The sequence below is a fragment of the Desulfuromonas sp. KJ2020 genome (assembly GCF_024197615.1).
Lineage (GTDB): Bacteria > Desulfobacterota > Desulfuromonadia > Desulfuromonadales > SZUA-540 > SZUA-540.
In genome coordinates, this window is the sequence record NZ_JAKUKE010000001.1 from 344788 (window position 1) to 402458 (window position 57671).

51 protein-coding genes (2 of these 51 only partly in view) are annotated in these 57671 nt (G+C 60.8%); 15 read left to right on the forward strand and 36 right to left on the reverse strand.

All coding sequences use genetic code 11. The features are described 5' to 3' along the window. Positions 1-1114, forward strand: the 3' portion of a protein-coding gene (locus MJO47_RS01565) for a sigma-54 dependent transcriptional regulator (protein ID WP_253959367.1). The gene continues 308 nt to the left of window position 1, outside the view; the window shows 1114 of its 1422 coding nt (coding positions 309-1422); its start codon lies off the left edge, out of view; its stop codon occupies positions 1112-1114. 12 nt (positions 1115-1126) lie between these two features. Here MJO47_RS01565 and MJO47_RS01570 read toward each other — a convergent pair whose 3' ends face one another. The 6 genes from MJO47_RS01570 to MJO47_RS01595 form a co-directional block, all read right to left on the reverse strand. After that, positions 1127-2713: a sensor histidine kinase gene (locus MJO47_RS01570; RefSeq protein WP_253959368.1), complete on the reverse strand. Its 1587-nt coding sequence runs from the start codon at positions 2711-2713 to the stop codon at positions 1127-1129. Between the two features lie 174 nt (positions 2714-2887). After that, complete coding sequence (gene phoU / locus MJO47_RS01575) at positions 2888-3559, reverse strand: phosphate signaling complex protein PhoU (RefSeq protein ID WP_253959369.1); 672 nt, start codon at positions 3557-3559, stop codon at positions 2888-2890. Between the two features lie 17 nt (positions 3560-3576). Beyond that, positions 3577-4359, reverse strand: coding sequence for a phosphate ABC transporter ATP-binding protein PstB (pstB, locus tag MJO47_RS01580; RefSeq protein WP_253959370.1), 783 nt, complete (start codon positions 4357-4359; stop codon positions 3577-3579). Between the two features lie 21 nt (positions 4360-4380). Beyond that, positions 4381-5976, reverse strand: coding sequence for a phosphate ABC transporter permease PstA (gene pstA / locus MJO47_RS01585; protein WP_253959371.1), 1596 nt, complete (start codon positions 5974-5976; stop codon positions 4381-4383). A 12-nt stretch (positions 5977-5988) separates the two neighbouring features. Continuing rightward, positions 5989-8220 (reverse strand): ABC transporter permease subunit, encoded by a 2232-nt coding sequence (locus MJO47_RS01590; protein WP_253959372.1) that lies wholly within the window; start codon positions 8218-8220, stop codon positions 5989-5991. Positions 8221-8322: 102 nt separating this feature from the next. Further along, entirely contained in the window at positions 8323-9312 is a 990-nt protein-coding gene (locus tag MJO47_RS01595) for a PstS family phosphate ABC transporter substrate-binding protein (protein ID WP_256502072.1), read from the reverse strand. Between the two features lie 392 nt (positions 9313-9704). Here MJO47_RS01595 and MJO47_RS01600 point away from each other — a divergent pair, with 392 nt between their 5' ends. Next, positions 9705-10682 carry a DMT family transporter gene (locus tag MJO47_RS01600; protein ID WP_253959373.1) on the forward strand — a complete coding sequence of 326 codons (978 nt, stop codon included), beginning with the start codon at positions 9705-9707 and terminating at the stop codon, positions 10680-10682. On the opposite strand, the gene MJO47_RS01605 is transcribed toward MJO47_RS01600, so the two are convergent. From MJO47_RS01605 to MJO47_RS01640, 8 genes are all read right to left on the reverse strand, one after another. Next, positions 10663-11325 carry a YceH family protein gene (locus MJO47_RS01605; protein ID WP_253959374.1) on the reverse strand — a complete coding sequence of 221 codons (663 nt, stop codon included), beginning with the start codon at positions 11323-11325 and terminating at the stop codon, positions 10663-10665. The genes MJO47_RS01600 and MJO47_RS01605 overlap by 20 nt on opposite strands. 335 nt (positions 11326-11660) lie before the next feature. Further along, a complete protein-coding gene (locus tag MJO47_RS01610; protein ID WP_253959375.1) occupies positions 11661-12122 on the reverse strand; it encodes a hypothetical protein in 462 nt (153 codons plus the stop codon). Positions 12123-12202: 80 nt separating this feature from the next. Then, positions 12203-12955, reverse strand: a complete 753-nt coding sequence (gene truC, locus MJO47_RS01615; protein ID WP_253959376.1) for a tRNA pseudouridine(65) synthase TruC — start codon at positions 12953-12955, stop codon at positions 12203-12205. Beyond that, positions 12955-15627, reverse strand: a complete 2673-nt coding sequence (gene acnA / locus MJO47_RS01620; protein WP_253959377.1) for an aconitate hydratase AcnA — start codon at positions 15625-15627, stop codon at positions 12955-12957. The genes truC and acnA overlap by 1 nt, the downstream gene beginning before the upstream one ends. A gap of 107 nt (positions 15628-15734) precedes the next feature. Next, positions 15735-17513 (reverse strand): two-component system histidine kinase PnpS, encoded by a 1779-nt coding sequence (gene pnpS / locus MJO47_RS01625; protein WP_253959378.1) that lies wholly within the window; start codon positions 17511-17513, stop codon positions 15735-15737. A gap of 27 nt (positions 17514-17540) precedes the next feature. Then, positions 17541-18230 (reverse strand): response regulator, encoded by a 690-nt coding sequence (locus MJO47_RS01630; protein WP_253959379.1) that lies wholly within the window; start codon positions 18228-18230, stop codon positions 17541-17543. Positions 18231-18319: 89 nt separating this feature from the next. Further along, positions 18320-19081 carry a glucose 1-dehydrogenase gene (locus MJO47_RS01635; protein ID WP_253959380.1) on the reverse strand — a complete coding sequence of 254 codons (762 nt, stop codon included), beginning with the start codon at positions 19079-19081 and terminating at the stop codon, positions 18320-18322. A gap of 19 nt (positions 19082-19100) precedes the next feature. Continuing rightward, positions 19101-20366, reverse strand: coding sequence for a thioredoxin family protein (locus MJO47_RS01640; RefSeq protein WP_253959381.1), 1266 nt, complete (start codon positions 20364-20366; stop codon positions 19101-19103). Positions 20367-20519: 153 nt separating this feature from the next. Here MJO47_RS01640 and MJO47_RS01645 point away from each other — a divergent pair, with 153 nt between their 5' ends. Next, complete coding sequence (locus MJO47_RS01645) at positions 20520-23318, forward strand: phosphoenolpyruvate carboxylase (RefSeq protein WP_253959382.1); 2799 nt, start codon at positions 20520-20522, stop codon at positions 23316-23318. A 9-nt stretch (positions 23319-23327) separates the two neighbouring features. Here the strand turns inward: MJO47_RS01645 and MJO47_RS01650 are convergent, their stop codons facing one another. The 3 genes from MJO47_RS01650 to MJO47_RS01660 form a co-directional block, all read right to left on the reverse strand. Next, the gene (locus MJO47_RS01650; RefSeq protein ID WP_253959383.1) at positions 23328-23924 is read right to left on the reverse strand and encodes a hypothetical protein; all 597 of its coding nucleotides are present in this window, start codon (positions 23922-23924) and stop codon (positions 23328-23330) included. Then, a complete protein-coding gene (locus tag MJO47_RS01655) occupies positions 23921-25294 on the reverse strand; it encodes an HD domain-containing phosphohydrolase (RefSeq protein WP_253959384.1) in 1374 nt (457 codons plus the stop codon). Before MJO47_RS01655 ends, MJO47_RS01650 begins: the two co-directional genes overlap by 4 nt. A gap of 134 nt (positions 25295-25428) precedes the next feature. Continuing rightward, positions 25429-28863, reverse strand: a complete 3435-nt coding sequence (locus MJO47_RS01660) for an EAL domain-containing protein (RefSeq protein WP_253959385.1) — start codon at positions 28861-28863, stop codon at positions 25429-25431. A 244-nt stretch (positions 28864-29107) separates the two neighbouring features. Here MJO47_RS01660 and MJO47_RS01665 point away from each other — a divergent pair, with 244 nt between their 5' ends. Continuing rightward, positions 29108-30151, forward strand: a complete 1044-nt coding sequence (locus MJO47_RS01665; RefSeq protein WP_253959386.1) for a low specificity L-threonine aldolase — start codon at positions 29108-29110, stop codon at positions 30149-30151. 2 nt (positions 30152-30153) lie between these two features. Here MJO47_RS01665 and MJO47_RS01670 read toward each other — a convergent pair whose 3' ends face one another. The 3 genes from MJO47_RS01670 to MJO47_RS01680 all read right to left on the reverse strand — a co-directional run bounded on the left by MJO47_RS01670 (position 30154) and on the right by MJO47_RS01680 (position 32069). Beyond that, on the reverse strand, positions 30154-30441 hold the full coding sequence (locus tag MJO47_RS01670; protein ID WP_253959387.1) for a hypothetical protein: 288 nt from the start codon (positions 30439-30441) through the stop codon (positions 30154-30156). An 18-nt stretch (positions 30442-30459) separates the two neighbouring features. Further along, positions 30460-31161: a c(7)-type cytochrome triheme domain-containing protein gene (locus MJO47_RS01675; protein WP_253959388.1), complete on the reverse strand. Its 702-nt coding sequence runs from the start codon at positions 31159-31161 to the stop codon at positions 30460-30462. 134 nt (positions 31162-31295) lie between these two features. Beyond that, on the reverse strand, positions 31296-32069 hold the full coding sequence (locus tag MJO47_RS01680) for a c(7)-type cytochrome triheme domain-containing protein (protein WP_253959389.1): 774 nt from the start codon (positions 32067-32069) through the stop codon (positions 31296-31298). A gap of 181 nt (positions 32070-32250) precedes the next feature. Between MJO47_RS01680 and pepN the strand changes: the two genes are divergently transcribed. Genes pepN through MJO47_RS01700 form a run of 4 tightly spaced genes read left to right on the forward strand, consistent with a single transcriptional unit; the run spans position 32251 to position 36221 of the window. Then, on the forward strand, positions 32251-34896 hold the full coding sequence (gene pepN, locus MJO47_RS01685) for an aminopeptidase N (protein WP_253959390.1): 2646 nt from the start codon (positions 32251-32253) through the stop codon (positions 34894-34896). A gap of 39 nt (positions 34897-34935) precedes the next feature. Then, a complete protein-coding gene (locus MJO47_RS01690) occupies positions 34936-35811 on the forward strand; it encodes an SDR family oxidoreductase (RefSeq protein WP_253959391.1) in 876 nt (291 codons plus the stop codon). Between the two features lie 6 nt (positions 35812-35817). Next, positions 35818-36039 carry a DUF2835 domain-containing protein gene (locus tag MJO47_RS01695; RefSeq protein ID WP_253959392.1) on the forward strand — a complete coding sequence of 74 codons (222 nt, stop codon included), beginning with the start codon at positions 35818-35820 and terminating at the stop codon, positions 36037-36039. Then, positions 36039-36221, forward strand: a complete 183-nt coding sequence (locus MJO47_RS01700) for a (2Fe-2S)-binding protein (RefSeq protein WP_253959393.1) — start codon at positions 36039-36041, stop codon at positions 36219-36221. The genes MJO47_RS01695 and MJO47_RS01700 overlap by 1 nt, the downstream gene beginning before the upstream one ends. A gap of 114 nt (positions 36222-36335) precedes the next feature. On the opposite strand, the gene MJO47_RS01705 is transcribed toward MJO47_RS01700, so the two are convergent. After that, positions 36336-36656 carry a hypothetical protein gene (locus MJO47_RS01705; RefSeq protein WP_155877204.1) on the reverse strand — a complete coding sequence of 107 codons (321 nt, stop codon included), beginning with the start codon at positions 36654-36656 and terminating at the stop codon, positions 36336-36338. A 234-nt stretch (positions 36657-36890) separates the two neighbouring features. Between MJO47_RS01705 and MJO47_RS01710 the strand changes: the two genes are divergently transcribed. Beyond that, the gene (locus tag MJO47_RS01710) at positions 36891-39941 is read left to right on the forward strand and encodes a DUF5714 domain-containing protein (RefSeq protein WP_253959394.1); all 3051 of its coding nucleotides are present in this window, start codon (positions 36891-36893) and stop codon (positions 39939-39941) included. Positions 39942-40021: 80 nt separating this feature from the next. Here the strand turns inward: MJO47_RS01710 and MJO47_RS01715 are convergent, their stop codons facing one another. The 3 genes from MJO47_RS01715 to MJO47_RS01725 are packed head-to-tail and all read right to left on the reverse strand — an operon-like array spanning position 40022 to position 42302. Further along, positions 40022-40189 carry a hypothetical protein gene (locus MJO47_RS01715; RefSeq protein ID WP_253959395.1) on the reverse strand — a complete coding sequence of 56 codons (168 nt, stop codon included), beginning with the start codon at positions 40187-40189 and terminating at the stop codon, positions 40022-40024. A gap of 9 nt (positions 40190-40198) precedes the next feature. Continuing rightward, a complete protein-coding gene (feoB, locus tag MJO47_RS01720; protein ID WP_253959396.1) occupies positions 40199-42043 on the reverse strand; it encodes a ferrous iron transport protein B in 1845 nt (614 codons plus the stop codon). A gap of 40 nt (positions 42044-42083) precedes the next feature. Further along, positions 42084-42302: a FeoA family protein gene (locus MJO47_RS01725; RefSeq protein ID WP_253959397.1), complete on the reverse strand. Its 219-nt coding sequence runs from the start codon at positions 42300-42302 to the stop codon at positions 42084-42086. A 390-nt stretch (positions 42303-42692) separates the two neighbouring features. On the opposite strand from MJO47_RS01725, the gene MJO47_RS01730 reads away from it, so the two are divergent. Next, positions 42693-43157 (forward strand): hypothetical protein, encoded by a 465-nt coding sequence (locus MJO47_RS01730; protein ID WP_253959398.1) that lies wholly within the window; start codon positions 42693-42695, stop codon positions 43155-43157. Between the two features lie 78 nt (positions 43158-43235). On the opposite strand, the gene MJO47_RS15440 is transcribed toward MJO47_RS01730, so the two are convergent. Both MJO47_RS15440 and MJO47_RS01745 read right to left on the reverse strand, forming a co-directional pair. Next, complete coding sequence (locus tag MJO47_RS15440; RefSeq protein ID WP_371926610.1) at positions 43236-43409, reverse strand: DUF362 domain-containing protein; 174 nt, start codon at positions 43407-43409, stop codon at positions 43236-43238. Between the two features lie 61 nt (positions 43410-43470). Continuing rightward, the gene (locus MJO47_RS01745; protein WP_371926611.1) at positions 43471-44676 is read right to left on the reverse strand and encodes a methionine adenosyltransferase; all 1206 of its coding nucleotides are present in this window, start codon (positions 44674-44676) and stop codon (positions 43471-43473) included. 151 nt (positions 44677-44827) lie between these two features. On the opposite strand from MJO47_RS01745, the gene MJO47_RS15575 reads away from it, so the two are divergent. Then, on the forward strand, positions 44828-45778 hold the full coding sequence (locus MJO47_RS15575) for a rhomboid family intramembrane serine protease (protein WP_253959399.1): 951 nt from the start codon (positions 44828-44830) through the stop codon (positions 45776-45778). A gap of 14 nt (positions 45779-45792) precedes the next feature. Here MJO47_RS15575 and MJO47_RS01755 read toward each other — a convergent pair whose 3' ends face one another. Genes MJO47_RS01755 through MJO47_RS01770 form a run of 4 tightly spaced genes read right to left on the reverse strand, consistent with a single transcriptional unit; the run spans position 45793 to position 47757 of the window. Continuing rightward, positions 45793-46470: a hypothetical protein gene (locus tag MJO47_RS01755; RefSeq protein ID WP_253959400.1), complete on the reverse strand. Its 678-nt coding sequence runs from the start codon at positions 46468-46470 to the stop codon at positions 45793-45795. Positions 46471-46487: 17 nt separating this feature from the next. Further along, entirely contained in the window at positions 46488-47045 is a 558-nt protein-coding gene (locus MJO47_RS01760) for a hemerythrin domain-containing protein (protein ID WP_253960531.1), read from the reverse strand. Next, positions 47045-47503 carry an iron-sulfur cluster-binding oxidoreductase gene (locus MJO47_RS01765; protein WP_253959401.1) on the reverse strand — a complete coding sequence of 153 codons (459 nt, stop codon included), beginning with the start codon at positions 47501-47503 and terminating at the stop codon, positions 47045-47047. The genes MJO47_RS01760 and MJO47_RS01765 overlap by 1 nt, the downstream gene beginning before the upstream one ends. 38 nt (positions 47504-47541) lie before the next feature. Then, entirely contained in the window at positions 47542-47757 is a 216-nt protein-coding gene (locus MJO47_RS01770; RefSeq protein WP_253959402.1) for a hypothetical protein, read from the reverse strand. A 255-nt stretch (positions 47758-48012) separates the two neighbouring features. On the opposite strand from MJO47_RS01770, the gene hcp reads away from it, so the two are divergent. Then, positions 48013-49632: a hydroxylamine reductase gene (hcp, locus tag MJO47_RS01775; RefSeq protein WP_253959403.1), complete on the forward strand. Its 1620-nt coding sequence runs from the start codon at positions 48013-48015 to the stop codon at positions 49630-49632. Between the two features lie 82 nt (positions 49633-49714). Here the strand turns inward: hcp and MJO47_RS01780 are convergent, their stop codons facing one another. Next, positions 49715-50539 (reverse strand): mechanosensitive ion channel domain-containing protein, encoded by an 825-nt coding sequence (locus MJO47_RS01780; RefSeq protein WP_253959404.1) that lies wholly within the window; start codon positions 50537-50539, stop codon positions 49715-49717. 160 nt (positions 50540-50699) lie between these two features. Continuing rightward, entirely contained in the window at positions 50700-51203 is a 504-nt protein-coding gene (greB, locus tag MJO47_RS01785) for a transcription elongation factor GreB (RefSeq protein WP_253959405.1), read from the reverse strand. 127 nt (positions 51204-51330) lie between these two features. On the opposite strand from greB, the gene MJO47_RS01790 reads away from it, so the two are divergent. Both MJO47_RS01790 and MJO47_RS01795 read left to right on the forward strand, forming a co-directional pair. Next, complete coding sequence (locus MJO47_RS01790; RefSeq protein ID WP_253959406.1) at positions 51331-52029, forward strand: DUF2270 domain-containing protein; 699 nt, start codon at positions 51331-51333, stop codon at positions 52027-52029. 18 nt (positions 52030-52047) lie between these two features. Then, entirely contained in the window at positions 52048-53088 is a 1041-nt protein-coding gene (locus tag MJO47_RS01795) for a YgcG family protein (RefSeq protein WP_253959407.1), read from the forward strand. 17 nt (positions 53089-53105) lie between these two features. Here the strand turns inward: MJO47_RS01795 and MJO47_RS01800 are convergent, their stop codons facing one another. After that, the gene (locus tag MJO47_RS01800) at positions 53106-54947 is read right to left on the reverse strand and encodes an ATP-binding cassette domain-containing protein (RefSeq protein ID WP_253959408.1); all 1842 of its coding nucleotides are present in this window, start codon (positions 54945-54947) and stop codon (positions 53106-53108) included. 164 nt (positions 54948-55111) lie between these two features. Between MJO47_RS01800 and MJO47_RS01805 the strand changes: the two genes are divergently transcribed. Beyond that, on the forward strand, positions 55112-55972 hold the full coding sequence (locus MJO47_RS01805) for a bifunctional 2-polyprenyl-6-hydroxyphenol methylase/3-demethylubiquinol 3-O-methyltransferase UbiG (protein ID WP_253959409.1): 861 nt from the start codon (positions 55112-55114) through the stop codon (positions 55970-55972). 18 nt (positions 55973-55990) lie between these two features. On the opposite strand, the gene MJO47_RS01810 is transcribed toward MJO47_RS01805, so the two are convergent. The 3 genes from MJO47_RS01810 to MJO47_RS01820 all read right to left on the reverse strand — a co-directional run. Continuing rightward, entirely contained in the window at positions 55991-56455 is a 465-nt protein-coding gene (locus MJO47_RS01810; RefSeq protein WP_253959410.1) for a bacteriohemerythrin, read from the reverse strand. A 208-nt stretch (positions 56456-56663) separates the two neighbouring features. Further along, complete coding sequence (locus MJO47_RS01815) at positions 56664-57320, reverse strand: response regulator (protein ID WP_155877221.1); 657 nt, start codon at positions 57318-57320, stop codon at positions 56664-56666. Continuing rightward, a protein-coding gene (locus tag MJO47_RS01820) for a sensor histidine kinase (protein WP_371926612.1) crosses the window boundary here: on the reverse strand, positions 57310-57671 show its 3' portion. It continues 997 nt past the right edge of the window; the window shows 362 of its 1359 coding nt (coding positions 998-1359); its start codon lies off the right edge, out of view; its stop codon occupies positions 57310-57312. Before MJO47_RS01820 ends, MJO47_RS01815 begins: the two co-directional genes overlap by 11 nt.

The following is a 57671-nucleotide window of genomic DNA, read 5'->3' on the forward strand; positions in this document are numbered from 1 at the left end:
CCTGGCCAAGCCCTTCACGCCTGAACAGATCCTCCAGTTGACCGAATCCGCCCTCAAACACCGCCTCACCCAGATTGAAAAGGCAGTGCGGGGGGGCTCTGCCGGCCGACACCCCGGCTTCGATCTCTTTGTGGGGGAAAGCCGACAGATGGAGCGCGTCTACCGCCGGATTCTGCAGGTGGCCCCCACGGACAGCACCGTGCTCATCACGGGGGAGAGCGGCACCGGCAAGGAACTGCTCGCCCGCGCCATTCACAATCACAGCGCTCGCAAGGACCAGCCCTTTCTGGCCGTCGACTGCACCTCTCTGGCGGAAAGCCTGCTGGAGAGCGAGCTTTTTGGTCACATGAAAGGCTCTTTCACCGGCGCTGTGCAGAGCAAGGTGGGACTCTTCAAGGTGGCTGACGGCGGCACCCTCTTTCTGGATGAAATCTCCAACATCAGCCTGACGACACAGGCCAAACTGCTCCGTGTGCTGCAGGAGCGGGAGATCACCCCCGTCGGCGGCAACAAACCCCTCCCCATCAATATCCGGCTCATCGCCGCCACCAACCGCAACCTGCGGGAGATGTGCGCCAAGGGGGAGTTTCGCGAGGACCTCTTCTTCCGCCTCAACATCATTCCCATCGACCTCCCCCCCCTGCGCGAGCGGCCGAGCGATATCCCCCTGTTGACCCGATTTTTTCTGGAAAAGTTCGCCCGCGAACTGGGCAAGGAAATCCGTGGCCTCTCGCCGGCCGCCATGGAACACCTGAACCAGCATGCCTTTCCTGGCAACGTGCGTGAGTTGGAAAACATCCTGGAGCGCGCCGTCGTGCTGGCGGAAGGATCTGTCATCGAGATCGACAATCTGGAACTGGCGGGACAGACGAATGAGGCCGGCGCCCCCTTCTGTCAGTTCATCCCCAAGACGGCGGAAGAGCTGAAGGAGACCAAGCAGAAGATACGCGAGATGGCGGTCATGCCGGTGGAAAAAGCCTTCGTGCTGGACGCGCTGGAAAGAAACAACTGGAATGTCACCCGGGCGGCGGAAGAAGTCGGCATGCTGCGCCCGAACTTTCAGGCGCTGCTCAAGAAGCAGGGCATATCCATTCGAGACAGGATTCCCGGTTGACCCAGTGCCACCTCAGTCTTCGGTTGCTGCCACGGCGGGGTTGCTGAAGGGGAGAGTAATCGTGAAGGTCGTCCCCTTCCCCTCCTGACTGGAAACTTCGATCTGGCCGCCGTGATTCTCCACGATCCCATAAGAAACCGACAGACCCAGGCCCGTGCCGCGATTCTCCTTGGTCGTATAGAAGGGGTCGAAGATACGGGCCAGATTTTTTTCGGGAATACCACACCCCGTATCGGCAATACGGACAAAGACTCCCCGCCCCTCGCTCTCCACCCCCGTCGTGATACTCAGACTGCCCCCCCCTTTTCCTTCCATGGCCTGACTGGCGTTGATGAGGATGTTCATGAATACCTGCTCCAGCTGGTTGTGATCAATCAGCACCTGGGGCAGCCCCTCGCCGTATTCCCTTGAGATCCGGATGTTTTGAAAGTCCGCCTGTCTTTCGATCAATGCCAGCGTTCTTTCCATGACGCTGTTGATGGACTCGGCTCTTTTCTGAGGAATAGATTCCCGCGAAAAACCGAGCAAACCGCGCACGATCTCCGCACAGCGCTGCGTCTCCCGCACCACCACGGAGAGGTCGTCTTTCAGGCCGGCATCCAGGCGGGGGTCGCTTTCGAGCATGGAGGCATACATAAGAATCCCGGTGAGGGGATTGTTGATTTCATGGGCGATCCCTGCCACCAGTTCACCGATGGTCGCCAGCTTTTCCGAACGGACGAGCTTCGACTGCATGGACTGGATGCGGGCGGTGCGTTCCTCAACCTTTACTTCCAGGGTGTTGGCCCACTCTTTGAGTTCCCGTTGCGCCTTCTGAAGGTTCTGGGCCATGTCGTTAAAGGCCAGTGCCAGCTCGCCGATTTCATCGGAGGGCACGGTGGAAACACGGCTGTCCAGTTCGCCATCGGCCAGTCGTCGCGTATGATAGAGCAGCCGGTTGACCGGCACGTTCACCAGCTTATGGGTTAAAAAAGCCAGACTGAGGGAAACCAGCAGCAAGACAAAGACGGTCAGCAGAACGATCTGATTGCGGCTGGCGGCAGTCTGGGCCTCCATGCGATTCAAAGGAATAATGACATCCAGGGTGCCGAGGACCGTGGCACTGGCCGAGTGGACATGACAGGCGGCGGTATAACAGCTCGGCTTGTTGTAGATGCCCTTGGTTACGCCTAGAAAATTATTGTTCCCTTCGGAAAAAAAGCGGGCGCGCCCCTCTGTCGGCACATCGGTGTGGGGCGGTTTATTGTCGATATGGCAACCGTTGCACCCCTCGGAATCGACATCCAGGGTGCTGCCGACTTCTTCCTTGGCCGTGGAAAAGCTGATCAGTCCATCCTTATTGAACAGCCGTATGCGGGAAATCCCCTCCTGAGCGCCGACCTCTTCCATCATCTGGTAAACGCGGGCACGATTATCTACCAGCATCTCGTAGTGGGTCGTGCTGAGCAGGGTTTCGCTCAGATGCTCGACATGCTCGATTGCGTTGTCCGTACTCATGTTCCGGACATTCTTGATCGTCATGAAGGCGAAGAAGCTCATGGCCACCAAAACCACGGCGCTCGTTCCCAGGGTGAATTTGGTACTCAATTCCAAAGACATGAGAACTCCCGGCGTTAACAACGGTCTCTTTTGACAGTCACGGAAAGTCGGCCTCTTAAAAGGTACCTTGTTTTTCACCGGGGACAAGCGGATGGGGCAAATCCCTTATCCGTGTCAAAAAAAGCCGCCTCAGGGGAGAGGCGGCCGGCGGGAGTCAGGACGGCAAGGCGCAGGCTAGGATTTCGGCCCCCAGTCGCTGGTATGGCGGACGATCTCCCCTTCGATGAGGTAATAGACTTCCTCGGCGATATTGGTGGCCAAATCGGCGATGCGCTCCAGGTGGCGGGAGACGGTGAGATACTGGGTGATATGGTCGATGCTGTCCGGGTCGCGGCGCATTTCGGCCTTGATGAAGGTGAAATTGTCGGCATGCATCTGGTCCACCTCGTCGTCGAGGCTCTGTACCTCTTTGGCCAGAGCGACATCGAGACCGACCAGGGAATCGAGACTCATCTTCAGCATCCGCTGGGTCTTGGCCGCCATGGAGAGGTAGTCGAAAGGCGGCTCCAGCCGGCAGATGGAGGCCAAAGCCACGGTCCGTTCGGCGATATTGGTGGCCAGATCGCCGATGCGCTCCAGGTCGTTGTTGATCTTGAGCACGGCGACGATGAAGCGCAGATCCACGGCCACAGGCTGATAGAGAGCCAGCGCCTTGAGGCACTCCTCCTCGATCTCCACTTCAAGGTTGTCGATCTGGGTGTCGCCGGCGATGACCTTCTCGGCCAGCACCACGTCGCACTTCTCCAGGGATTCCACGGCCTGGTGGACGCTTTCTTCCACCACGGCGCTGAGCCCCAGCAGCATCTTTTTCAGGGTATCCAGTTCCTTCTGCAGATGTATGGTCATAGCCTGATTCTTTCTCCTTAACCGAAGCGGCCGGTAATATAGTCTTCTGTCTGTTTATTTTTAGGCTTCATGAAAATGCCATTGGTCTTGCCGTATTCGACCAGAATGCCTTCGTACAGAAAAGCGGTGTAATCGGAAACCCGGGCCGCCTGCTGCATGTTGTGGGTGACGATGATAATGGTGTAGTTCTCCCGCAGCTCGCCGATGAGCTCTTCCACCCGGGCCGTCGATTTGGGGTCGAGGGCGCTGCAAGGCTCGTCCATGAGGATGACCTCGGGATTGACGGCAATGGCGCGGGCGATGCACAGGCGCTGCATCTGCCCGCCGGACAGACCGAGAGCCGACTGATGGAGGCGGTCTTTGACCTCGTCCCACAGGCCGGCCCCCCTGAGACTCTTTTCCACCGTCTCGTCCAGGGTGATTTTATTCTTCACCCCGGCGATGCGCAGCCCGTAAATGACGTTTTCATAGATCGATTTGGGGAAGGGATTGGATTTCTGGAAGACCATGCCGACGCGGCGGCGCAGCTCGATGACGTCCATAGCCGAGGAGTTGATCTCCACGCCGTTGAGCGTCATGCTCCCCACCACCCGGGTGCCGTCCACCAGATCGTTCATGCGGTTGAGGCAGCGCAGAAAGGTAGACTTGCCGCAGCCCGAGGGACCGATGAGGGCCGTGACCTGGCGTCGTGGGAAGGCGAGACTGATATCGTGCAAAGCCTCAGCGGAGCCATAGTAGAAATTGAGGTTTTTGACCTCGATGACGGGATCGTCGATGGTAACGAGTGTACTTTTTGGCATGAACCTGTCCTCTATCGGTGTTTAGAAGGTACTGTAAGTGTAGCGCTTTTTCATCTTGTTGCGCAGATAGATCGCCACGCTGCTCATGATCAGGACGATAAGCACCAGCAGCAGGGTGGTGACAAAGACCATGGGTTTGGCGGCCTCGACGTTGGGCGACTGAAAGCCGATGTCGTAGATATGAAAACCCAGGTGCATGAATTTGCGATCCAGATGGATATAGGGAAAATTGCCGTCCAGCGGCAGGGCCGGCGCCAGTTTGACCACGCCAGTGATCATCAGCGGCGCCACCTCGCCGGCGGCCCGGGCCATGGCCAGAATCAGCCCCGTCATAATACCGGGCGAGGCCATAGGCAACAGCGTCCGCATCAGGGTCTGAAACTTGGTCGCCCCCAGCGACAAGGAGCCTTCGCGCACCCCGGCGGGGATGGCGCCGAGCGCTTCCTCGGTGGACACGATCACCACCGGCACGGTGAGCAGCGCCAGGGTCAAGCTGGCCCAGAGGATGCCGCCCGTACCGAAGGTGGGGGTCGGCAGCTGTTCAGGAAAAAAGATTTTGTCGATGGTGCTGCCGATGCCGTACACAAAGAAACCCAGGCCGAAGATGCCGTAGACAATGGAGGGAATACCGGCCAGATTGTTGACGGCGATACGCACCAGGCGCACGACGACACCGTCTTTGGCGTATTCTCGCAGGTAGACGGCGGCGATCACGCCTAAGGGGAAGGTGACCAGGGTCATAAGGAAGATCAGCATGACTGTGCCGAAGATGGCCGGGAAAAGGCCGCCTTCGGTATTGGATTCCCGCGGTTCGCCAAAGATGAGCTCCCACAGCTTGCCGGCATAGATCAGGGACTTGTCTCCCCAGGACAGCGCATTGGGCTGGTAAAAACGTACAATGTGGCTGCCCTCGATCTCTTTTTCCTGGCCGCCGGCATCGGCCACCACGACCTGGTAACGCGTCAGTTCCGCCGCTTTTTTACCTTGCTGCGACACGATCTGCTCGAAATCTTCCCGCAACACAGCCTGCTGCTGCTGCAGTTCCACCAGGCGGGAGTCCGCATCGTCCACCCCCTGGTAGGCCAGCTTCAGTTCCTGGCGTCGCAGCTTTTCCATTTCTCTGTTGAGCCGCCCCAAGTCCTCAGCGCTTTTCACCAGGGGCTTTTCCAGCTCCTCCACCTGGGCCAGCATCTTTTCCAGAGGCTCGGTCAGTGGCGCCTGGGTGTGCTCGCCGGCCGGCGTCTGCACCCGAACCAGGGTGCCGTAGAAGTTCCCGTATTCTTCCCGCTCAATGACTGTTATCTCATCGGGATAATCCATGGCGGCGATATCCGCTTCGTCGATCCAACGGAAATCCAGACCGTACAGATCCCGGTTGCCGATCTTGAACTGAATCCGTTCCCCCTCGCCCGAAGCGGTCGGTTCGCGTTTGATGATCTCGCCGATGACAGTCTGGCCGCTGTGCAGCCGGGCCATCGCCACGTCGGAGGGCCAGAAGACGCCGAGGCCGTTGACCAGCACCACGAGGATCAGGGTCGCGGCAATGAGCAGGGTCATGCCCAGGGCCACGCCGGTGGCCCAGACAAAGGGTTCTCCTTCACGCCAGTACTTTTTCATGCCGTCTGTCCTTTAAAACCGGCCGTATTTCTTGCGCAGCCGCTGCCGAACCACTTCGGCGATGGTGTTGAGAATGAAAGTGAAGAGAAAGAGGATAACAGCCGACAGGAACAGCACCCGGTAGAGCGTGCTGGCCACCGGCGCTTCCGGAATCTCGACCGCGATATTGGCCGACAAAGGCCGCATGCCATTGAAGATGCTCATGTCCATGATGGCCGTGTTGCCCGTGGCCATCAGTACGATCATGGTCTCGCCGATGGCGCGACCGAAACCGATCATGATGCCGGCGAAGATGCCGGGACTGGCCGAAGGCAGAATCACTCGCCACACCGTCTGCCAGCGGCTGGCGCCCATGGCCAGGGAGGCCGCCTTCAGGCTGCTGGGGACGTTGGAGAGCGCGTCCTCGGCAATCGTGAAGATGATGGGGATGACGGCGAAGCCGAGGGCGAAGGCGATGATGATGTTGTTGCGGGGGTCGTAGCGCGTCCCCATTTCGGTAAAGAGCCACAGGCGGAAATCGCCGCCGAAGAGCCAGGCTTCCACCAGGGGGCCGATGGCGAAGGCCGCCGCCACCGAGAGGACGATGACCGGCGCGAAGGTGAGGAACTCAAAACCCCTCTCAATTTTCCGCAAAGGGCTGACTTCCCGCAGCTTCTGCCAGAGCAGGGAGAAGAGGATGAAGGAGGTCGGCACGAAGAGGAGGCTGAGGAAGATAGCCGTCACCGACTTTTCCACAATAGGGGCCAGCCAGAGAGCGGCGAGAAAGCCGATGATGACGCTGGGGATGGCGGCCATGATCTCCACCGTCGGCTTGATGAACTGCTTGAGCTTCGGATGGCCGAACTGGCTGGTATAAATCGCCCCGAGCAGCGCCAGGGGGACGGCGAAGATCATGGCGTAGAAAGTCCCCTTCAGGGTGCCGAAAATCAGCGGTGTCAGACTGAGCTTGGGCTCGAAATCCTCCGAAGCCGACGACGACTGCCAGACGTAGGCGGGTTCATCGTAGCTTTCGTACCAGACCTTGCCGAAGAGGGTGCGCCAACTCACCTCGGGATGGGGATTGTCCACGCTCCAGGCTACAAGCTCCCCTTTGGCATTGAGGGCGATGATGCCGGTGCCCCGCAGATTGAGGGCGGCGGTACGCAGGGGTTCCTGCCCTTCCAGGGTTAGCAACTGGCGTTCGCTGGTCATGTGGTCGAGATAGACCGTCCCTTCCTCGTCGAGGCTGAGCAGGGATTTGTCCCGGTGGGAGGGGGTGATGGCCCGTACGGCGCTGCCGCGATCGGCCAGGGTATGGATGCGGCGAAGCCGTTTCTCCCCACCGTCCGTATCGGTGCGCACCGGAAACCAGGTGGTCAGTTGCCCCTGCGCATCGCCAACGGCGAGGGAAATATCACCAAAGACCAGGGCCAGGGCGGTAATGGCGCGGCGGTCACGAAAAGCCTGCTGCCGCTCCACGAGCCGGGGTTTCCCCGCCTCGCTCAGATCCCAGCGCAGCAGCGCTCCCTGGTCGGTGCCGGCATAGAGGGTACGTCCCTGGGTGTCCAAGGTCAGGGCGGTGAAACGGTCCGGCTCTCCGCCCCCCAGAACCGCCGAGGATTGAATCCGCTCCTCGTTGCCGAAGATATCGGTAGTCACCGCCTCCTGGTCGAGCAGCAGGCGGTTGTCGTCCATGAGGCTGACGCGGGTACGGGTGCCATCGCCGGCAATCCGTCCCCGGGATATGGCCGGCAAGTTCCCCTCGGGAGCCGCAAAGACCCCTTCCCGTTCCACGGCGATCTCGAAGGTCCGGTTGTGCTCCTTGTCCCACTGGGCCAAAAAACGCAGTTGCTCGATGGACAGAGCACCGTCGCTCCACAGCAGGCCGTAAGCCTGGCGACCGAATTTGTCGACGGCGACGATGTGGGCCTCCGGCGCGCCGGGAGGATGCAGAGAGATCTGTTCGGAGACCTCCCCCGAGGCGACGTCATAAAAAGTGAAGTCCCCGGCAGCCGACAGGGTGAAAGCCGTCTCCAGATATTCGTCAAGGCCCAGCCCCAGGATCGCTTCGCGCTCCTGGGAGTCGACCGGATGGATACGGGCCACGGGCGCTGCCGTCGGTTGATTGAACAGGGGCAGAGAAACTTCCCCGATAAGGAGCAGGATGAAAATAACCACAAAAATGATGGCCATACCCCCCACGGTGATCACCCAGCGCGCGATACGGTCCCGTCGTTTAACTCTTTTCAGCAGCTTCTGATCCATATCCATCCATCCAGAATCCTGAACATGCGTCTACCTGCCCCCGGCTAGATGGCCGCAAGGCAGGCAGACGGGTTGTCAGGGTTGATACCGGGTCTGGCCGGTTTATTTGAGCAGGTCGAGCTGTTGCTGGGCGGCTTTGGCGGGCAGCGGGAGATAGCCGTCCTTGACCACGACCTCCTGTCCTTCCTTGGACAGCACAAACTTGATGAACTCTTCAAGCATCTTGGGCAGCGGCTCATTGGGCTTTTTGGCAACGTAGAGGTAGAGCATGCGTCCCAGGGGGTATTTGCCGCTGAGGACATTTTCATAGGTAGGCTCGTAGGCCGGGCCACCTTTTTCCGACAGGGCGATGGCCTTGACCCCCGAGGTCAGGTAACCGATGCCCGAGTAGCCGATACCGGACTTGTCTTCCGTCACCGACAGGACAACGGAGGCGCTGCCGGGCTGCTCCTTAACGATATCCTTGTAGTCACCCTTAAAGAGAGCGTGATCTTTGAAATACCCGTAAGTACCGGAAGCCGAGTTACGTCCATAGAGGCTGATAGGCATATTGGCCAGGGAACCGGTTACACCCACCTGGCTCCAGGTCACGATATCCTGCGGGTAGCCTCCTTTGCGGTTCTTGGAAAAAATGGCATCGATCTGCTGCAAGGAGAGTTCCTGGATGGGGTTGTCCTTGTTGACGAAGACGCCCAGGGAGTCGAGAGCCACGCCGATCTGCAACGGCTTGAAGCCATACTTGCTCTCAAAAGCCTCGATCTCCGAGGTCTTCATCTTGCGGGACATGGGGCCGATCTGAGCGGTTCCTTCGATAAGGGCGGGGGGCGCGGTGCTGGAACCCTTGCCTTCAATCTGGATATTGACGTTGGGGTACTGCTTGCGGAACCCTTCGGCCCAGTAGGTCATGAGATTGTTCAGGGTATCGGAACCGATGCTGTTGAGGTTGCCGCTTACCCCTTGAGTCTTGGTGTACACCGGCAGGGCAGGGTCGACTTTGATTTGGGCAGCGACAGCGGACCCACCGGCAAAAACCATGGCTGCGGCCGCTACGGCAGCGGCAAGAACCAGCTTCTTCCAAACATTTTTTTTCATCTGTCTTCTCTCCTGAGTTGTCGTTTTGAGATACCGCTTAAACACGTGCAAGCGGCGATGGCGATCGTTCTGTTTCGTTCTTTACGGACCGGATTATGCCTTGCTTCTGTTAGGGGTTTGTTAGCCGCCTGTAAGAAGCTCATGAGTTTTTCCGCCGATGAAACAGACCTCGCCCGAAAACTGGTCAGGAATAGGATATAAAGGGCTTTTGTTAGGGGAATATTAGGATAGAAGCACTATATCGTCCCCAAAACCCCATTCAAAGGAGCGAAATCAAAAAAGGAACGACCGACCTGCGTACGACCTCCTGTGGCAGCACCCGGTAATTTTGCTGGCTCTGAATAAAAAAGAGGAGTATTTTAGCGCGCGGTCGGCAAGGAGGCACGTGAGACATGATGAATGGGATCGGTATGAAGAGAGAAGGGATCGAGTGGCTGCCGCTGGTCAGTCTGGTGGCGGCCATGCTGCTGTGGGCCAGTTCCTTTGTGGCCCTCAAGCTGGCCTTTAGAAGCTACGACCCCATGGTCGTCATTTTCGGCCGCATGTTTCTGGCCAGCCTCTTTTTTCTGCCCTTTATTCCCAGCTTCCGCCGCATCCGCTTCCGCCGGGGGGATCTGAAGTATCTGGTCCTTATGGCCCTGTGCGAGCCTTGCCTCTACTTTGTCTTCGAGGCCAGGGCCATGGAGAACACCACGGCGTCGCAGGCGGGGATGATTACCGCCATGATGCCGCTTTTAGTAGCTGTGCTCGCCTGGTTTTTTCTGCGCGAGCAAATCAGCCGCCTGACCCTGGCAGGATTTCTGCTGGCCATCGTCGGCGCCGGCTGGCTGAGCCTGTCCAGCCCCGGCGACGCCTATGCGCCCAATCCGCTGCTCGGCAATTTCTATGAATTTCTGGCCATGATCTGCGCCGCCGGTTACACGGTGGCCCTGCGCCACCTGAGCGCCGGCTATCCGCCCCTGTTCATGGCGGCCTTCCAGGCCTTCGCCGGCAGCCTTTTTTTCTTCCCTTTCCTGCTGCTGCCACAAACAGTTCTCCCCAGCGAATTTCTGCTGGTACCGGCTCTGGCCATCGCCTACCTGGGCATCTTCGTCACCCTGGTGGCCTATACCTGCTACAACATCGGCGTCAAACACATCCCCGCCAGCCAGGCCGCGGTCTTTGTCAATCTCATCCCAGTCTTCAGCGTACTCATGGCTATGCTCTTTCTGGGCGAACGCCTGAATCTTCAGCAGCTGGCCGCCTCGGCCCTGGTCCTGGCCGGCGTCCTCATCAGCCGTCACGGCGGCCGCCAGGCATCCCGCCAGACCGCCGAGCCGGCAGCAACCGCTTTGACCGAGGAGAGCGCCCTCAGTCAAACTGGGCCCTGAAGGCGGCCATCTCCCGCCGGAGAGTCTCCACCTCCTCACGCAGGGCGGCCAGTTCGTCCTCAAGACGGGCCATACGCTCCTCTTCGGCCCGCACCCGCAGGGTGGCCGCTTCGGCCGGAGCTTCGGACCCGGTCGATTCCTCCGGCGGCGGCCCGCCGAAGAGTTGGGCGTAGCGGGACTCTTTACGCCCCGGCTGACGGGGGAGACGGATCACCAGGGGCGGCTGCCGCTGTTCGAGCCCCTGCAGCACCTCCTCCACCTGGGCCAGCTCGTCGAAGGCATACAGCCGCTCGCTGCGCCCCCTCACTTCCCCCACAGTCTGTGGTCCACGCACCAGCAGTACGCAGAGCACAGCCAGTTCCTCGGGCTCGAGATGAAGCTTCTCGGCCAGTGTGTGCCGGTATTTGGGAACCCTTCCCCCTTCACCGCTCTGCATGGCCAACCCGCCGTGGCGAAGGCGCTCCAGCGCCCGCACCACCTCCGTCTCCTCCAGAACCATCACCGGCTCGCGGTTGGATTTCTGGTTGCAGGCGTTGGTCAGGGCATTGAGGCTGAGAGGATAGTATTCCGGCGTTGCCATCTCTTTTTCCAGGAGACAGCCGAGCACCCGGGCCTCCACGGCATCCACTATCATCTGTTCCATAATAAAATCTCCTCGGTTTTTCGCGTGGGCGCAAGCGGCCGGGCCTGATCCGCATAATTAACGCCACCTGAAGGGGAAAAGCCCATTTTTGACCTGCCTCAAGGCAACGGCGCCCGGGACGTGTTTAAGTAGCGGCACGATCATCACTGCCAGGAGGATAAGCATGCCAGAGAGTGAAACCATTGTCACCCTGCTGATTTGGGGGCTCACCGCCGCCGGCTGTTTTTTCGGCCTGCGGGCCCGCCGGAAAAGGCGCCGCCCGCCTCGACCATGACAAAGGGCCACCGGGAATCTGTCCCGGTGGCCCTTTCTTTCAGGTTGGTATCACGCCAACCTCAGTCCTTTCCGTTGCCCCGACGCTCCTGCTCGCTCTCCTGTTCCTGCTCGCGCTGACGTTCCCAGATCATGCGGCGATCCCCGTCTTCACGCTGTGAATCCCGCTTGCGCTCGACTTCTTCAGCGCGCTCGCGCATCTTTTTACCCTCATCGGCAGCCTTTCCTTTACTCTTTTCATAACGCATGCGCTCCTGATAGGCGTTGCGCTCCTGCTTATGCCGCTGTTTGAGAGCTTCCTTGTCCGCTTTGTAGCGCTCTTCGAGCGCCTTGCGCTCGGCCTGCTGGCGCTGCTCCAGGGTCTTCATATCGCCATCGGCGACCTGTTGCATCTGCTCCATTCGGTCCGGCTTGCCCTTGCCCTCCTTGGGAGCGGCGAGAACGGCCTGGGGCAGGGCGAAAAACAGCATCCCGGCGAAAAGGACAAAGAGGGCGACGGGTCTTCCTGTTCCCTTGTTCATCATGAGATTTCCTCCTTCGGTTGAGTGGTGACACCAAAAACTACCCCACAATTTTAGCAGGATTTGAAGGAAGCGAAAGTTCCTCAGGGGAGACAGTCCGACCACCCCAGCCGTTCCAGCACAGCGGTCATGGCCGGGTCGAGCGGAGCCTCGATGACCAGCTGCCGACCGTCCAGGGGATGGGGAAAAGCCAGGCGGGTGGCGGCCAGCAGCAGGCGATGGCAGCCGAAGTGCTCCCGAAAAAAGCGGTTGTGGCGCCCTTCCCCGTATTTGGTATCCCCGATAATGGGGTGGAAGAGATGTTTGAAGTGGCGACGCAGCTGATGACGGCGCCCGGTGTGGGGACGGGCCTCCACCAGGCTGTAACGGCTGCTGGGGTAGCGCCCGACGGCGACGGGGAGTTCGACCTGCGCCAGGCGGCGGAAGGAGGTCACCGCCTCCTGGGCTGGCTTGTCCGACTGGGCCGGATAGACAGCGAGGCGGTCGGGCTCTTCGAGCAGGGGATAGTCGATGATCCCGGTCTCCGGGCAGACGCCGCGCAGTACGGCCAGGTAGGTCTTTTCCACCGCGCCGTGAGCAAAAGACTCCCCCAGGGCGCGGGCCACCTCGGGAGAGAGCGCGAAGAGCAGCACGCCGGAAGTCGGCTTGTCCAGACGATGGGCCGGGTAAACCGGTCGGCCCAGCTGGTCGCGCAGCAACTGCAGGGCAAAACGGGTTTCACGCCGATCGATGGGGCTGCGATGCACCAGCAGCCCCGCCGGTTTGTTGATGGCGACCAGGTGGTCGTCGGCGTAGAGGATATCGAGCATTTTATGGCCGCTGGGAAAGACCGCCATCAAGAGGTCTTCAGCAGACGTCGCAGCACATGATGAAGAATGCCGCCGCTGTGAAAGTAGGCGATCTCGTCGGCGGTATCGATGCGACAGCGCACCGCCACCTCCTGCTGCCCCCCGTCCTGACGGCGGATGACCAGCTGCAGGGTCATGCCCGGCCGCAGGTCCCCAGCCGGCGGCAGCAGGTCGACCTGTTCGCTGCCGTCAAGGCCGAGGGTCACCCGGGTGACGCCTGGCTCGAACTGCAGGGGGAGCACCCCCATGCCGACGAGGTTGGAGCGGTGAATGCGCTCGAAACTTTCAGCGATGATCGCCCTGATGCCGAGCAGCCGGCTCCCCTTGGCGGCCCAGTCGCGGCTGGAGCCGGTGCCGTACTCGGCGCCGGCGATGATGACCAGGGGCGTGCCTTCTTCGCCGTAGCGCATGGCCGCGTCGTAGAGGCTCATCTCCTCGCCGCTGGGGATATGGCGGGTGTAGCCCCCTTCGCGTTGCGGAACCATCTCGTTGCGCAGGCGGATATTGGCAAAGGTGCCGCGCATCATGACCTCATGATTGCCGCGTCGCGATCCGTAGGAGTTGAAATCGGCCGCCTTGACCCCGTGTTGCTGCAGGTATTCGCCGGCGGGACTGTCGGCCCGGATACTGCCGGCGGGCGAGATGTGGTCGGTGGTGATAGTGTCGCCAAGCAGCGCCAGAATACGGGCGCCGGCGAAGGCCGCCTCCCCATGCTCCTGCTCCACATCCAGAAAGAAGGGCGGCTCCTTGACGTAGGTGGAATCAGGGTCCCAGGCAAAGGTTTTGCCTTCCGGCACCGGCAGGGTGCGCCAGCTTTCCTCGCCGCGGAAAACGTCGGCATATTCCTGATGAAACATCTCGGCGGTCACCTTCTCTACCGCCCGGGCGACCTCAGCGGCCGTCGGCCAGATATCCCCGAGATAGACGGGCTGGCCGTCCCTGTCCTCCCCCAGGGGTTCTTTCGACAGGTCAATGCGCATGGTACCGGCCAGGGCGTAGGCCACCACCAAAGGAGGCGAGGCCAGCCAGCTGGCCTTGACCTGGGGATGAATGCGCCCCTCGAAATTGCGGTTGCCGGAGAGAACCGCACAGACCGTCAGGTCCTGTTCGCGCACGGCGGCGGCGATAGGCTCGTCGAGAGGGCCCGAATTGCCGATACAGGTGGTACAGCCGTAGCCCACCAGCTGAAAGCCGAGGGCATCGAGGGGTTTCTGCAGATCGGCGGCGGCCAGATAGTCACTGACGACTTTGGAGCCTGGAGCCAGAGAGGTCTTCACCCAGGGTTTACTGGACAGTCCCTTTTCCAAAGCTTTCTGGGCCAACAAACCGGCGGCCATCATGACGGCCGGGTTCGAGGTGTTAGTGCAGGAGGTGATGGCGGCGATGACCAGGTCGCCGTCCAGGAGGCGGTAACCTGCCCCTTTGACCTCGGCGGATTTTTCCTGGCCCGCGTCTGCCAGCAGCGTATCCATGGCGCCGGGCAGTTCCGGGAGCGCCACCCGATCCTGCGGACGCTTGGGACCGGCCAGGCTCGGCACCACCTGACCCAAGTCCAGCTCCACCACGTCGGTAAAGAGAGGGGCCGGCGTCTTTTCGTCCCGCCATAGCCCCTGCGCCTTGGCGTAGGCTTCCACCAGGGCCAGGGTCTGGCCGTCACGCCCGGTGAAGCGCAGATAGTCCAAAGTCTGCCGATCCACCGGGAAGAACCCGCAGGTGGCGCCATACTCGGGAGACATGTTGGCGATGGTGGCCCGGTCGGCGATGGGGAGATGATCGAGACCGGGCCCGAAAAACTCGACGAATTTGCCGACGACGCCGAACTCCCGCAGCATCTGGGTGACGGTGAGCACCAGGTCGGTGGCCGTCACCCCTGCCGCCAGGGAGCCGTGCAGGCGAAAGCCGACCACCTCGGGGATGAGCATGGAGATGGGCTGGCCGAGCATGGCCGCCTCGGCTTCGATGCCGCCGACCCCCCAGCCCAAAATGCCGAGACCGTTGATCATGGGGGTATGGCTGTCCGTGCCGACAAGAGTGTCGGGATAGGCCAGGGTGCGGTCGTTCTCCTCGGCGCTCCACACCGTTTGTCCCAGATACTCCAGATTCACCTGGTGACAGATGCCGGTGCCCGGCGGCACCACGCGGAAATTGGCAAAGGCCTTCTGTCCCCAGCGCAGCAACGCGTAGCGTTCGTGGTTGCGCGCCATTTCGGCGGCGACATTGGCGGCAAAAGCGTCTTTCGAGCCGTAGCGATCCACCGTCACCGAATGGTCGATGATCAGATCCACCGGCACGCGGGGGTTGATCTTTTCCGGGTCGCCCCCGGCCCGGGCCATGGCGTCGCGCAGAGCGGCCAGGTCGACCACGGCGGGAACCCCGGTAAAGTCCTGCATCAGCACCCGGGCCGGGCGAAAGGCGATTTCCCGGGAGGAGGAGCGCTCCTTGAGCCAGGCGCCCAGGGCTTCGATGTCGGCGACGGTCACGCTCTGGCCGTCCTCAAAGCGCAGCAGATTTTCCAGCAATATTTTGAGTGAGAAGGGCAGGCGGCTGAGATCGCCAAGCCCCGCCCGTTCGGCGGCGGGGAGGCTGAAATAATCGTAACGGCGACCGTCGACGGTCAGGGTGGTTTTCGTCTTGAGCGTATCTGTGCGCTGGACATGCATAGGGACCTCCTCGGGGCGGGTTCAACCGTTCCCCCCTGGCTCGGGGATTAAAAGAACGGTTAAACCTTATCACGCCCGAGGCAGCCCGCAACCCCGACCATTCAGGCTCAGGGTTCGGCGGGAAGGATGATGGAGAAGGTGCTGCCTTTACCCGGAACACTTTCCACAGTGACGCGGCCACCATGGGTTTGCACGATGTGTTTGACGATGGCCAGGCCCAGCCCGGTGCCGCCCTGCTGGCGGCTGCGGGCCTTGTCGACCCGGTAGAAGCGTTCGAACAGACGGGGCAGATGTTCGCGGGCGATGCCGCAGCCCTGATCGATGACGCGGATGACAACGCCTTCGTCGCCCTGCGTCCCTTCGACCCGCACCCGGCTGCCTTCGGGGGAATATTTGATCGCGTTGCTGATGAGATTGACCAGAGCCTGCTCGATCAGTGGTGGATTGAGATGGGCCCGCAGGTTATCGGCCACCGCCTGCTCCACCTGGATCCCCCGCTCCTGCGCCTGCACCTCGCAGGACTGGATGGCCGACCGCACCACCTCGTCCACCCCCTCCGGCTGCAGGTCGATCTGCTGCCGCTCGGCACCCTGTTCAAGGCGGGAAAGATCGAGCAGATCATCAATGATGGCATTGAGACGGTCGGCCTGCTTGCTGACAATGGTCAAAAAACGCTGGGCGTCTTCCGGCTGGTTGAGGGCGCCATCGAGAAGGGTCTCGACGAACCCCTTGATGGCCGTGATCGGCGTCTTCAGTTCGTGGGAGACGTTGGCGACGAAATCCCGGCGCATGGTCTCCAGGCGCCGCAGGCGGGTCACGTCATTGAGGACAATCAGCACGCCGATGCGCTGCCCCTGGGAGCCGCGCAGGGCAGTACCGTGGGCCTGCAGAAAACGTTCGGGCTCGCCGTGAAAGACGATATCCCCTTCCACCGCCTCCGGGCTGGACAGCGCCTGGGCGATGAAGCGCTGCAGATCGGCCTTGCGCACCACTTCCTGGATGCGGCTCCCCTGCACCTTTTCGGAGTCGAGCGCCAGCAACTTTTCCGCCGCCCGGTTCAGGCGCAGGATGCGCTCCTCGGCATCCACCGCCAGCACCCCTTCCACCATGCTGGCCAGCACCGCCTCCTGCTCGTTGCGCTGGCGCAGCACCGTACGGATTCGCTCGTCGAGCTGGGCGGCCATCTTGTTCATCGCTTCGGCCAGGCTGCGCACTTCCGCCGAACCTCGCACGACCAGCGGCTGCTGCAGCTCGCCCTGGGAAAAGCGCTCGGCCCCCTGTTTCATCATCTCCAGAGGTTGACTGATGCGGCGGGAGACGAGCAGGCTCAGCAGGGCCGCCAGCACAGCCGCCGCCAAACCGCCCAAAATGACCCGGCGCAACAGCGTATCGAGGGTTTCATCCAGGGCCGTGATCGCCATGGCGGTCCGCACCACGCCGGTGATGGCGCCGTTCTCCGCCACCGGCAGGGCAACGTACATCATGTCCTGCTGGATGGTATGGCTGAAACGGACCGAGCGGCCGGTGCGCCCCTGCATCGCGGCCACAATTTCCGGCCGACCCGCATGGTTTTCCATCCGGGCTGCTTCTTCCTCCGAGTCGGCCAACACCACACCCGAGGGCATAATGAGGGTGATTCGCGTCGCCGCGTCCTGCCCCAATTCAGCGACCAGCGCTTCGAGATAGGGAGACTGGAAGACGGCGAAAAGCCCTTTGACCTGGACGGTGACCAGGCGCGCCCGGGCCATCAGGTCTTCTTCCGCCTGTTTGAGGTAGGATGAACGCAGGGTGGAGGAAAAATACCAGGTCAGCACCAGCAGGGAGAGAAGAATGATGACCAGACAGGGAACATAGAACTGCCAGAGCAGCCGCTTGGGACGCATCATGTTGTTTTGCCTCGTGAGAAAGGATAATCAGGCCTTGAAGCGGTAGCCGACGCCGCGCACTGTTTCGATGGACTTGCCGCAGGGACCCAGCTTTTTACGAAGCCCGACGATCTGGACGTCCACCGCCCGGTCGGTCACCGAGTAGTCGTCCCCGCGCACCGCGTTGACAATCTGATAGCGGGTGAAGACCCAGCCGGGACGACTGGCCAGAAAGTGCAGGACGCGAAACTCCGTGAAGGTCAGTTCGACGGGCTCACCGCCGACCAGCACCTCGTTGCGGCCGGGGTGGATGACCAGCTCGCCCAACCGCAGGACCTCTTCCGCCGCGGCGGGCTCCCCCTCGCTGCGGCGCCGCAGCACCGCCTTGATGCGGGCCAGCAGAATTTTGGGCGAAAAAGGCTTGGTGACATAATCGTCGGCGCCCATCTCCAGGCCCAGCACCACGTCAGATTCCTCCCCTTTGGCCGTGGTCATGATGATCGGAATCGGGGCCAGGGCCGGGTCGTTCTTCAGCGCCCGACAGACCTCCAGGCCGTCAAGCCCCGGCAGCATCAGGTCGAGAACCACCAGGTCGAAGGGTTCCTGTCTCGCCCTCTGCAGTCCTTCTTCCCCGCTGATGGCGCCAGCGACCTGGTAGCCTTCCTTGGCCAGGTTGTAATGGATCAGGGCCAGAATATCCTCTTCGTCCTCGATGACCAGAATGCGCTCTTTGCTCATGGGTCCGCTTCTTTTCTCCTGGGAAATATCGCTCGATTTGGAGGAATATAGGTCCGTTTTGTTAGAAATATGTGAGTTTTGAGGAAAATTTACTCGACGTAAATCATTTTGCGCGTCATGCCACCGTCTACCACAAAATTTTGCCCGGTGATGAAGCTGTTTTCGGAGCGGCAGAGAAAAACGGCCAGCGAGGCGATGTCCTGCGGGGTTCCCACGCGCCCGGCCGGATGCTGGGCGTGATCGGCCTCGCTCAGCTCTTCCTGAGCCCGGTCGGATTTTTTGGCCCAACCGGACACGTCGATCCAGCCCGGACTGATACAGTTCACCCGTATCTCCGGCCCGAGACTGACGGCGAGGGCGTGGGTGAGAGCGAGCAGCCCCCCCTTGGAAGCCGCGTAGCTTTCCGTGTCGGCCTCGGACATCAGGGCCCGGGTGGAGGCGATATTGAGCAGGGCACCTTTGGTTTGGCGCAGGGCGGGGGCGCAGGCGCGGGCGCAGAGGAAAGCGCCGCTCAGGTTGACGGCCAGGACCCGCTTCCATTCCGCCAGGCTCAGCTCCGTCAGGGGCCGGCGGATCATGATGCCGGCGTTGTTGATCAGCACGTCCAGACCGCCAAAGATGTGCAGCGTCTGCGCGACCAGGCGGCCGACCTCCTCTTCCGAAGCCACATCGGCGCGGAAAAATCGCACCTCCCCCGCCGCCTGCAGTTCCTGTTCAGTCTCCCGACCGGCGTCATCGTCGATATCGGCGATCATCACCCGGGCCCCCTCGGCCAGAAAGCGCTCGGCCAGACCGCGGCCGATCCCCTGGGCTCCACCGGTGATCAGGACGTTTTTCCCTGCGAGACTCATGCGAGGACCTTCCTTTCTCTCAATCGTTTTTACCCTGTGGATAAAGGCGGCGATAGACAACCACGACCCCAGCCGTCGCCCCGATGGCTATCGCCAGCATCCCGCCGGCGGCAGCCGGATTGTTGAGCCAGGCCGGGTGGAGCAGCAGTACGCCGCCCAAAAGCAGCATCATCACCCCCGACAGCAGCTTGAGCACCCGGCCCTCCCACTGGCTGAGTTTGCGGGAACCCAGCGTCCAGGTAAAGACCAGGGTGATGGTCAACAGCGGCAGGATGTAGACGAGGTTGTAGAGGACAAGGTAGCCATAATACTGCCAGGTGGTCAGCGGACGCAAGGTCAGCAGCCGGGTATAGACCATGGGGAAACCGGCGGTACACAGCAGTTCATAGGTATTGGCCGCCACGGCCAGCACCAGAGTGGCCATCAGCACGGGGCCGAGCTGTCGCTGGCCGAGCAGGGCGCGCATGCGGGTGAAGAGCTTCGGCTTGGCCTCCTCGGGGATGGACAGGCTCACCCCCTGTTTAAACCAGAAGAAGTCCTTGATGTTGATGGCGGCCACCCCCAGGGCCACCAGCCCGGCCGTCACCGTAATCCAGGGCAGATGGCCCGCCAGCAGGAAGAGATTCAGCCAGGCGGCCATGAACAGAAAATAGATCAGCCCCGAGCAAAAGACAAAGGAACCGCCCACCAGCAGCATCCAGCGGCGCGAATGCGCGTGCACCAGCAGGCTGAGCAAAAAGAAGAGGACGAAAAAGGCGCAGGGATTGAAACTGTCGAGCAGGCCGAGAACCAGGGTAATCAACAGCAGAGAATGACTTTCGCCGTCGACCGCCCCCAGCAGGGGGAGGCGAAGGGCGTAATCCTCCCCGGCGGACGCGACCGGCGCCGGCGCTTCCGGCCCCAGCCGCCGGGCCACAAAGGCTTCGATCTCACGGGCTGTCTCCGCCGAAAAGCCGAACCACAAACGGTCCTCGATGTGAAAGGCCGGGGTGCTGACGGTGCCGCTGCCGAACTGCTCGGCCAGGGCAACCAGGCGATTGAAATGTTCCCGGTTGCTCCAGACTTCGTACTCGACCAGGCTCAGACCGGGGTAGGCCGCCGTCAATTCCGCCAGAAAAGGCTTGGCTTCGGCGCAATGCGGGCAGTTGGCCGCCCAGTAGTAGTGCAGGATGAGGGTCTGCGTCTCGGCCCCTGCGGCCGGCTTCGGCGCTCCCCCCGGCGACAGCTGCAGACTCGCCAGCAGCACCACCAACAAGCCCTGCCAGAATCGAAATTTCCCTGCCATTGGACTCCTCTTCGGCAAGAAGCGCCCTTCCTCCTTGTCCTGTTTCCATAAGTCTACCAGAAATCCCGATCTTCTCCCCCGGCCTGAAGCCCGCCGCAGAGCTGGTATACTTCAGAGCAGGTTACCTTCCCTTCGATGAAAGGATTTACAGCCATGCCCAGCGAGGAAAACTTCTGGTATCCCGGCGACCAGATGGAACGCCTGGTCGAATTGACCAGCCGCCAGGAAGAGAGCAAGGACATCCCCCTGCGCCGGGATGTGCGCTCTCTCGGCAAGATGCTCGGCACCGTCATCCGCGAGCAGGCGGGTCTCGACCTCTACAACACGGAGGAAGAACTGCGCCAGCTGGCCATCCGTCACCGTGAGCAACTGGACAAGGCGGGAGCGGGCGCCCTGGAAGACCCGGTGGAGAGCGAGCTGATGGAGCAGGCCCTGGCCCTGGTGCGAAATCTCTCCGTGGCCCAGTCCCACACCATCATCAAGGCCTTCGCCACCTTTTTTGAACTGACCAACCTGGCCGAGACCAACCACCGCAAGCGGCGCCGGCGGGCCGAACGGCTGCAGGCGGGCGCTCCGGACAAGGCGGGTTCGCTGCGCGGAACCCTGCTGCGGCTGCAGAAAAAAGGACTGGACCTCGACGCCGTCCTCGAACGGCTGACCCGCATCGAGATTATCCCGGTCTTCACCGCCCATCCGACGGAAGTCGCCCGCCGAGTGGTCCGTTTCAAACGCCGCCGCATCGGCCAGCAGCTCGAACAGCTGGACCGCCTTCCCCTCGGCGAAGCTGACGTCCGGCAAGGGCAGCAGGAGATACTCTCCGACATCACCGCCCTGTGGCAGAGTGACGAGGTTCGCCGCCGCAAGCCGACGGTAAGCGACGAGATCCGCATGGGTTTCGACCACTACCTCAATGCCCTGCTCCCTCCCACCCATGACCTGTACGTGGACATGGCCGCCGCCCTGCAGGAGGTTTACGGGCGGCCGGTCGAAGCGCACGACCTGCCGACGGTGCTCCGTTACGGTTCGTGGATCGGCGGCGATCGGGATGGCAACCCCTTCGTCACGCCGGAATCGACCCTGGAGGCGCTGGGTCAGGCCCGCGCTCTCATTCTGGGCCATTACCTCGAAGCCGTCAGCCTGCTGCAGGAGTTGCTCACCCCCTCTACCTGCCGGGTTCCGGTCTCCCGCGACCTTACCCAACGCCTGGAGGCCTACCGGCAGGCTTATCCCGCCTTTGAACAGAGCCTGTCCGACGGCTTTCCCTGCGAGAGCTACCGGCAGCTGCTTGGCTTCGTCCTCTACCGCCTGCAGGGGGCGCTGCGTCAGCCCCAAACCGACGAAGCCTACGATGTCGCCGCCGATTTCGCCGAAGACCTGAAACTGGTGCGCGAGAGCCTGATAGAGCATGGCGGCGGCCGCCTGGCTCGACAATGGCTCGACCCGTTGCTGCGCAAGGTCGACACCTTCGGTTTTCACCTGCACACCCTCGACATTCGCCAGCATGCCCGGGTCCACAGCCAGGCTCTGCACGAACTGGCCGCCGGCAGTCAGGGCTGCACCGAGTCCCCCGAGGATTTTCCGACACCCCCCTCGCGCCAGACGGAAGAGCTGCTCAAAGCCCTGCGCGCCATCGCCGACCAGAAAAAACGCGGCATCGCCCAGGCCATCCGCAGCTACGTCATCAGCGGGGCCAGTGGCGTGGCGGACATCCGCGCCCTGGTGTGGTTATGCGAACTGGCGGGCATCACTGTCAAAGGAGATAAAACGGCACGAGACCCCGGCCTGATGCCCGTCCCGCTGTTCGAATCCATTGAGGACCTGCGCAACGCCCCCGCCATCTGCCGCAGCCTGTGGAACGCGGCGGACTACCAGCCCTATCTCGATTCCTGGGGGCGCTGGCAGGAGATCATGCTCGGCTATTCGGACTCCAACAAGGACGGCGGCATGATCACCAGCACCTGGGAAATCTTCAAGGCCCATCGCGCCCTGCATCGGGTCGCCGAGGAATGCCAGGTGAAACTGCGCCTTTTTCACGGCCGCGGTGGCACCGTGGGGCGCGGCGGCGGGCCCACCCACCGGGCCATCGTCGCCCAGCCGCCGGGGGCCTTCACCGGCACCTTCAAGCTGACGGAACAGGGCGAAGTGATCAACTTCAAGTACTCCGACCCCCAGCTCGCCCTGCGCAACCAGGAACTGATGGTCGCCGCCTCGCTCGAGGCCCTCTGCCCTTCGCTGCTGGATTGCCCAGATATCCCCGGCCGTTGGGAAGAAGCCATGGAGGAGATCTCCGGCTACGCCTTTGCCCGCTATCGGGACAAGATCGCCGAGAACCCCGACATCCTTCCCTATTTCGAGCAGGGCACGCCCGTCCTCGAATTCGAACTGGCCAAGATCGGCTCGCGGCCATCGCGACGCAAAGATAGTCAGAGCCTCGACGACCTGCGCGCCATCCCCTGGGGATTCGGCTGGATGCAGAGCCGTCACGTTATTCCCGGCTGGTTTGGCGTCGGTTATGCGTTCGAACGTTTTATGGGAGAAGACGAGAAGAAAGAGACCCTGGTGCGGGAGATGATGGAAGAATTTCCGTTTTTTTCCGACATGATGCGCAATATCGAACTGGCCCTGACCAAGGTCGATCTCCCCCTGGCCCGCCTCTACGCCGGGCTGGTGAAGGACAACGGGGTGCGGCAGCGCGTCTTCGACCTCTTTGTCGACGAGTTCCGCCGTACCCGCCAGGTGCTGCTGGCCATTACCGGACAGACGCGGCTGCTGGAAAAAAACCAGCCTCTGGCCCGCTCCCTGCAGTTGCGGAAGCCCTATGTCGATCCCCTGAGCCTCATCCAGATCGAGCTGCTGCGCCGCAAGCGGGCCCAGGAAGAGAATGATGAATTGAATTACGCGCTGGCGGCGACCATCAACGGCATTGCCGCCGGCTTGCGCAACACGGGGTGAGGCGTAGGATCAGATGTCCTCTTTTTTGAGGGCTTGAAGGTTGGTCAGCTGGGTGCGGCTGGTGACCAGAGATTTGTGCGCCCCCTCGTGGTCAGGAGCAAAGGCGAGAATCTGCTCCCAGGTTCCGATCGCCTCTTCGAGCAGGCCGTTCCGGTAGGCGTTCATCCCCTGGACCATCAGTTGCTCGGCGCAGAAGTCCCGCTTTCGGGCCAGCTCCTCGCCAGACACTTCTCCGCCGGTGACGGTCGCCTCGTTCTCTTTAACGACAGTCAGCAGATAAGCGAAGGCGGCACCGGCTTCGGCATAATGCTGCGCCGCCAGCATCTGCTCCCCCTGCCGGTAAGCGCCCGGCAGCGCCCGCCGAAGAAGCTCGGCGCTGTTCCCCTTGCCGTTATCAGCAAGGCTCAGGGCGGCCAGGTAGTCTCCCTGGGACAAAAGCTTCTGCTGCTTCTGCACCAGACTGCCATCCCGGTTCGCTTCCGGCGCGGGGAGGTTTAAGGAGGGAGGGGAGGATGATGCAGGCGTGTGGGGGGCACAGGAAGAGGTCAGAAGGTTCAAAGCGCCCAGCAGGGCAAACAGACAGATCGTTTTCAGGGGAAACCTCATAAGCCATCTCCCATAAAGGATGGACGCCGACCCGCGTCAAATTCCGGCAGAATCTTGATGAACAGGTCGGTCAATTCGGGGGAAAACTGGGTGCCGCGGCACTTCAGGATTTCCCGCACGGCCGCGTCGCGGGAGCGCCCGGACCGGTAGGGCCGTGAAGAGATCATGGCATCAAAGCTGTCGGCCAGGGCGACAATCTGGGCGTGCAGATGGATCTGGCTCCCTTTCAGGCCGGCAGGATAGCCGCTACCGTCATAAAACTCATGGTGCTGCAGGACAGCCGGAATATAACGGTGCAACGAATCGGCCAGCCCGAGGATCTCGGCGCCATAACTCGGATGGCAGCGAATGAGCTTCGCCTCCTGTTCATCCAGGGCTCCCTGCTTGTTCAGGACCTCGTCGGGGATGCGGATCTTGCCGACGTCGTGCAGAAAACAGGCCATTTCCAGCTCTTTAAGCTCTTCCGACGACAATCCCATTTTTTCCCCGAGCAGAAGAGAGAGCCCGGCCACCCGGGAAGAATGGCCGTAGGTATACTGATCCCGCGCATCAATGGCAGCGGCCAGAATCCGCACGGTATCGCTGTAGGACGACTCCAGGTTCTCGGCATATTTCTGCAGACGTTCCTTTTGCCCCTGGATCACTCCCGCCATTTCGTTGAATCGGCGGGTCAGCTCCCCCAGTTCGTCCCGGCTACGTGGGACGAGAGTCACCCGGTAATCCCCCTGTTTGATCCGATTGACCCCCGTTGCCAGTCGCTGAATGGGACCAGTGACGAGGCGCGACAGCAGAATGGCGCCGACCACACCCCCCAGCAGGGCCGCCACGCTGACCCAGGCGATCTGCCGGCGGGCGCTGCCGCGGCTGGCTTCCAGATTGGCGGCATCGATGCCGAGAAAAACCTGGCCGACATGACGGCCGGCAAAATGGACACCGCTGGAAAACTCATAGCCGGCCACCTCGTCACGCACAACCCGGCGAACCGTACCAATCGGACTCTGCTCCAGCAGCGTGCCTGAGACCGGGGCGTACGTCTGACCGGCCTTGGACAGGTCATTGTGAGCCAGAATTTTCCCTTCGGTGTCGACAATCGCCAGGTAGAGAATGTCCTGCTGCGATTCCTTGATCTTGGCGGCCAGATTGTCGAGGGCCAGACGGTCTCCCGACAGGATGCTGAAGCCGGCGGGCGTGGTGGCGCTCAGGGCGATGGACTGCCCGCGCTTGACCATTTCCGCCACCAGAAAACGATCGAGGATGTCGGTGACCAGAAACGCCGACGCGGCGGTGATAACGGCAATGAGCAATAAAACGAACAGGGCCAGCTTGGCCCCGATACTGCGAAAAAAAAGGGATACTACCAGCTTCTTCATTTCCCCCCTCCAGCGGGTAAGGGGTGATATTAGCGTAACTTTTTGTTTCTGGCAAACCGAAACAACAACCGAAACGACGGCCGGCTGAAAGAATCGGGAATCACAGGCAAAGCTTCTGGTGTGTCTGGAATCCCTCAGGAGGGAATAAGGCTTTTGTCTGAACCGGAAGCCAGTGAGGTGGCCAGGAAGGGGAGACACTGTTCTTGCGGAAGGGGACGACCGAAGAGAAAACCCTGGCCCTGGTGGCAGCCATAATCCAGGAGAAATTCCAGCTGCTCCCGGGTTTCTATCCCTTCGGCAATGACCTCAAGATTCATACTGCGGGCCAGGGCAACAATGGAAGCGGCGATGGAGGCGTCGTTGGCGTCGTTGGTGATATCCCGCACGAAACCCTGGTCGATCTTGAGCTTGGAAATGGGAAACAGTTTGAGATAGGCCAGCGAAGAATACCCTGTACCGAAGTCGTCGATGGCCAGATGCACCCCGCGCACCTTAAGGTCGGTCAGGGTCATGATAACCTCGCCGAAATCCTCCATGATGATGCTTTCGGTAATTTCCAGTTCCAGCCACTGGGGATCGAGACCGGTTTCCTCCAGAACCCGATCGATCATGTCCACCAGGTCGGCCTGACGAAACTGTCTGGCTGAGATGTTTACCGACATACGCACGGGGGGAAAGCCCTGTTCCTGCCAGGCCCTGTTCTGCAGGCAGGCCGTCTTCAGCACCCATTCACCGATAGGCAGAATGATCCCGGTTTCCTCCGCCAGGGGGATAAACTCGCCGGGAGAGACGAGTCCCCGCTGCGGGTGCTGCCAACGTAGGAGGGCTTCCATACCGACCAGTTCGCCGCTGTTAAGATCGATCTGTGGCTGGTAGTGCAACACCAGCTGATCGTTGTCCAGGGCTTTGCGCAGGCTGCCTTCGAGGGCCAACAGCTCGTGGGCACGGGCATTCATATCCGGCGTGAAGAACTGACAGGTATTGCGCCCCTTGTCCTTGGCCCGGTACATGGCCACATCGGCGAATTTCATCAGTTCTTCGGGACTTTCCGTATCGATGGGGAAGAGGCTGACGCCGATGCTGGCCGTCACGAAAAGCTCCTGCTCGTCAAGATGCACCGGTTGCGTCAGTACACCCAGTATTTTCTGGGCGACAGCCCCCACGTAGGTGGAATCCTGGATATCCTCCAGGATAATGACAAACTCGTCGCCGCCCAGTCGCGCTACCGTATCCGAGGCCCGCACCCAGTAACGGATGCGTTTGGCAACCTCGGTCAGCACCCTGTCTCCCATTTCATGCCCGAGGGTGTCGTTGATTACCTTGAAGCGGTCTAGATCGATGAAGAGGAGGCCGACCATGAGATTCTGCCGCCGGGCCTTGCTCATGGCATGCTGCAGGCGATCCTGAAAAAGCAGGCGATTGGGGAGGTCGGTCAGGGGATCGTGGTGGGCCAGATGGTGCAGGCGTTGCTCGTTCTCGTTCAGCCTGGCCTCGATCTGCAGCCGGTCGGTAATATCGCGCGACACCTCGATGATCCCCGTGAGGGTGCCGTTCGCATCCCACATAGGGGAGGCCTCCAGCTCATAGATACGGCGCTCGCCGGGGCCACTGACATGCTGATGAATGACCGTGACCGGCTGCCCTGTTTGTTTAACCTGCTCCAGGGGGCAGGGGTGATCCGAGCCCTGACATGGCACATCACTGCCGTGGGAGACCTGATGGCAGCACAGACTGGCCATTTGTTGTAGATCCGAACGCAGATGCTGCCGCGCCGCTTGATTCATCATGACGATGCGATAATCAGGGGCGATTACCATGATAGGATCGACCACGCCATCGACGACGGCCTGGAGGAAAGCCCGCTCGGCGGCGACGGCATCCTTGGCCTGACGCTGTTCGGTGACATCGATGGCGATCTCGAGGCGCACCAGACGGCCGTCCGGCCAGGTGATGGCGCGATCGATGCACTGGTACCAGCGCTGGGTCACCGTGTTCTGGAATTCCCATTTCACTGGGGGCTGGATTTCGCCGTTCACCACCAGTTGATCGTTGGTGCAGAACGCACAGGGTCCGGCCATGTCTTTCTGCAGCACTTGGTAACATTTGCGCCCCGGCCAGTTTTGTCCCCACAACGATTCACCGCTCTGGTTGATATACAGTAGATCGTAGGTTTCCAGATCAGCCACATAGACGACGGCATCCAGGGCATCGAAGATTGCTGTGACCTGATCGAATTGACTCTTGAGCGCCTGCTCGGCCTCCTTGCTTTCGGTGATGTCGCGAACAGAAAAGACGACGCCTTGGACGATGCCGCCATCATCGCGCAGCGGCGACAAGGAAATCTGGCCGAAAAACACGACACCCGACCGGCGCAGCAGGCGAATTTCCAGAACAGCCTCCGACTCACCCTGCAACAGGCGGTCCACAGTCGCCGGAATATCCTCGCCCAGGGGCTCAGGGAACAGTTGAAAAACCGGATTACCCAGAATTTCATCAGGCGAATAACCGAAAAGCTCCTGAGCACCGCGGTTCCAGGAGGTGACCAGGTTGTCGGAATCTGTCGTAAAAACCGCTTCACGCACCTGTTCCAGCAGCTGGGCCTGTTCGCGCAGAAGGGCTTCGACCTGCTTGCGCTCGGCAACTTCCATCCTCAGTTCGCGGTTGCTATCTTTGAGCTCGGCGGTCTTTCTCTTGACCTGAAAGCGCCCCCACAAGGAGGAGGCCAATAGCAGAACCACCAGCAAGGCAATCAGAATCATGGCCTTGGGCAACCAGGTGGGCAGGTGTCTTTCCGAGTGCTGGCCAAGCCAATTCTCCAGACTGCGATAGTACAGCGAGGTCGGATTCTGCTTCAGACGGGCCAGATGGGTATCGATCTTGCCAAGCAGTTGGGCATCGGCCCCCAGACGGGTAGCAAAGAGAATTTCGAAAGGACTCACCAGAATGGAGGTTTTGCGAATCGGCAGACTGTATTCATAGGGCAGGGCATAGATACGATTGACCAGACCGGCATCCGCCTCACCGCGGGTGACCGCGGCCAGCACCTGATCCGGGCCGTTCAGTTCCAGATAATCGATCTGCAGCTTGAAAGCCTCGGCCAATTGACGCAGGCCGTTATCGCCGACATAAAAGACACTGTCCTTCATGACCGCCACGGTTTTGCCGTCCAGGTCGATAATGGACTGAATGGAGGAGGTCGAAGAAGAAACAAATACCTGCCCCCAGTCGGATACCACCGCCTCCCGGGAGAAGGCCAGACGCTTAGTACGTTCCCGGGTGATGGCGATAGCGGGGAGCAGGTCGATCTCCCCTTTCTCCAGGCGAGACAGGCATTCGGCCCAGGTTCCCCGCACGAATTCAAGCTGCCAGCCTTCCTGCCTGGCGACATGCTGCAGCAATTCGGGGAAAATCCCCTGTACGGAGTCCGGAGACTTTTGGTCGGAGAGAACGATAAGGGGCGGAATGGAGTAGATGCCCGTGCGCACGACCCGGGCTTCGGCCTGACAAAGCCCGAAGAAGAGCAAAGAAAGTCCGACAAGGAATATGAGGCGCAACGTTTTGATAATCACGGACCCCAAAATCGCAGTGAGAAAGGGTTGGCGCCGGCACCGGGGACAACTTCCGGCGGCGTTCAAAAGAGTAGCACAGACCTTTCGCGCAATAAAAGCCTTCTTTTCGCCTTTATTGCAGGGTAAAATCCTTCTGGACCGCCCAGGAAGTCACACATCAGGATCCGGCACTTGATTTTATACCCCCGCTCCCTCTATGCTCCCAGCAAAGGATTTATCTCAGTCCGTCGAAGGAGTCCCGTCCATGTGCGAGATCTTGAACCAGTTCGCCAGTGACAATTACGCCGGTATCTGTCCCGAAGCCTGGGAGGCCATGGCAGCGGTCAACCAGGGCTTCGCCAATGCCTACGGCAACGACCCCTGGACCGAAAAAGCCTGCAATCTGCTGCGGGAATTTTTCGAAACCGACTGCGAGGTCTTCTTCGTCTTCAACGGCACGGCCGCCAACTCCCTGTCGCTGGCCTCCCTCTGCCAGAGCTATCACAGCATCATCTGCCAGGAGCTCGCTCACATCGAGACCGATGAATGCGGCGCCATCGAGTTTTTTTCCAATGGCACCAAGGTCCTGCTGGTGGCTGGGCAAAACGGCAAGGTCGACCTGGGGGAAGTGGAAAGAACGGTAACCCGTCGGGCCGATATTCACTATCCCAAGCCGCGGGTATTGAGCCTGACCCAGGCGACGGAAGTCGGCACCGTCTACTCGGCAGCGGAGATGGTGGCTGCAGGCGAAACGGCCCGGCGGCTGAACCTGCACCTGCAGGTAGACGGCGCCCGTTTCGCCAACGCCCTGGCCTTCTTGCAGGTTCCCGCCAAGGAGCTTACCTGGAAAGCAGGCGTCGACGTGCTGACCTTCGGCGGCACCAAGAACGGCATGGCCATGGGCGAGGCGGTGATTTTTTTCAATCGCGACCTGGCCCGCGAATTCGATTACCGCTGCAAACAGGCGGGACAGCTGGCCTCCAAGATGCGCTTTCTGGCCGCGCCCTGGATCGGCATGCTCAAAGACGGCGCCCTGTTGCGCCACGCCAACCACGCCAACCGCTGCGCCCGCAGCCTGGCCGCGCGTCTTCGGGAAATACCCGGAGTCGACATCATGCACCCGGTGCAGGCCAACGCCGTTTTCGTGCAGATGCCGGAATCCCTTATTGAGGCTCTGCACCACAAAGGCTGGATCTTTTACACCTTCATCGGTTCAGGGCACGCCCGCTTCATGTGTTCCTGGAAGACCACGGAACAGGACATCGACCGGCTCGTCGCGGATATTCACCGCCTGGCCCAGTCAGGCTGAAATCATTTCTCTCCCTGGGACTTTTTGACCTCTGCCAGATAGCTGTAGAGGTTCCGGCACTTTTTCAGACGAAAAAGGTAGACCTTCTTCTCTACCGAATCGCTTTTTTCAATGTCCCCCATGACCCGGTCGCAGGCGGCGGTCAGACTGTCCAGTTCTGAGACCGTCAGCCCTTCCGCCACAGCGGTCTGGCTGCAAAGCCGGTCGAAATCTTCTTTCCAGGGTTCGGCCTGCACCAGGCTCGCCGTCAGCAGCAGCCCAACCAGAACCCCGCATCCCCATCGTTTCATAAGCACCTTCATCCTTTATTAGCGGGAAATGCGCGGATGGCACCCCTTGCAATCGTCCAGAGGGAAAGCCACCCGCAGGTGACAGACCCCGCAAAATTTGCCTTCGAGTATATATTCCATGGAAAAATGCTGGGTCGTCTTCTTTTTAACGTTGAAGATGTCCGGGTGGCAGTTGGCGCAATCGAGCCAGGGCGTGTGCTTGGCATGGGGAAAGTACGCCGGTGGCACATAGGTCCATTCGGCCTGCAGCTCCAGCTCGCGGTCGAAATCCATCGGTTTTTCGTCCGCATGGAAGAGACTGTAGGCCGGCCTGATGAGCCCATCTTCCAGGGCATAGCCCCAGTGAATTTTGTTGCCGAAAGGCGCCGACGGCAGGGGCCGCCTGAAAGCTTCGAATTTCTCCGCATCCGTCGAACCGTAACCGGAGTGACACCGTTCACAGTTGCCTTCCGTATGACCGAACGCCCGCACGCCGTCATGACAGGAGCCGCAGTAGAGACCATTGCGATTTTCGGCCTCGGTAATCTCCGTTTTGTTGGTGGCAAAAGCAAAATCGAGCTCAAAATGACAGACGCGGCAGCTGAATCGGGCCCGATGACTCCAGTGGGGGAAGAGCACCGGCTTGACCTTGTTTTCCACCGAAATCCGGCTGATCAAAACATTGCCGTACTCGTGGGGCGCCGGCAGCGGGGGAAAATCCCAGTACTTACCCGCCGCCATTCCTGTTTCCGCCCACAGAAGCCCCAGAACGCACCACCCCAGTATCCCGAGCCATCGTAACCTTATCGTTCCCATACGCTATTTCATCCCTCAGGTCTGTGGCGCGGGCGGCCCGGCGGCCCGCCCGCATCGGATCAATGCACCGGCTGGGTATGGCAGCGCTGGCAGTCGATATTGGGGAAGGCCACCGTATCGTGGCAGACTCCGCAGTATTTGCCGTTGAAGATGTCCTGCATACTGTAGGTCTGGGTGCTCTTCTTGACGGGGAATATCTCGGGATGACAGAGTTCGCAGCCGTTCCACACCACGTGCTTCTGGTGAGACAGGATGATATTGGGCATATTCGGCTCCGTGGGGGTCAGATCGAATTTATCCGGCTCTTTGATCTTGGCCCGGGAGATGGAGACCCCCTCTAGGTAGTCCTTGACCGTGACCAGCCCCTCGTCTTCGGCCTTGAGCCAGTCGATGCCATTGCCGAACCGCTCTTTGGGCATCTTTTTGCGAAAATCGTAGAAGTTGTTCTTGAACAGCACGTTCTTGCCGTAGGAATGGCAGCGATCACAGTTTTTTTCCGCCTTGGCAACGGAAAAAGCTTCCTGACCATTGTGACAGGCACCGCAGTAGAGACCGTTGATATTGTCCGTTTCAGTCATCTGTGTCCCTTCGGCGGTCATGGCGAAGCCAATATCCACATGACAGAGACGGCAGGTGTACCTGGCCCGATGCACCCAGTGGGGAAAAACGACGGGCGCGATGTTCTTCTGTTCGGAGTAGTTGTTCATAACGACAGAGCCGTATTCATGCAGCTTGGGGCGTTTCTGCTTCATGCCAAAGGTTTCCGCCCCCGCCGCCCCGGCCAGCACCACGAGCAACAGCCACACCATTAATCCGACAATCCTCTTGTTCATTCATTGGCCTCCTGCGATAATCACATCTGTTGAAAAGACAACGAAAGCCCTTATCGGGCTTTCATTACAATTCTTAAATATTACCATTTTTTTTATTTATGTCAGGGGCGGCTGAAAAATAGCGGACCCAACCCCTGACAGAAACCTCTTTTATTGCCACACACGGAGATAAGGAATATCCATGACCAACCGACCCACCACGATTTCTCTCAAGGATTACACCCCCCCGGCCTTTCTGGTCGATAACACCGACCTGCATTTCGAGCTGGCCGAATCACAGACTCTGGTCACCGCGACCCTGCGTCTACGCCGCAACCCGGCCAGTGTCGACCCCGCCGCCCCGCTGGTCCTGCACGGCCGGGAACTGAAACTGCGGGAAATCAGCCTGGACGGGCAGCCCATGCCGTCGACCGCCTATGCCCTCGACACGGAAACGCTGACCCTGGCCGAGGTGCCCGACGCCTTCACCCTGCGCACTGTCACCGAAATCAACCCGCAGGCGAACACCTCGCTGGAAGGACTCTATCTGTCCAGCGGCAACTTCTGCACCCAGTGCGAGGCCCAGGGCTTTCGCAAGATCACCTACTATCCCGACCGTCCCGACGTCATGGCGCCTTTCACCGTCACCCTCGTCGCCGACCGCGTCAAATACCCGGTGCTGCTGTCCAATGGCAATCTACTGGAGAAAGGTGAGCTGGTTGACGGCCGCCACTTCGCCCGCTGGCAGGATCCCTACAAGAAGCCGTCCTACCTTTTTGCTCTGGTCGCCGGCCAGCTGGTCAAAATCGAGGACCGCTTCACGACCCGCTCCGGCCGTGTGGTCACCCTGCAGATCTTCGTGGAGCCGCGCAACGCCGACAAGTGCGAACACGCCATGCGTTCTCTGCAGAAAGCCATGGCCTGGGACGAGGCGGCCTTCGGACTGGAATACGATCTGGACATCTACATGATCGTGGCGGTGGACGACTTCAATATGGGCGCCATGGAGAACAAGGGGCTCAACGTCTTCAACTCCAAGTACGTGCTGGCCCGACCCGATACCGCCACCGATGCCGACTATCAGGGTATCGAGGGGGTCATCGGCCACGAATACTTCCACAACTGGACCGGCAACCGCATCACCTGCCGCGACTGGTTTCAGCTCAGCCTCAAGGAAGGGCTTACCGTCTTTCGCGACCAGGAGTTCTCCGCCGACATGACCTCGCGACCCGTCAAGCGCATTGAGGAGGTGCGCCTGCTGCGCCAGGCCCAGTTTCCTGAGGACGCCGGTCCCATGGCCCACCCTGTACGGCCCGAATCCTATGTGGAGATCAACAATTTCTACACGGCCACGGTCTATAACAAAGGCGCCGAGGTCATCCGCATGATCCAGACCCTGCTTGGCCGTGAAGGCTTCCGCCAGGGGATGGACCTCTACATCGCCCGTCACGATGGTCAGGCCGTGACGACCGAGGATTTTCTGGCGGCCATGGCCGACGCCAACGGCGCCGACCTCGACCAGTTCCGCTACTGGTACAGCCAGGCCGGTACCCCGGAGATCCAGGTCACGACGGCGTTCGACCCGGCCGGCGGCGTCTACACCCTGCACTGCCGCCAGTCCTGTCCACCGACGCCGGGGCAGGAGAGCAAGCGGCCCTTTCATATCCCCCTGGCCCTGGGTCTGCTCGACCGCCAGGGCAACGATCTCCCCCTGCAGCTCGAAGGGGAGGCAGCCCCCCACGAAGCCGGCACCCGGGTACTCAGCCTGCGGCAGGAAGAGGAGAGCTTCCGCTTTGTCGGGCTCACGGAAGAGCCCGTCCCCTCGCTGCTACGGGACTTTTCGGCGCCGGTCAAACTGCAGATCGACCTGGCCGACGCCGACCTCGCCTTTCTCATGGCCCGGGATGCGGACCCCTTCAACCGCTGGGAAGCCGGTCAGCAGCTGGCCACGCGGGTGCTGCTTGACCTGGTCGAGGATCTCCGCCAGGGACGCACGTCGGAAGAAGCCAGCGTTTTCAGCGAAGCCTTCGGCCTCACCCTGCAGGATCGCGAGGCCGATCCTGCCCTGCTTGCCCTTGCCCTGACCTTGCCGAGTGAAACCTACCTGGCCGAACAGATGACCGTGGTCGATCCGGCGGCTATCCATACCGCCCGTCAGACCCTGCGCCAAAGCCTGGCCAGGCGTTGGCAGGCAGAACTGCGCCACACCTATGAACACCTGGATGAAACCGGGCCTTACAGCATCGAGCCCGCGGCGGTGGGGCGACGCAGCCTCAAAAACGTCTGCCTCGCCTATCTCATGGCCCTGGAGGAGGATGCGGCGGTCCAGCTGTGCTTGCGGCAGTTCGGGCAGGGGGACAACATGACCGACGTCATTGCCGCCCTCGGCGCCCTGTCTCACAGCCGCCGTCCCGAACGGCAGGCGGCGCTGGCCGCCTTCTACACCAAGTGGAGCCAGGATCCCCTCGTCGTCGACAAATGGCTGAGCCTGCAGGCCACCGCCGACCACCCCGACACCCTGGAGCAGGTGCGCACGCTCATGGCCCATCCCGCTTTCAGCCTGCGCAACCCGAACAAGGTGCGCTCCCTCATCGGCGCTTTCTGTCACGGCAACCCGGCCGCTTTCCACCGGGAAGACGGCAGCGGCTACCGCTTTGCCGCCGAGCAGGTACTGGCTCTGGATCCTCTCAATCCCCAGGTCGCCGCCCGGCTGGCCGCCGCCCTTATCCGCTGGCGAAAGTTTGACGACGGCCGCCAGCAGCAGATGAAAGAACAGCTGCAGCGCCTGCTCGATGCCCCCAGGCTCTCCCGCGACGTCTATGAAATCGTCAGCAAGAGCCTGTCGTAAGACAGCGTTTAAAAACGCTTTTAAAAAAGGATGGTCTCCATGGATAGAATCGTCATTATCGGTTGCGGCGATATCGGTCGCCGCGTCGCCCGCCGGGCCTTGGCTCAGGGGCAACAGGTACACGGCCTGGTGCGGGAAGAGGAAAAAGGCCAGGCCCTGGCCGCAGCAGGGATTGCCCCCCTCGTCGGCCACCTCGACGACCCCGAATCGCTCACCGGGCTGCCGCTGGCCGGCGCCGGCCTCTTTTACTTTGCGCCGCCGCCGGGGGGCGGCTTCAGCGATCCGCGGGTACGGAACTTTCTGGCCGCCATCGCGCCGGGGCAGGGACCAGCCAAAATCGTCTACATCAGCACCAGCGGCGTCTACGGCGACTGCGGCGACAAACTGGTGACGGAAGAGACGCCGCCCAACCCGCAGACCTCGCGGGCCAGGCGCCGCCTCGACGCTGAAAACGCCTTCCTCGCCTGGGGAAAAGAGCATCGGGTTCCTGTGGTCATCCTGCGTGTCACCGGCATCTACGGCCCGGGGCGTCTCCCTGTCGCCCGCCTGACGGAGGGGCACCCCCTGCTGCGGGAAGAGGAGTGCAAACCGACCAACCGTATCCACGCTGAAGATCTGGCCCGCGTCTGTCTGGCCGCCATGGACAAGGGCGAGGCTGGCGACATCTTCAACGTCTGCGACGGCCAGGGCGGTACCATGACCCAATACTTTCTGGCCGTGGCCGATCTTCTCAGCCTGCCTCAGCCGAAGCAGATCCCCATGGCGGAAGCCCGTCAGGTCATGGCGCCCTTGATGATCTCCTACCTCAGCGAATCCCGGCGCATGGACAACCGCAAGATGCTGGAGAAGCTTGAGATCCGGCTCGATTATCCGACTCTTGCCGAAGGGCTGCAAGCCTGCCTCGATGAGAATTGAGCTGCCATGCCCCGCTGCCGCTTCTCCCTCCATATCGACCGCCAGCAGTTTCTGCGCTACTACCAGGGGCAGGTTCAACAGATTCTGGTGACCACGGAGGAAGGCCCGCGGGTGCAGTTTCCGGCCGCGCATCTGCGGCCCTTTTTGAGCGAACGGGGGATTCAGGGACGTTTTGCCCTGTATTATGACGAAGGCGGCAAGTTCGTGCGCCTGGAGAGGATAGCCTGATGGGAAACCCGACCGGCTCCGATGGAGACGATGAGCTGATCTGCTATTGCTTTCGCCACAGCCGCGGCGATATCCGCGAGGATGTGCGCCGACACGGCCACTCCACCATCCTCACCGCCGTTCGGCAGGCCCACCGGGAAGGACGCTGCCGCTGCGACACTCTGCATCCGCAGGGGCGTTGATGTCTCGGCGATATTCGCCAGGTGGCGGAGGAGGAAAACAAGGAGAGATAAAAGAGAACGGGGGAGATGGTTACCCATCTCCCCCGCTTTGTGCATGGTTCCGACTGTCTCGATTTACTGAGCCGTTTCCGTGGTTTCATGGGTGGAAGGATCACGCAGCTGGATACGATCACGGGTGCTGTCCTTGTCCGCGATACCGTCGCCGGTCTGCTCAGCCGCACCCGTTTTGTTCTCATAGCGATACTGGTTCTGATGCTGGTAACGATTCTGTGACTGAGACTTGGTCATGGAACCGGCGCCGTTCATCGAACCGGCCTGCGAGCGTGAAGCCCCCTGGCCTCCCTGACCCCCTTTAGCCAGTGCGGCGCCAGGACCGGCCACGGCAACACACACCACCAAACCACCAATGAGCATTACTTTTTTCGCATTCATCATTTACCTCCCTCTTTCCTTCGTTAATGTTTTTATGCGGATGAGATCATCCGTGGAATTGTCAATTTAGACGGTGCCGACCCTCCAAGGTTTACCTGTTGAGGAAAAAAAGTTTTTACGTCCTCCCGCTCGGCAGGTCATTTTCACGACTTGCCCCCATCCCCCAATACCTGTTATAGATGAAACCTTTCCCAACACCCCTTTCCCGTTAGGTTTTGACGCTTTCAGGAGCCCACTATGTCCTTTGATCCCTCCCAGTGGACACGCTGCGCGTTCGAGAACGTGCCTATTTACGTCCGTGGCGACCAACCCTGCTGGTTCGTGCCCAATCGCGCCGGCGACGAACTTTTGCAGCGCTGGCAGCGGGGAGAAGCCCCCCCCAGCTCGCTAGAGGCTGAACGGTTTCGGCAGAGGCTGCCGGACCATCAAGACGCTGGCTACGTCGGCCGTGGCGCCATCCTTAAGACCGAACATTTGCGGGAACTGTGGTTTCACCTGACCAACCGCTGCAACCTGGCCTGCCGCCATTGTCTGTTCGCCTCCGGACCAGAGGCGGCCGACGAACTTTCCCTGGAGGACGTGACACAGCTGGCCGCCGAGGCGGTGGATCTCGGCTGCCGGGTCTTTGCCCTCACCGGCGGCGAGCCTCTTAGCCACCCCCACTTCAGCGCCATCGTCCGTGACCTGCTGGCCTACCGGGACACCCAGGTCGTCGTGCTGACCAACGGCCTGCAGCTATCCAGCCACCTGGAGACCGCCGACTGGGATCTCTCCCGTTTTCATCTGCAGGTCAGCGTCGACGGTCTGGAAGAGCGACACGACCGCCTCCGGGGCAAGGGGACCTTTGCCGCCCTCGGCGCCGAGCTAGCGTGGCTGAAAGCCCGGAAACTCCCCTTCACCCTCTCCATGTGCGTCGAGCGCGAGAATGTCGCCGATATGCCGGCGCTCATCGATTATGCCGCCGACGTCGGCGCCGCCACCGTCCATTTTCTCTGGTACTTCGTGCGCGGCCGCGCCGGGGCTGAAGGCTTAGTCCCCCCGAGCGAACTCTTCCATCATCTGCGCCTCGCCTCCGAGCGCGCCAAAGCCCGCGGCCTCCGCATCGACAACCTGGAGGCGCTGCGCACCCAGGCCTTCGCCCCCGTCGGCACCTTCCACGACGGCAGCAACAGCGGCTGGGAATCCGTCGCCGTCGGCCCCGACCGCCGCCTTTATCCCTCGGCCGCCACCGTCGGCCTGAAAGAGCTGGCCACCGATCTTTCCCAAGGTTTGGCGACGGCCTGGCGCCAGGGCGAATCTCTGCGACAGCTGCGAGAGGCCACGGCGGCCACACTCCCCTCCCCCTGGCGATTTTTTACGGGCGGGGGCGATGCCGATCACAGCTTTCTCCGTGGCGGATGCTTTGCAGGAGATGACCCCTATGTGCCGCTGTACGAGAACATCCTGCTTTGGCTTATCGCCTCAGAGGCCGAGCCCAGCCGCGACGATGACAGACCGAGCCTACGCCTGAAGATGGGGGATGTGCTGGAGAGCTGCGGAGCCCATGGTGCTGTCGCCCTCACCCACGCCAACTGCCTGCTGTCCCTGGCCAATCACGACAGCCGCCGCGTCGTCAAAGACTTTTACGCCGCGGCGGTGGGTGACAGCAAAACGGAGATTCTTAATCCCGTCTGTTATGACAAGGACCTTATCGCCCACATCCCGGCCGAGTTCCGCTTTCGTGGCTACGGCTGCGGCAGCCCGGTGCTGGACGCCGGCCTGCAACCAGGGGAGACGGTGGTCGATCTCGGCTGCGGCGGCGGGGTTGAATGCTTTATCGCAGCCCGCCTGGTCGGCGCGACAGGCCGGGTCATAGGGGTCGACATGCTCGAACCCATGCTCGCACTGGCCCAAAAAGGAGCGCGGGGCGTCCGGGTCAACCTCGGCTACGACAACCTGACCTTTGAAAAAGGCTATCTGGAAGAACTGCCTCTGGCTGAAAATAGTGCCGACGTCATCCTCTCCAACTGCGTCCTGAACCTCTCCAGTCACAAGCGGCGGACCTTTGCCGGCATCGTCCGCGCCCTGAAACCCGGCGGCCGTCTCGTCGTGGCCGATGTGGTGTGCGACCGCGAGCCCGGCGGCGCTATCCGCAACGACACCACCCTGCACGGCGAATGCATCGGCGGCGCCCTCAGCCAGCAAGATCTGGTCGGGTTGCTGGAAGAAGCTGGCTTCGCCCACATTCGCCTGATCAAACGCTTCCCCTATCGCACCGTGCAGGGGCACCCTTTCTTCTCCTTGACCTTCGAGGCCCGCAAACCTGCGGCCGCTGCCACGGTGCGGGCCATGTACCGCGGCCCCTTCGCCAGCGTCATCACCAGCAGCGGCCAGACCCTCACCGTCGGTACAGAGATGGAGATTGCCGCCAGCGAGGCAGCCCAGCTGGGCGAGCAGCTATTCGTCTTCGACACCCAGGGGGCTGTCAGCAACCTTGATCTCGGGGCCGGCTGCGGCTGCGCTCTGCCGCCGGAAACCCGGACCGATCAAACGGGGGTTCAGCTTTCGGCGCCGCGCACGATGAAATATGGCAGCGGCTGCATGGTCTGCGGCGCTCCCCTCGACTACTTTCCGCAGGAGCGCCCCGCCACCTGCACCTATTGCGGCCAGAGTTTTGCCGCCAACGCCAGCTGCACACACGGTCATTTCGTCTGCGACGGCTGCCATTCACAGGACGCCCTGCAGGTCATTGAGCAGATTTGCCTGGAGAGCCGCGAAACGGATCTGCTCGCCCTCTTCGACCGCATCCGTCGGCACCCGGCCATTCCCACCCACGGCCCCGAACACCATGCCTTGGTGCCGGCTGTCATCCTCACTACCTTTGGCAATCTCGGCGGGCCTATCTCCCCTGACCAGATCCGGGCCGGCATCCAGCGTGGCAGCAGGGTCCTTGGCGGCAGTTGCGCCTTCCTCGGCACCTGCGGCGCCGCCACCGGGGTCGGCGTCGCCTTCAGCCTTCTGCTTGAGGCCAATCCCCTCAAGGGAACACAGCGTCAGCAGGTTCAGCAGCTGACCCAGGAGGTGCTCGCCCGCATCGCGGCTCTGAAAGCGCCTCGCTGCTGCCGGCGCGACGGCTGGGTCGCCCTGCGAGCCGCAGCCGAGCTGTCGGCGCCGCTGCTGTCCATCCCACTGCGGGCCGAGGCCGTCATCGGCTGCCGCCAGCAGGCCGACAATCGCGAATGCATCGGTCAAAACTGTCCCCTTCATGCAAACCATCGGCAAGTTCCCCGCCAGGCCCATCCCGACTGAAGGCCAGGAGTCCATTCGTAAAAATGAAACGAGGCCGCCCCCCAAAAGGAGACGGCCTCGTTTTTTCGCGCTTCAGTCCATTATTTCCCGCAGCCGCCACACCCCCCGCAACCCGTGCAGGAGTGGATTTCCTGCTGGCAGCGCGGGCAGCTGCGCCAACCGGGATCACTCAGGGTACAGCCGCACTGGGGACAGCTGCCGGTTTGGGCGGCATGAGCTTTGGCTTTTTTTCCGGCGATTTTCCACATAAGGACCTCCTACAGGACGATCTGGGCCAGGGTGCCGCCGACCAGAAAGGCAAACACCCAGGCACCGGCCCAGATGGACAGGGCTTCTCGCACGCCGCGCTCCTTGAACAGGATCATGAGGCTGGCGATGCAGGGAACAAAGAGGGTAATCACTACCAGGGAAACGACCACCTGCCAGGGGGACAGGGCCAACTCGGTCAAGCCGGCGGCGCCGAAATCGCGGCGCACCATGCCCATGACGAAGGCGGTAGCCGCCTCTTTCGGCAGGGACAGCCAACCCTCGGTGAGGGGGGCGAGCAGCTCCTGCCAGGCTCGCAGACCGCCAGAAATCTGCAGCACGGAGACGCCGAGGGAACCGGCGATGAACCAGACGTAGGCCTCCTTCATGAAGAAGTAGCTGCGCATCAGGGTCTTGCGCAGGACGTTGCCGGGACGCGGCAGCCGCATGGGCGGCAGGTCGATGAGCAGCGGCGAGCTCTTGCCCGGGATGGCCCGGTTGAGCACGGTGCCGAGCACGGCCAGGCAGAGAAAGATGGTCAGCGTATAGACCAGGGTCAGCTTCAGTCCCACCGCCGCCAGCATACCGACGATGACGCCGATCTGGGCGCTGCAGGGGATGACGAAGTTGAGGATGGCTGTGGCGATGGTGCGCTCGCGCTGGGAGCCGAGGATGCGGGTGGTGATGGTACCCAGCTGCACGCAGCCGAAGCCGAGGATGACAGGAATCACCGCGCGGCCGTTGAGACCGATGGCGTTCATGGCTCGGTCGACCACCGTCGCCAGACGGGGAAGATAGCCCGAATCCTCCAGGATGGAGAGCGCGATATAAAAACCGATCACCAAGGGGAGCAGCAGCCCGAGGAGATAGGTCACCGTCATGGTCAGCACGCCGAACTCACCGATGAGCAGCTGGCCCAGCACGGAGCTCTCCGCCACCCAATTGCCGACGAGACCGCGCACCCACGGCTCATAGAGACCCTGCATAAGGGTTTCTTCGGTGAGTCCGACGACATCGCCGGCCACCCAGACCCCCACCAGCACATAGCAGCCATAGAGCACGGCCAGCAGAATGGGGATGCCCGTCAAAGGATCGAGACAGAGACGACCGATCCGGCTGCGCAGGCGCCCCGCCTTTTCCGGCCGGGTCACGGCCCGCTCCACCACCTCGTTGGTGCGCTGACGGCGCCACAGATAGATGCGCTCACGCTCCGCCAAGGGTGCTACCCCGTGCCGGGCGGCCACCACCTCGTCCCCTTCCAGCACCAGCAGCGCTTCAGGGCGCGAATCGATGCGGTCGAGCAGCTGCAAGGTCGCGGCCTCCACTTCCGGCAGGCAGCGGCCGGGTCGCGCCATGGCGAGGGCGGCATAGGCCTCTTTGAGCCCCTGCCCCTTGACGGCGGCGGTGCGGATGACCGGTACCCCCAACTCCTCCTCCAGAGCAGGGACATCGATGTCGATACCGAGGGCGGCGGCTTCGTCGCAGAAATTGAGGGCGACGATCATCGGCAGCCCCATATCGATAATCTGCTGGGTCAGAAAGAGATCCCGCTCCAGATGGGTGGCATCGACCACGTTGACCACCACATCGGCCCCCAGGATGACATCCCGGGCTACCCGCTCCTCATCGTTGAAAGAGGAGACGCCGTAGACGCCAGGGGTATCCATGAGCACGTCGTCCCCCACCCGACCGCTGGTGATTTCCACCGTGGTGCCGGGGAAGTTGGAGACGTCGACATACATGCCGCTCCAGCTGCCGAAAAAGATCGATTTACCGACATTCGGATTGCCGGCCAGAACGATCCGCCTCTTACCTTCCAGCTCCTCGCCGGCCACCTTGCAACAACTCTGTGACATCACCTGCATCTCACTTTCTCTGCTGAATTCCGTGGCGCCCTTAACGAGCCACCCTGATCTGTTTGGCCACCTCACGCCCCAGGGCGATTTCCTGACCACCGTAGCGCAGCACCACCGGCCCCGCCCACAAGCGGGTATCGCAGACGACCCGGCACCCCGCCGTGATCCCGAAGCGCAGCAGCTGCACCCGCAGCTGCTCATCGGGGATATTTGCCACCGTCGCCGCCTGCCCACGCTTTAATTCACTGAGACACATCATGGAGCTCCTTTTTTGTGAAATTGAAAACGGTTTTCAGGTTAATGAGAAACCAGCCCCTTGTCAACAGGAAAATGAAAACCGTTTTCGTTTTTTGTTTTCAGGGGGAAAGGGACGCTGGACACGGGTTCCGTCAAAAGCCGCAGGGCATTGACGCTAAAAGGCTCTTTAGCCTCAGGCCGGCCACAGGTGTGTCGCCCAGACCACAGTTAACGGCCGACTCAGGGTCAGGGAAGGACGGTCGACTCTCCACCTAACCGCCTGAAACCTCAAGCCCACATCAAAAAGTTACGAAAAAACAGGCCTGTCTGGCACAGCACTTGCTCTTGAATCGTTTCGCCGACGGTGACCACACCGGTTCCGTTCTGCAAACCCCGACCCAAGAGGCGAAACATGGCTCCCATCATTTCCCGCATGACCGGCGTTTTTTTCTTCGGTGTACTGGCGCTCCTGCTGTCGCTGGTACCCGTTTCAGCCGTGTCTGCCGAAGACTATGACATCCCTCTGGCTGAAGGTTTTCCCGGCCTCTACCTCGAGACCAAAGGGAATCTGACGGGGCTGAGCTACGCGGCCGATTCCAACGTTACCTCCTTTTTTGGCGCCAGCTTCCAGCTTGAGGACTCCATCACGGAGGAAGGGACCTTCATCCCCGACGGCAGCTCCCTGTATCTGGAAGAAAAACAGAATTATTTCCTGGGAGCAGCCATCGACTGCTGCATCGGCCAGGATGCCCGCCTGACCCTCAATTATCAGTGGAATCCCAAAAACGTCCCCGGCTTTATGGACGGCGTCAATGACGGCGTCGACACCCTGGACGAGAGCTACCACATTTCTTTCGGTCTGAGCATGGCTTTCTGACCCGGATCAATACCCCTCCAAACAGAAAAGGCCGGCTCATTGCCGGCCTTTTCTGTTTTTATCCCCTGCCACTTTTACTCAGCGACGCCTGATGGCATCGACGGGACAGACGCCTTCGCAGGTGCCGCAGTCGATGCACTGGTGCATGTCAACCTGGTATTTTCCATTGATGGGATGAATCGCCTGCATGGGGCACACCTCCGCACAGGCCCCGCAACCGATGCAATCTTCTGTTATCCGATGATGTCCCACGGGGAAATCCTTCCTGCCAACAGGCGGGCGCGCCGCCAATACCGTTTTTACCCTGAGTGTTTCAGCAGACCGGGTAGTGTCCCAGCGCCAGCTTGTTACAAAGACTGGCGATGTCGTCCAGTTCGGCCTGCAGAATCTTCGCCGCTGGTTTCGACACTTCAGCCACCCCGCACCCGGCCGCCAGAATGAGCTGCAGTGCGGCCATTTTCGGGTCGTTGATCGGCGCGCCGATGCGGCTAACCAGGTATACGGCCGCTTCCCGGATGCCGTCCACCTCTTCCACCAGGCGGCGGGCCACCCGATGGGCCAGCACGTTGTAGATCTTGCCGACATGGCTGACCGGATTCTTGCCGGCCACCGCTTCGGTGCCCAGAGGGCGTCCGACGGAAATGAGGCCGTTGACACGGTTTCCCCGCCCCACCTGTCCCGAGTCGGCATCCTCCGCCGAGGTTCCCAGCAGACTCAGATAGGTGCCCTGCTGCCCCTGCCCCGCCTGATCGAGGGCATTGAAATAGAGGTGAACAGCCATTTCATGGGTCAGCGTCGAGACAAAACGGTCGAGTTCGGCGCCGATCTCTTCCTTGCGCCGGAAGTAGTCTTTTTCGGAAGCAACATAAGGGGCCAGCATCGGCATGGCCACCGTCAGATCCAGCTCTTCGCCGCGGCGAACCGCCATGATCTTGACATCTTCGCCGGTATCGGGAAAGTCTTGCTTGAAATCGTGCCCATTGAGGTGATGCTCCAGCCCAAGGACCAGCCGCTCGGTACGGCTCAGGGGATAAAAGCCCACGGCCGCCGAGGTGTCGTTGGCCGCCAGCACCTCCCCCGGACGGCTGAAGATGCCCGTCAACTCAGCGGAGCCGGGGGCCAGGACCACCCGGCAGCGCAGGTGACGATCGACCTCGACAGCGGGCAGATGCTCGCGAAACCACTGGCGAGCCGCCTCCGTGGCAATCTCTTTGACGGGGATCTTGTCGCCGCCGTAGGCCAGGGTGGCACGGTCACCGATATAGAGATCCATGGGCCGTTGCACACGCCCGCCGCCGAACCACTTGCGGGTACGCCCGGCGACCAGCAGGCCCTTGTCCACATTATGGTGGAGGATGACGCCGAAGCGCTCCCGATAGGCTTGGCACAGAGCCACGGAGACGGCGTCCATGGCGGCGTCGCAGATGGAATCGGGATGCCCCAGACCCTTGCGCTCGACGATTTCCATCGGACGCCGCTCCATGGGGGCAACAGGCAGCTCTTCGACAACCAGGCGCACAGGATCCTCCCGCTTTCAATCCGACCAAGGGGACGCTACACTTCTGTTTACTGTAGCCCTGGCAGCAGGCTTGTCAACCGACGGGACGGTGGCAGCAGGATTGCCATCTCCCCCTCATTCTGTCATGATCGGGCAAGAAACAGGAGGTGCGGTGCAGAACGACAGCGCATACGAGCAGACGGCGTCAAAAGGATCCGAACAGCCCGAGTGGCTTCGTATCCTTCCGGAGGAGCCCGCCCTGACCTGGGGACGGATGCGCCAATGGGCCCTGGTCCTCTCAGCCCGCCGCATCCCCCACCGTCGGCAGAAAACGGAAAAAGGGTGGCACCTGCTGGCACCTCCCAGTTATCTGGCCTTGGCGGAAAAAGAAATCGCCCTTTTTGAGCAGGAAAACCGCAACTGGCCGCCGCCCGCCGAACCTCCCGTCCTGGCCGACAACAACCTGGTCACGCTTTCCGTCCTGGGTGTCCTGGCCATCTTCTACAATGTGACCCTGATGGATATCCTGGCGTTCGGCCACGCGCCCGTCGACTGGATCGCGCTCGGCAACGCCGATGCCGACAAGATTCTGAACGGCCAGTGGTGGCGGACCGTTACCGCCCTCACCCTCCATGCCGACGCTCTGCACCTGCTGGGGAATATCGGCATCGGCGGCTTTTTCCTCGTCCTCGTCTGCCGCCAGCTTGGTTCCGGTCTCGGTTGGAGTCTGGTGCTGCTGAGCGGCACCGCCGGCAATCTGCTCAACGCCTGGATCTATCACAGCGATCATCGCTCTGTCGGGGCTTCGACGGCCCTCTTCGGCGCCGTCGGCCTGCTGGCGGGTATCCGCATGGTACAGAAGCGTCACCCCCTCTCCCGCGGATGGCTCTGGCCCCTGGCCGCCGCCCTGGCCCTGCTCGCTCTGCTCGGCGTCGGCGACGAGAACACCGACCTCGGCGCGCATCTCTTCGGCTTTGTGGCCGGCATCGTCCCCGGGCTGCTGGCCGGCCGTCGGCTCCGCCGTGCCGGCCATCCCTCGCCGCGGGTCAACGCTCTCCTCGCCCTCCTGGCCTTGCTGACGGTCGTGCTGGCCTGGGCTCTGGCCCTTCATCTTTCAGCCTGAGTCGCCCACCATCCTCACTGCATCAGCTTGACGATTTCCGGTTCAATCTGAGCGGGAGTCAGCCCAGTCGACGCCAGCACCTCGCCCCAGGTGGTTTTCTGGGTTTGCACTTCAGCAAAGATGTCGCCGGCAGGCCGTCCCGTCTGTCGCGACAGAAAGACGGCCAGCAGGACCTGCTGGGTGCCGGCCCCGCGGTCACGTAGCGATTTTAGTACGCCAGCCTCCACGGCGAGCAGACGACCGGCGGTCTCATCGGCGACGGCTGCCGCCAGCGCCGCGTCATCGCCACCCTGTTGGGCGATGGCCTGCACCTGCGGCCCCAGTATATCCGCCGGCAGGGACAGCTCGCGGATAACCACCGACCAGAAACCCTTGTCGGCGCGGGCGTCCATAAGCTCACGTGTGTGAATACCGCTTTTCTCCGACAGATAATGGACCAGCCAGAGGTCTTCCCCGGCAATGCCCCCCATGCGGGCCCGAACCACATCGGCCTTGTTGAGGGCAAAGGCCTGGGCGAAGAACGAGTTGTGGGTGGTGGCCAACAGATAATCCGTCACCTTGTGCGGCTGCTCGGGGTCGTAACTGCGATCCTTGAAGCAATGACAGTTGATGGTGCTTTCACGAGCCGAGGCAGTGGCGGCCGTCAGCAGGGCCACCCCGAAAAACAAAACAGCCAGGAACTTCATACGCATCTGTACATCCTTTCTGCTCAAGCGCCCAGACGCGCCTCGTAGTTTTCCACCATGCGGCGATAGTGTTCTTCCAGCCCTGCCGTCGCCGAAGCCTCGGCCTGCCGGTAGCCTTCCTGCATGGCCGGGCGGACGTCCTCGGGGAGCACCTTTTCGGCCAGGGGGTAGAGGATATTATCCTCCTTGTCGATATGGTCGCGCAGCAGGCGGGCGTAGCCCCGGGCGTTTTCGGCGATACGGCTGACCTGGCCCGGCTCGCCCTCTTTCGCCAGCTGGGCCGCCTCTTCCATGCCGCGGACAAAATCGCGCCCCTGGTCGTGGGCCATCATCATAGCCGCCACCGGAGAATTCTCGCGGGGCATGCCGTTGGCCACCAGCGCCTTGAACAGGACGTCCTCTTCCTTGGCATGATGGAAGCGATCAGCGTAGTTGCGAATAAAGCTCACTGCGTCGAGATAGAACTGCCAGTCGCGGAACTTGCCCTGCTCCAACAGCTCGGTATTCTTCTCCACCAGCGCGATCATGCGCAGGATGAGCTTGTGCTCCTCCACCATCACCTGAGTTACGTTGGTCATAATCAGTTTCTCCTTTCACCGTCCACGCCGATAACCACCACTTCGACCGGGATGTCCTTGCCGGAAGCTTCCAGCGCCTGTTTCACGACCATAACCATACCACGGCAGCAGGGAACCTCCATGATGGTGATGGTGACGGACTGGATATCGTTGTGGGTGAAGATCTGGGTCAGCTTCTCCACGTAAGGGCCGCAGTCATCGAGCTTGGGACAGGCGTTGACCAGGACCTTGTCCTTGATGAAGTCCCGATGGAATTCCGCATAGGCAAAGGGGGTGCAGTCAGCGGCGATGAGCAGATTGGCGTTCTGCAGCCAGGGCGCCGTCGGCGGCACCAGGGTCAGCTGGGTCGGCCACTGGCGCAGTTCCGAAGCGATCCGTCCGCTGGCCTCCTGGGAGGTGCAGGACTTCTTTTCGATGGTGCGTACCTGGGAACCGGGGCAGCCGCAAGCGAGATTTTTCATGGGTGTGTCTCCTTTTAAGTCGTTATAAATCGTTATGGTTACTGTTCGTCCAGATAGGCGTTGATTTCGTCTTCGATCTTCTGTTCCACCTCGTCGCCGAGGGCATGGATGCTGACCACGTCCTTAAGCAGGCAGATGCCCACGCCGCAGGTCACACAGCCGATATCATATTTCGCCAGAATCTCCCCAATGCGGGGATGGTCCTTGAGAACCGTTCCTATTTGAGCCGTGCCGAGATCGTTTTTGAGTTGCATGCTGTTTTCTCCTTTCGTCAGGGTGAGTGCAGAATACCGACAATCCTCCGGGGAAAACATGACGCAGATCAAAAATCGAAAAAAATACGTAAATTCAGTTAATTTGACCTCGGTCAAGAAAACTCTCTCCAGATTGAAAGCCCAGGCGGGTGCAATCCGGGAAAAGTCTGTTATAGATTAAAACTGTCCGTGTGATTCCCGACGCTACCGGTCTGCATAGACCCAATCTTAAACACAGAAAAGAAGGAGGACTCGATGTTTTGCTACCAGTGTGAACAGACTGCTAACGGTACCGGCTGCACCAAAATCGGCGTGTGCGGCAAACAGCCCGACGTCGCCGCCCTGCAGGACCTGCTCGTCTATGGCTTGAAAGGCGTCGCCTTCTATGCCAACGAGGCGCGCAAAGCCGGCAAGAAGGACGCCGAGGTCGATCGTTTCATGCTGGAGGGACTCTTCACCACCGTCACCAACGTCGACTTCGACGCCGAAGCCATCGTCAAGATTCTGAAAAAGTGTGCGCAAATGCGCGACAAGGCCAAGGCTCTCGCCGGACCCGTGGTCGGAAACGTACCCGAAGCGGCCCAATGGCAGCCCGCCGCCGATACCGCCGGCCTGGTCGAACAGGGGGAGGCCCACGGCGTCCAGAGCAACGGCGTCGACCCCGACGTCAAGTCGGTGCAGGAAATCCTCATCTACGGCATGAAGGGCTACGCCGCCTACGCCGACCATGCCCTGATTCTCGGCCGGGAGAGCGATGAAATCTACGCCTTCACCCACAAGGCCCTGGCCGCCACCCTCGACAAGAGCCTCGGTCTGATGGACTTTGTCACCCTGGCCCTGGAGTGCGGCCGCATCAATCTGGTCACCATGGAGCTACTCAACAAGGCCCACACCGACGCCTACGGCCATCCGGTGCCGACTTCTGTCCAGCTCGGCACCAAGAAGGGCAAGGCGATTCTGGTGTCAGGCCACGACCTCAAGATGCTCGAAGAGCTGCTCAAGCAGACGGAAGGCAAGGGGATCAACATCTACACCCACGGTGAAATGCTGCCGGCTCACGGCTATCCGGGGCTGAAGAAATATCCCCACCTGGTCGGCAACTTCGGCGGCGCCTGGCAGGATCAGGCCAAGGAATTCCCCGACTTCCCCGGCGCCATCATCTTCAACACCAACTGCATCCAGCGCCCGGCCAACAGCTACAAGGACCGCCTCTTCACCTGGGGCCTGGTGCAGTGGCCCGACGTCAAACACATCGACGGCTGGGATTTCTCGGAAGTCATCCAGAAGGCCCAAGAGCATGAAGGCTTCGGCGACAACCCTGGTCAGGAAATCCTGGTCGGTTTCGGTCACAACGCCGTCCTCGGCGTCGCCGACAAGGTCATCGACGCCGTCAAGGGCGGTCAGATCAAACACTTCTTCCTGGTCGGCGGCTGCGATGGCGCCAAAACCGGGCGCAACTACTACACCGAGTTCGCCGAGAAGGCGCCTGAGGACACCGTTATCCTCACCCTGGCCTGCGGCAAGTACCGTTTCAACAAGCTGCAGTTCGGCGACATCGGCGGCATCCCGCGTCTGCTCGACGTCGGCCAGTGCAACGACTCCTACAGCGCCGTCCAGATCGCCCTGGCTCTGGCCGATGCCTTCAAGTGCAGCGTCAACGACCTGCCTCTGTCCTTCATCCTCTCCTGGTACGAGCAGAAGGCGGTGGCGGTACTGCTGACCCTGCTTCATCTGGGGATCAAGGACATCAAGATCGGCCCGTCGCTGCCGGCCTTCGTCACCCCGAATGTTCTCAACTTTTTGGTACAGAACTTCAACATTGGCCCCATCGGCACAGCGGACGAGGATCTTAAAGCCGCCCTCGGCACCGCCTGATCGCCAAGGTGAGTCCCACAAAAAAGAGGAGGAAGGCYCGCGRGCCTTCCTCCTCTTTTTTGTCTTTCGCAACCTGGATTGTTTATTTGTCCAGGTGTACGTCCATCTGCGGGAAGGGAATGTTGAGCCCCACTTCCGCGAACTTTTTGTAAACCGTTTTGTTCATGTAAAAATGCACGGCCCAGTAATCCGCCGACTCGACCCAGGCGCGCACAGTGAAATTGACCGAACTGTCGGCCAACGCTCCCACCTCAACGAAAGGCTCCGGGTCCTTGAGAACTTTGTCATGCCCGAGGAGCAGATCCAGCAAGGTCTTCTTGGCCAGATCGACGTCGTCCCCGTAGGCGATACCAAAGGTCCAGTCCACCCGCCGTCTCGGTTCGGTGGAGTAGTTCACCATGGAAGAGGTGGAAAGGCCACCATTGGGGATTATAATCGTCTTGTTGTCCGGCGTGGTGAGGATGGTGTTGAAAATCTGGATTTCCTTGACGGAGCCGGCATAGCCCTGGGCTTCAATATAATCGCCGACTTTAAAGGGCCGGAAAACCAGGATGATGACCCCCCCGGCGAAATTCTGCAGCGTTCCCGACAGCGCCATGCCCACGGCCAGACCGGCGGCGCCGAGAATAGCGATGAACGAGGTCATCTGGATGCCGACCATGCCCAGGACGCTGATGACCACCAGCACCTTGAGCAGGGTCCCGACCAGGCTGACCATGAAGGGGCGCAAAGAGGGGTCAACCTGCTTTTTATCCATCGCCCGGCCGACCATCCGGCTGATCGCTTTGGCCAGGTAGAGCCCCACAACGAGAGCCAGAATGGCCCCGACCAGCTTGGGTCCCCAGAGAACGAAGAGATTGATCAGAGTATCGAGATACTCGCCCCCGGCTTTGAGTTGATCTTCCACGTGCACCTCCTGTGTTGGATGATTAAATAAGCCGAACCTTCGGTCCGACCCATGACCTCAACTTATAGCGCACATTCTTCCAAACTCAAGCTATTTACCTAATTTCCCTCACATTTATACCCAAGTGTCCCTGGTGATGAATAGTTTCCCGCGAACGCGATCAGTCCAGCGCCAGGTATTCGACCTGGACGATCTCCAGCTCCACGGGACCGGCCGGCGCGGTGAAAGTCACCACATCGCCCTCCGAGCGGCCCAGCAGCGCCCGCCCGATAGGGGAAGCCCAGCTCACGTAACCCCGGGCGGCATCGAGCTCATCGACGCCGACAATGCGGTAGACCTTCTCTTCGCCGTCCTCGTTTTCCACCCTGACGGTGGCGCCGAAAAGCACTCGTCCCCTGGCGATTTTTCCCTGCTCCACCGGGTCGACAATGGTGGCCTGTTCCAGGCGTTTGCTCAGAAAACGGATGCGGCTGTCATAGTTCCGCAGCTTGCGTTTAGCATAATGATAATCGGCGTTTTCGCTGCGGTCGCCGTTGCTGGCAGCCCAGGCGGCCGTCTGCACCATTTCCGGACGCAGACGATAGAGGATATCCTTGAGTTCGGCCCGCAGCCGCTCGGCACAGGCGGGCGTCATATAAATCGGGGCGGGTTTGGCAGTGGTCATGCGCTGTCTCTTCCTTTTGGATGATGGTTTCAAAGAGCCATTCTAGGCTTTTTCAGGACCGGCGTGAAGCCCTGAACGCGTAAAAATCCGGTGTGATAACTCCTTGTTTTTCTGCTATGGTTTAATCATGAGCGACGAACGCAAAGATCGACAGCTGTCTCAAAGCGAGCTGATAACCACTCTGGCCCACTATTACCGGGCCGAATCCCAGCGCAGCCTGGCCTGGCGTGAGCGGCTCGACCGCACCACCAACTGGGCCGTCGGCGCCACCGCCGCCTTTCTCGGCTTCGGTTTCAGTCATCCCGAGTTTCCCCATCCCTTCTTTCTCTTCGGGTTGGCCGTCCTCTACACCCTGCTCCTTATCGAGGCCCGCCGCTTTCGCTTTTACGACGCCTACGAATATCGGGTACGTCTCATGCACCAGAACCTTATCTATCACGCCGTCGCCCACGGCACCCTGCGAGACGACCCGGACTTCGACAGCGGCGGCGTCTACTGGCGCGCCGAGCTGGCCTCCGACCTGCGTTATCCCCAGTACAAGATGAGCATCGCCTACGCCATCGGCCGCCGCATCGCCGCCAACTACATCTACCTGTTCATCATTCTCCTGAGCGGCTGGCTGATGAAAATCAAGCTGCATCCCCGCCCCGTCCACAGCTGGGATGATTACCTGAAGCAGGCCACCGTCGGCAACCTGGCCGGCTGGTTCACCTTCGCCTTTATGTTCGCCTTTCTCGCCCACCTGATTGTGCTGCTGTTGATCAGCCATAAAAAGCGCGGGGGGCGAGATGTGCTCCATCCCTTCCGAGAACCCGAACCGGACTAACCTCAAGAGGAAATCCGCATGACTCCCTGCTCGTCGACCCGGCATCGCTGGCGCTGTCTGGTGTTCATTTTCCTCGGCCTGGCGCTGCTGGTGGCCAGCTGTGACAGACCGACGGCCATGTCCCAGGTGGATGATCGCGCCGCTCTGCTCGATACGGATCGAGTCGCCCGCCTCGAAGCGTTTCAGGAGCACCTGCTGCAGGATATCGACATTCATTTCCAGCTGACCCTGCTGGCCAAGAGCCCGACTGATCTCGATGCGGAGGCCCTGCGTCTGTTCGAGGCCCATCGGCTCGGCAGCACCACGAGGGGAGCTCGGGGGGTGCTGCTGCTGGTCGACCCTGTCGGCGAGCAGGTGCGGCTGGAGATCGGCTACGACCTGGAAGGCATCTTCCCCGACGGCTTTGTCGGCTATGTGGAACGGGAGCAGATGGCCCCCTTCTTTGCGGCGGGGCGAATAGCGGACGGCGTGGAAGCCACGGTGGAACTGCTGGTAGGGCGGGCGCTAGGAGAGGTTCCCACCGACTATGGCGGCAAAACCAGCCTGGAGCATCTCAGCGGCGGGGCCGGCGCCCGCCTGGCGACTCCCATCGGCGGCGGCACCTTGAACAAGGAAGCCGTGGAAGACCGGGCGCCTTTTGCGGCCCAACCCTCACCGCGACAGACGCTGGAACGCTATCTCGAGATACTGCAACGGCACATCAAGGATTCCGAGCTGGGGATTTACACCCCGTCCACTCGCGAGTTCTTTCGCCAATGGCTGGTAACCAACGCCCAGCAGGACAACGAGCGCAAAGGGCTGGAGAAAAATCTCCCCCTGGCTGAAGAACATATCAGCGGGTCCCTGGCCGTGTTACGTTTTCCCGTCGAGAATCGGCAGGCCGCCCCCTACTTCTTTCGCCGCGGCGACGAAGGCTGGCAGCTCGACATGGTGTCCATGAGCCGCCTGCTCGGCTTCAACCACAAAAATCAGTGGTTTTTTCGCCACCGCGAGCATGAATTCGCCTTCGCCTTTGACGACCTCCATTTCGATGCCAACGGCTTTCCCCACCGTCGCTGACGGTTGCAAGAAAGCTTTCAGCGATAACCTTCAGCCTGCAAAGAAAAAAGATAGGCATACTGGCCGCCGAGCTTCATTAATTCTTCATGGCTGCCGCGCTCGACAAGGTGTCCCTTGTCGATGACAACGATCTGGTCGGCCATGCGCACGGTGGAGAAGCGGTGGGAGATGAGTATCGTCATCTTGCCGCGGCTGAGCTCGCGGAAGTGTTCGAAAATGGTGGCCTCGGCGGCGGCGTCCATGGTGGCGGTGGGCTCGTCGAGCACTAGGATATCGGCCTGGGTTCGCATGAAAGCCCGGGCCAGGGCGATTTTCTGCCACTGGCCGCCGGAGAGTTCGCGACCGTTTTTGAACCACTTGCCCAGCTGGGTATCGTACCGCTGCGGCAGTTTATCGATAAACTCTTTCGCCATCCCCATGTCAGCCGCCTCTTCCCAGCGTTGCCGGTCTTCGAAGTGCTCGATGTCGCCGGCGCCGATATTCTCGCCGACCAGAAACTGGTAGCGGCCGAAATCCTGAAAGATGACCCCGATGCGGGACCGCAGGGCATCGCCATTCCACTGCTGCAGGTCGAGTCCATCGAGCAGAATGCGGCCAGAGGTGGGCCGATAGAGGCGGGTAAGCAGTTTGATCAGGGTGGTCTTGCCGGAACCGTTTTCGCCGACCAGAGCCAGGCTGTCCCCCGGCTTCACATGGAGGCTGATGTTTTGCAGGGCAGGCTCCTCGCTGCCGGGGTAACGGAAACTGACCTGCTCGAAACGCACCCCGTCCCCCGGTTGCGGTCCCTGCCCCAGTTCACTCTCTCCGGCCGGCACCTCCTGCTCCAGGTACTCATACAGGTTGGACAGATAAAGATTATCCTCGTACATGCCGCTGATGGCCGACAGACTGGCCGAAACAGCCGACTGCCCCTGCCGGAACAGCAGCAGGTACATGGTCATCTGGCCCAGACTGATATCGCCCCGGATGGCCGACAAGGCAATCCAGCCGTAAGCCCCGTAAAAGGCGGCAGTGCCGATGAGTCCCAGAGCGAATCCCCAACTGTCACGGCGCAGGGTCAGGCGGCGATCTTCCGCAAAGAGCATGGCGAAGATATCCCGATAGCGCTGCAGCAATTTCGGCCCCAGGCGGAAGAGCTTGACTTCCTTGGCATAGTCCTCCCGCGCCAGGACCGTTTCGAGGTACATCTGCATGCGTGTTTCCGGCGACCGCCAGCGAAAGAGGCGGAACTTGTCGCCGGAAAATTTGGCCTCGGCCAGAAATTCCGGGATACCGCCGGCCAGCAGGATGAGCACCGTCCAGGGTGAAAATTGCACGAGGAGGACACCATAACTGGCCAGGGAGATGCCGTTCTGAACCAGGCCGAAGGTACGGGTAACCAGGCTCAACGGCCGGGTCGACGCCTCACGCCGAGCCCGGGTGAGCTTGTCGTAGAATTCCGAATCCTCGAAATGAGCCAGTTTGAGCGTCAGGGCTTTTTCCAGAATCATCAGGTTGATGCGTTGCCCCATCAGCGCTCGCAGCAGCGCCTGACAGGTGGAAATGCCGCGCTGTGATCCCGCAATGAGGGCCACCACCCCGGCCTCGGCGGCGACAAGCCAGAGAACGGTCCGCGTATCGGCGCTGCCTGTGAGCTGATGCTGCGCGATCGCCGCGACCACGCCATCGACAATCAACTGCCCGATCCAGGCCACGGCGGCAGGAAGCACACCAGCAACCAGGGTCAGTGCAGCGAAGATCAGGGCCAGGTGGCGACTGGTCGTCCACACCAGCTCAAGGGCACGGCGGCTATAGCGAAAGATGTCGAGAAAGCGCTTCGGTGGGGGGTTGCTCTCGATAGCCAGCGGTGGATATTTCACGGGACATCCTGTCAAAATTTAATGGGGTAAGCGCTGACAAGCATATCATGGCTGGGCGGGGTTAAAAAGAAACGACTTGTTGCGGCAAAGAGGCCTGCCACAAAGAGGCTCGTTGGTGTATAAAGAAGTTCTGATTTCTTTTCAAGGAGTTTGCCGTCATCGCCATGAAGCCGACTGCCCCCATCTCTGACACCGATTTCCGGCGCTGCAAATACTGCGGCAATCTGTCGGCAGAGCCGCTCTACCGCTTGGCCCGCCAGACGGTCTATGGCTGTTCCCAGTGTGATTTTCACACCCTTGACCGGCTTGATCCCATCGGCCCCCTGTCCGGCTCCAACGAAGAGAAGCCTCTGGATGAACGGTCACGGCAGTACATGGAGCAGAGGATGCAGGATGTCGATCCCCTGCTCCCCCTGCGCCTGCAGCTGGTGCGGGAGCAGCGGCCGTTGGCGGGCGCGCGCCTGCTCGATATCGGGGCGGGGACAGGTCAGTTCATGCAGCGGGTGAGCGAGGAGGGAGCCCAGGCCTACGGCTTGGAGCCCAGCGGCCTGCGGCGGCAGTTCGCCCAACTGAAATTCGGCCTGGAGCTGGCGGGAGAGACGATTGAAACATTTTGCGAACACCGGGACAACGTCGCGTCTTTTGACCTCCTCACCCTGTGGGACGTCATCGAACACGTGAATTTTCCCGTGGAAACCTTAGCCGGCGCCAGGCGCTGCCTCAAGCCGGGGGGATATCTCTTTATCGACACCCCCTCGCGGGACGCCCTGGCCTACCGAATGAGCGAGAGGGCCTACCGCCTGTCCGGCGGCAAGGCGACCCTCTTTCTCGATACCTTCTACGAACCGGTTCCTTACGGGCACAAGCAGATATTCCGACCGCAACAGCTGGCCGAGCTTGTCGAAAAGGTCGGCTTCCACCTCATCCGGCAGGACAGCGGTTTTTTCCCTCCCGGAAACCGGCTGCAGAAGCTGATCCGACCCAAAAACCGCATCGTGCTCGTCGCTCAGCGTCCTGCGGACTAGCGTCAGAACTCGTCAGGTTCAGCGCACCGCCGACCAGATCTTGCCCATCCAGCCTTTTTTCTCCCAGTTCTTTTTCAGCCCTCGCTCCAGCAAAACCGGCGCATAGGCCTTGTCTTCCACCATAATGTGGTTGGTCAGCCACTTGCGCAGAAAGACCAGCAGTTCAGGGGTGACCATCTTTTCGCCGCTCTGAACCTTGCGGTTGATATCGATAACCTGTGCGCGCAGCTCGTGGTGGTGGGCGCAATGCGCCTCGTAATCGGGATAGTCGAAGATGCGAAAAAGAGATTCCTCCACGGCAAAATGGACAACGGTATACTGCATGAGCTCATTGAGGACATCCTTGGCAACCTGCAGTTTTTTCTCCCCTGAAATCATGGCATCGTAAAGGCGATTGATCAGGTCGAGCAGCTGCTTGTGCTGCTCGTCAATCTCCTCGATTCCCACGCTGACCTTGTCGTTCCACTCCATAAATGCGGCCATACTTGACTCCCTTCCTGAAAGTTTACTTCACATCACAATTAATGACCTTCGCGGTCATGTTTAGCACTTCATGACATACATTTCAAGCCCTGGTCACTTTTTTATCGATAACTACCTGAGCAAATAAGAAAAACGGGACTCTCTCAAAACAGACTTGAGAAAATCCCGTTCATAAGGTGCCGAAAGCAATCCGGTCAGAACCGGCCGATCAAGTCCCCTTGGTACCGCTCAAATCCATGGTCATCTTGTAAAGACCGTTTTTGACCCGCACCAGGATTTTGTTCTCCAGCAGGATCTGGAAGGCGTTGACCACGGTGGGCTTGCTGGCACTCAGGGCTTCGGCCACTTCGTCGTAGGTACCGTGGAACATCAGATCGTCATCGAGATGGCTGATGATGTACTCGATGATCTGCACCCGCTTGCCGCCGATGGAGTTGAGCATCTTCAGCAGGAAATTCTTGAGGTCAAGTTCTTTTCTCATCATCTTCTGTGACGCGACACCGGAAAGCAGCTCCAGCATTTCATAGAGGTTGAGCGGCTTCAGCAGGTAGCCGTCCGCTTTGAGGCGAATCGCGTCGAGCAGGTATTCCGATTCGGAATGAGCCGAGACGATGATGACGGCGATGCCGGGGTGCTGCTTCTTCACGGCCGCAAGAAGTTCGAGCCCCGTACTTCCCGCCATGCGCACATCGGTGAGCACGATATCGGGCGGTTCCTCCTCGATGGCCTGCAGGGCCTTTTCGGCGCTGGTGACACAGACGGTTTTTTTGCAGAAACTGTTCAGGGCCAGATACATCTGGTCCAGAGCGTCCTGCTCGTCATCGACGCAGACAATGCTTATGCTTTTCAGAGCTTCAAGATTCACAAGAGTTCTCCTCGCTTGTGGCTTTAAATTTCAGACAGATGCAGGCGCCATGGTAGCGCTTGCCTTCGAATTCGAATTCGCGATTTTCGGCCCAGACCTCCCCCTGATCAAGGTTCTCGGCGATCTGCCGGCACAGGTAGAGGCCCAGCCCCGTTCCCGCCGAGTCCTCCTTGGTCGTCAGGTAAGGCTCAAATACTTTGGTCAGCAGCTTGGGCGGTATGCCGCCGCCGTTGTCCTGAAACTCCACGACCACCAAACCGTTTTCCTGGCGGGTGGACAGCAGAATCAGCCGCTCTTCCTCGCGATTGATCAGGGCGTCCTTGGCGTTCAGCAGAACATTGACGGTGAGCT

Bases quoted from the DNA above. Each gene is read 5' to 3' on its own strand.
- MJO47_RS01570 (WP_253959368.1), bottom strand. From the start codon at position 2,713: ATGTCTTTGGAATTGAGTACCAAATTCACCCTGGGAACGAGCGCCGTG.
- phoU (WP_253959369.1), bottom strand. From the start codon at position 3,559: ATGACCATACATCTGCAGAAGGAACTGGATACCCTGAAAAAGATGCTG.
- pstB (WP_253959370.1), bottom strand. From the start codon at position 4,359: ATGCCAAAAAGTACACTCGTTACCATCGACGATCCCGTCATCGAGGTC.
- pstA (WP_253959371.1), bottom strand. From the start codon at position 5,976: ATGAAAAAGTACTGGCGTGAAGGAGAACCCTTTGTCTGGGCCACCGGC.
- MJO47_RS01590 (WP_253959372.1), bottom strand. From the start codon at position 8,220: ATGGATCAGAAGCTGCTGAAAAGAGTTAAACGACGGGACCGTATCGCG.
- MJO47_RS01595 (WP_256502072.1), bottom strand. From the start codon at position 9,312: ATGAAAAAAAATGTTTGGAAGAAGCTGGTTCTTGCCGCTGCCGTAGCG.
- MJO47_RS01600 (WP_253959373.1), top strand. From the start codon at position 9,705: ATGATGAATGGGATCGGTATGAAGAGAGAAGGGATCGAGTGGCTGCCG.
- MJO47_RS01605 (WP_253959374.1), bottom strand. From the start codon at position 11,325: ATGGAACAGATGATAGTGGATGCCGTGGAGGCCCGGGTGCTCGGCTGT.
- MJO47_RS01610 (WP_253959375.1), bottom strand. From the start codon at position 12,122: ATGATGAACAAGGGAACAGGAAGACCCGTCGCCCTCTTTGTCCTTTTC.
- truC (WP_253959376.1), bottom strand. From the start codon at position 12,955: ATGGCGGTCTTTCCCAGCGGCCATAAAATGCTCGATATCCTCTACGCC.
- acnA (WP_253959377.1), bottom strand. From the start codon at position 15,627: ATGCATGTCCAGCGCACAGATACGCTCAAGACGAAAACCACCCTGACC.
- pnpS (WP_253959378.1), bottom strand. From the start codon at position 17,513: ATGATGCGTCCCAAGCGGCTGCTCTGGCAGTTCTATGTTCCCTGTCTG.
- MJO47_RS01630 (WP_253959379.1), bottom strand. From the start codon at position 18,230: ATGAGCAAAGAGCGCATTCTGGTCATCGAGGACGAAGAGGATATTCTG.
- MJO47_RS01635 (WP_253959380.1), bottom strand. From the start codon at position 19,081: ATGAGTCTCGCAGGGAAAAACGTCCTGATCACCGGTGGAGCCCAGGGG.
- MJO47_RS01640 (WP_253959381.1), bottom strand. From the start codon at position 20,366: ATGGCAGGGAAATTTCGATTCTGGCAGGGCTTGTTGGTGGTGCTGCTG.
- MJO47_RS01645 (WP_253959382.1), top strand. From the start codon at position 20,520: ATGCCCAGCGAGGAAAACTTCTGGTATCCCGGCGACCAGATGGAACGC.
- MJO47_RS01650 (WP_253959383.1), bottom strand. From the start codon at position 23,924: ATGAGGTTTCCCCTGAAAACGATCTGTCTGTTTGCCCTGCTGGGCGCT.
- MJO47_RS01655 (WP_253959384.1), bottom strand. From the start codon at position 25,294: ATGAAGAAGCTGGTAGTATCCCTTTTTTTTCGCAGTATCGGGGCCAAG.
- MJO47_RS01665 (WP_253959386.1), top strand. From the start codon at position 29,108: ATGTGCGAGATCTTGAACCAGTTCGCCAGTGACAATTACGCCGGTATC.
- MJO47_RS01670 (WP_253959387.1), bottom strand. From the start codon at position 30,441: ATGAAACGATGGGGATGCGGGGTTCTGGTTGGGCTGCTGCTGACGGCG.
- MJO47_RS01675 (WP_253959388.1), bottom strand. From the start codon at position 31,161: ATGGCGGCGGGTAAGTACTGGGATTTTCCCCCGCTGCCGGCGCCCCAC.
- MJO47_RS01680 (WP_253959389.1), bottom strand. From the start codon at position 32,069: ATGAACAAGAGGATTGTCGGATTAATGGTGTGGCTGTTGCTCGTGGTG.
- pepN (WP_253959390.1), top strand. From the start codon at position 32,251: ATGACCAACCGACCCACCACGATTTCTCTCAAGGATTACACCCCCCCG.
- MJO47_RS01690 (WP_253959391.1), top strand. From the start codon at position 34,936: ATGGATAGAATCGTCATTATCGGTTGCGGCGATATCGGTCGCCGCGTC.
- MJO47_RS01695 (WP_253959392.1), top strand. From the start codon at position 35,818: ATGCCCCGCTGCCGCTTCTCCCTCCATATCGACCGCCAGCAGTTTCTG.
- MJO47_RS01700 (WP_253959393.1), top strand. From the start codon at position 36,039: ATGGGAAACCCGACCGGCTCCGATGGAGACGATGAGCTGATCTGCTAT.
- MJO47_RS01705 (WP_155877204.1), bottom strand. From the start codon at position 36,656: ATGATGAATGCGAAAAAAGTAATGCTCATTGGTGGTTTGGTGGTGTGT.
- MJO47_RS01710 (WP_253959394.1), top strand. From the start codon at position 36,891: ATGTCCTTTGATCCCTCCCAGTGGACACGCTGCGCGTTCGAGAACGTG.
- MJO47_RS01715 (WP_253959395.1), bottom strand. From the start codon at position 40,189: ATGTGGAAAATCGCCGGAAAAAAAGCCAAAGCTCATGCCGCCCAAACC.
- feoB (WP_253959396.1), bottom strand. From the start codon at position 42,043: ATGTCACAGAGTTGTTGCAAGGTGGCCGGCGAGGAGCTGGAAGGTAAG.
- MJO47_RS01725 (WP_253959397.1), bottom strand. From the start codon at position 42,302: ATGATGTGTCTCAGTGAATTAAAGCGTGGGCAGGCGGCGACGGTGGCA.
- MJO47_RS01730 (WP_253959398.1), top strand. From the start codon at position 42,693: ATGGCTCCCATCATTTCCCGCATGACCGGCGTTTTTTTCTTCGGTGTA.
- MJO47_RS01755 (WP_253959400.1), bottom strand. From the start codon at position 46,470: ATGCGTATGAAGTTCCTGGCTGTTTTGTTTTTCGGGGTGGCCCTGCTG.
- MJO47_RS01765 (WP_253959401.1), bottom strand. From the start codon at position 47,503: ATGAAAAATCTCGCTTGCGGCTGCCCCGGTTCCCAGGTACGCACCATC.
- MJO47_RS01770 (WP_253959402.1), bottom strand. From the start codon at position 47,757: ATGCAACTCAAAAACGATCTCGGCACGGCTCAAATAGGAACGGTTCTC.
- hcp (WP_253959403.1), top strand. From the start codon at position 48,013: ATGTTTTGCTACCAGTGTGAACAGACTGCTAACGGTACCGGCTGCACC.
- greB (WP_253959405.1), bottom strand. From the start codon at position 51,203: ATGACCACTGCCAAACCCGCCCCGATTTATATGACGCCCGCCTGTGCC.
- MJO47_RS01790 (WP_253959406.1), top strand. From the start codon at position 51,331: ATGAGCGACGAACGCAAAGATCGACAGCTGTCTCAAAGCGAGCTGATA.
- MJO47_RS01795 (WP_253959407.1), top strand. From the start codon at position 52,048: ATGACTCCCTGCTCGTCGACCCGGCATCGCTGGCGCTGTCTGGTGTTC.
- MJO47_RS01805 (WP_253959409.1), top strand. From the start codon at position 55,112: ATGAAGCCGACTGCCCCCATCTCTGACACCGATTTCCGGCGCTGCAAA.
- MJO47_RS01810 (WP_253959410.1), bottom strand. From the start codon at position 56,455: ATGGCCGCATTTATGGAGTGGAACGACAAGGTCAGCGTGGGAATCGAG.